The 56,050-nt window shown below is 52.1% G+C and carries 57 protein-coding genes and 4 pseudogenes (2 of these 61 only partly in view); 37 read left to right on the top strand and 24 right to left on the bottom strand.

What is annotated here, in order from left to right; genetic code table 11:
• Positions 1–1,383: the 3' portion of an EAL domain-containing protein gene (locus tag ACVKSX_RS02315; protein ID WP_033769200.1), read on the top strand. It extends 180 nt beyond the left edge of the window; the window shows 1,383 of its 1,563 coding nt (coding positions 181–1,563); its start codon lies beyond the left edge, outside the window; its stop codon occupies positions 1,381–1,383.
• A 140-nt stretch (positions 1,384–1,523) separates the two neighbouring features.
• Here ACVKSX_RS02315 and ACVKSX_RS02310 read toward each other — a convergent pair whose 3' ends face one another.
• A complete protein-coding gene (locus tag ACVKSX_RS02310; RefSeq protein ID WP_010260533.1) occupies positions 1,524–3,104 on the bottom strand; it encodes a TerC family protein in 1,581 nt (526 codons plus the stop codon).
• Positions 3,105–3,611: 507 nt separating this feature from the next.
• On the opposite strand from ACVKSX_RS02310, the gene manX reads away from it, so the two are divergent.
• The 4 genes from manX to ACVKSX_RS02290 all read left to right on the top strand — a co-directional run bounded on the left by manX (position 3,612) and on the right by ACVKSX_RS02290 (position 6,849).
• Positions 3,612–4,574 (top strand): PTS mannose transporter subunit IIAB, encoded by a 963-nt coding sequence (gene manX, locus ACVKSX_RS02305; RefSeq protein WP_052270527.1) that lies wholly within the window; start codon positions 3,612–3,614, stop codon positions 4,572–4,574.
• Positions 4,575–4,637: 63 nt separating this feature from the next.
• On the top strand, positions 4,638–5,438 hold the full coding sequence (locus ACVKSX_RS02300; RefSeq protein WP_010670765.1) for a PTS mannose/fructose/sorbose transporter subunit IIC: 801 nt from the start codon (positions 4,638–4,640) through the stop codon (positions 5,436–5,438).
• A gap of 15 nt (positions 5,439–5,453) precedes the next feature.
• Complete coding sequence (locus ACVKSX_RS02295) at positions 5,454–6,299, top strand: PTS mannose transporter subunit IID (protein ID WP_010260523.1); 846 nt, start codon at positions 5,454–5,456, stop codon at positions 6,297–6,299.
• 91 nt (positions 6,300–6,390) lie between these two features.
• Positions 6,391–6,849: a DUF986 family protein gene (locus ACVKSX_RS02290; protein WP_045139903.1), complete on the top strand. Its 459-nt coding sequence runs from the start codon at positions 6,391–6,393 to the stop codon at positions 6,847–6,849.
• On the opposite strand, the gene rlmA is transcribed toward ACVKSX_RS02290, so the two are convergent.
• The 4 genes from rlmA to ACVKSX_RS02270 form a co-directional block, all read right to left on the bottom strand.
• Positions 6,846–7,655: a 23S rRNA (guanine(745)-N(1))-methyltransferase gene (gene rlmA, locus ACVKSX_RS02285; RefSeq protein ID WP_033771965.1), complete on the bottom strand. Its 810-nt coding sequence runs from the start codon at positions 7,653–7,655 to the stop codon at positions 6,846–6,848. The two genes, ACVKSX_RS02290 and rlmA, sit on opposite strands and share 4 nt — an antisense overlap.
• Before the next feature lie 137 nt (positions 7,656–7,792).
• Positions 7,793–8,002 carry a transcription antiterminator/RNA stability regulator CspE gene (gene cspE / locus ACVKSX_RS02280; protein ID WP_003852684.1) on the bottom strand — a complete coding sequence of 70 codons (210 nt, stop codon included), beginning with the start codon at positions 8,000–8,002 and terminating at the stop codon, positions 7,793–7,795.
• Positions 8,003–8,658: 656 nt separating this feature from the next.
• Entirely contained in the window at positions 8,659–9,669 is a 1,011-nt protein-coding gene (locus tag ACVKSX_RS02275) for an MBL fold metallo-hydrolase (protein ID WP_163639257.1), read from the bottom strand.
• A gap of 18 nt (positions 9,670–9,687) precedes the next feature.
• The gene (locus ACVKSX_RS02270; RefSeq protein ID WP_010258793.1) at positions 9,688–9,960 is read right to left on the bottom strand and encodes a YebO family protein; all 273 of its coding nucleotides are present in this window, start codon (positions 9,958–9,960) and stop codon (positions 9,688–9,690) included.
• Between the two features lie 212 nt (positions 9,961–10,172).
• Here ACVKSX_RS02270 and ACVKSX_RS02265 point away from each other — a divergent pair, with 212 nt between their 5' ends.
• Positions 10,173–10,409 carry a YobH family protein gene (locus ACVKSX_RS02265; protein WP_010258788.1) on the top strand — a complete coding sequence of 79 codons (237 nt, stop codon included), beginning with the start codon at positions 10,173–10,175 and terminating at the stop codon, positions 10,407–10,409.
• Positions 10,410–10,439: 30 nt separating this feature from the next.
• Here ACVKSX_RS02265 and kdgR read toward each other — a convergent pair whose 3' ends face one another.
• Positions 10,440–11,231, bottom strand: a complete 792-nt coding sequence (kdgR, locus tag ACVKSX_RS02260) for a DNA-binding transcriptional regulator KdgR (protein WP_010670769.1) — start codon at positions 11,229–11,231, stop codon at positions 10,440–10,442.
• A gap of 187 nt (positions 11,232–11,418) precedes the next feature.
• On the opposite strand from kdgR, the gene ACVKSX_RS02255 reads away from it, so the two are divergent.
• Entirely contained in the window at positions 11,419–12,789 is a 1,371-nt protein-coding gene (locus ACVKSX_RS02255; RefSeq protein ID WP_111533878.1) for an MFS transporter, read from the top strand.
• A 262-nt stretch (positions 12,790–13,051) separates the two neighbouring features.
• Here ACVKSX_RS02255 and htpX read toward each other — a convergent pair whose 3' ends face one another.
• The 4 genes from htpX to ACVKSX_RS02235 form a co-directional block, all read right to left on the bottom strand.
• On the bottom strand, positions 13,052–13,933 hold the full coding sequence (gene htpX / locus ACVKSX_RS02250) for a protease HtpX (RefSeq protein ID WP_003852678.1): 882 nt from the start codon (positions 13,931–13,933) through the stop codon (positions 13,052–13,054).
• Between the two features lie 244 nt (positions 13,934–14,177).
• Positions 14,178–16,217, bottom strand: coding sequence for a carboxy terminal-processing peptidase (gene prc / locus ACVKSX_RS02245; RefSeq protein WP_010670770.1), 2,040 nt, complete (start codon positions 16,215–16,217; stop codon positions 14,178–14,180).
• 19 nt (positions 16,218–16,236) lie between these two features.
• A complete protein-coding gene (gene proQ / locus ACVKSX_RS02240) occupies positions 16,237–16,938 on the bottom strand; it encodes an RNA chaperone ProQ (RefSeq protein WP_010258776.1) in 702 nt (233 codons plus the stop codon).
• 96 nt (positions 16,939–17,034) lie between these two features.
• Positions 17,035–17,535: a GAF domain-containing protein gene (locus ACVKSX_RS02235; protein ID WP_010258773.1), complete on the bottom strand. Its 501-nt coding sequence runs from the start codon at positions 17,533–17,535 to the stop codon at positions 17,035–17,037.
• A 214-nt stretch (positions 17,536–17,749) separates the two neighbouring features.
• On the opposite strand from ACVKSX_RS02235, the gene yebS reads away from it, so the two are divergent.
• From yebS to rsmF, 3 genes are all read left to right on the top strand, one after another.
• Positions 17,750–18,994 (top strand): membrane integrity lipid transport subunit YebS, encoded by a 1,245-nt coding sequence (gene yebS / locus ACVKSX_RS02230; protein WP_022625536.1) that lies wholly within the window; start codon positions 17,750–17,752, stop codon positions 18,992–18,994.
• Positions 18,963–21,596 carry a PqiB family protein gene (locus ACVKSX_RS02225; RefSeq protein WP_354438288.1) on the top strand — a complete coding sequence of 878 codons (2,634 nt, stop codon included), beginning with the start codon at positions 18,963–18,965 and terminating at the stop codon, positions 21,594–21,596. Before yebS ends, ACVKSX_RS02225 begins: the two co-directional genes overlap by 32 nt.
• Before the next feature lie 161 nt (positions 21,597–21,757).
• Positions 21,758–23,185, top strand: a complete 1,428-nt coding sequence (rsmF, locus tag ACVKSX_RS02220) for a 16S rRNA (cytosine(1407)-C(5))-methyltransferase RsmF (RefSeq protein WP_354438287.1) — start codon at positions 21,758–21,760, stop codon at positions 23,183–23,185.
• Between the two features lies 1 nt (position 23,186).
• Here the strand turns inward: rsmF and ACVKSX_RS02215 are convergent.
• From ACVKSX_RS02215 to ACVKSX_RS02200, 4 genes and pseudogenes are all read right to left on the bottom strand, one after another.
• A pseudogene (locus tag ACVKSX_RS02215) lies at positions 23,187–23,834 on the bottom strand (metallophosphoesterase).
• Between the two features lie 297 nt (positions 23,835–24,131).
• Positions 24,132–24,344 carry a DUF1272 domain-containing protein gene (locus ACVKSX_RS02210; RefSeq protein ID WP_010258758.1) on the bottom strand — a complete coding sequence of 71 codons (213 nt, stop codon included), beginning with the start codon at positions 24,342–24,344 and terminating at the stop codon, positions 24,132–24,134.
• A 135-nt stretch (positions 24,345–24,479) separates the two neighbouring features.
• Positions 24,480–25,829, bottom strand: a complete 1,350-nt coding sequence (locus tag ACVKSX_RS02205; RefSeq protein ID WP_010258755.1) for an MFS transporter — start codon at positions 25,827–25,829, stop codon at positions 24,480–24,482.
• A gap of 141 nt (positions 25,830–25,970) precedes the next feature.
• Positions 25,971–28,001, bottom strand: a complete 2,031-nt coding sequence (locus ACVKSX_RS02200; protein WP_010258753.1) for a choline transporter — start codon at positions 27,999–28,001, stop codon at positions 25,971–25,973.
• 255 nt (positions 28,002–28,256) lie between these two features.
• On the opposite strand from ACVKSX_RS02200, the gene betI reads away from it, so the two are divergent.
• From betI to ACVKSX_RS02160, 8 genes are all read left to right on the top strand, one after another.
• Positions 28,257–28,850 carry a transcriptional regulator BetI gene (betI, locus tag ACVKSX_RS02195; protein WP_354438285.1) on the top strand — a complete coding sequence of 198 codons (594 nt, stop codon included), beginning with the start codon at positions 28,257–28,259 and terminating at the stop codon, positions 28,848–28,850.
• 14 nt (positions 28,851–28,864) lie between these two features.
• On the top strand, positions 28,865–30,337 hold the full coding sequence (betB, locus tag ACVKSX_RS02190; protein WP_010670776.1) for a betaine-aldehyde dehydrogenase: 1,473 nt from the start codon (positions 28,865–28,867) through the stop codon (positions 30,335–30,337).
• Positions 30,338–30,360: 23 nt separating this feature from the next.
• Complete coding sequence (gene betA / locus ACVKSX_RS02185; protein ID WP_354438284.1) at positions 30,361–32,043, top strand: choline dehydrogenase; 1,683 nt, start codon at positions 30,361–30,363, stop codon at positions 32,041–32,043.
• Between the two features lie 429 nt (positions 32,044–32,472).
• The gene (gene mdtJ, locus ACVKSX_RS02180) at positions 32,473–32,823 is read left to right on the top strand and encodes a multidrug/spermidine efflux SMR transporter subunit MdtJ (RefSeq protein WP_010258741.1); all 351 of its coding nucleotides are present in this window, start codon (positions 32,473–32,475) and stop codon (positions 32,821–32,823) included.
• On the top strand, positions 32,810–33,139 hold the full coding sequence (gene mdtI / locus ACVKSX_RS02175; RefSeq protein ID WP_010258739.1) for a multidrug/spermidine efflux SMR transporter subunit MdtI: 330 nt from the start codon (positions 32,810–32,812) through the stop codon (positions 33,137–33,139). The genes mdtJ and mdtI overlap by 14 nt, the downstream gene beginning before the upstream one ends.
• 200 nt (positions 33,140–33,339) lie before the next feature.
• Positions 33,340–34,482 carry an acyltransferase family protein gene (locus ACVKSX_RS02170; RefSeq protein WP_354438282.1) on the top strand — a complete coding sequence of 381 codons (1,143 nt, stop codon included), beginning with the start codon at positions 33,340–33,342 and terminating at the stop codon, positions 34,480–34,482.
• Positions 34,483–34,662: 180 nt separating this feature from the next.
• Positions 34,663–34,923, top strand: coding sequence for a hypothetical protein (locus ACVKSX_RS02165; protein WP_061901375.1), 261 nt, complete (start codon positions 34,663–34,665; stop codon positions 34,921–34,923).
• 102 nt (positions 34,924–35,025) lie between these two features.
• Positions 35,026–35,211, top strand: a complete 186-nt coding sequence (locus tag ACVKSX_RS02160; RefSeq protein ID WP_010258724.1) for a hypothetical protein — start codon at positions 35,026–35,028, stop codon at positions 35,209–35,211.
• Positions 35,212–35,308: 97 nt separating this feature from the next.
• Here ACVKSX_RS02160 and ACVKSX_RS02155 read toward each other — a convergent pair whose 3' ends face one another.
• The 7 genes from ACVKSX_RS02155 to ACVKSX_RS02125 form a co-directional block, all read right to left on the bottom strand.
• A complete protein-coding gene (locus ACVKSX_RS02155) occupies positions 35,309–35,446 on the bottom strand; it encodes a hypothetical protein (protein ID WP_167467432.1) in 138 nt (45 codons plus the stop codon).
• 213 nt (positions 35,447–35,659) lie between these two features.
• The gene (gene adhP / locus ACVKSX_RS02150) at positions 35,660–36,682 is read right to left on the bottom strand and encodes an alcohol dehydrogenase AdhP (RefSeq protein ID WP_354438281.1); all 1,023 of its coding nucleotides are present in this window, start codon (positions 36,680–36,682) and stop codon (positions 35,660–35,662) included.
• A gap of 550 nt (positions 36,683–37,232) precedes the next feature.
• Positions 37,233–37,673 carry a WapI family immunity protein gene (locus ACVKSX_RS02145; protein ID WP_354438280.1) on the bottom strand — a complete coding sequence of 147 codons (441 nt, stop codon included), beginning with the start codon at positions 37,671–37,673 and terminating at the stop codon, positions 37,233–37,235.
• Between the two features lie 21 nt (positions 37,674–37,694).
• Entirely contained in the window at positions 37,695–38,441 is a 747-nt protein-coding gene (locus ACVKSX_RS02140; protein WP_238697682.1) for a hypothetical protein, read from the bottom strand.
• A gap of 389 nt (positions 38,442–38,830) precedes the next feature.
• Positions 38,831–40,177, bottom strand: coding sequence for a coiled-coil domain-containing protein (locus ACVKSX_RS02135; RefSeq protein WP_307379637.1), 1,347 nt, complete (start codon positions 40,175–40,177; stop codon positions 38,831–38,833).
• A gap of 56 nt (positions 40,178–40,233) precedes the next feature.
• On the bottom strand, positions 40,234–40,785 hold the full coding sequence (locus tag ACVKSX_RS02130; protein ID WP_132499940.1) for a hypothetical protein: 552 nt from the start codon (positions 40,783–40,785) through the stop codon (positions 40,234–40,236).
• Between the two features lie 75 nt (positions 40,786–40,860).
• On the bottom strand, positions 40,861–41,703 hold the full coding sequence (locus tag ACVKSX_RS02125; RefSeq protein ID WP_132499939.1) for a phage repressor protein CI: 843 nt from the start codon (positions 41,701–41,703) through the stop codon (positions 40,861–40,863).
• Positions 41,704–41,817: 114 nt separating this feature from the next.
• On the opposite strand from ACVKSX_RS02125, the gene ACVKSX_RS02120 reads away from it, so the two are divergent.
• From ACVKSX_RS02120 to ACVKSX_RS02080, 9 genes and pseudogenes are all read left to right on the top strand, one after another.
• The gene (locus ACVKSX_RS02120; protein ID WP_003854592.1) at positions 41,818–42,219 is read left to right on the top strand and encodes a hypothetical protein; all 402 of its coding nucleotides are present in this window, start codon (positions 41,818–41,820) and stop codon (positions 42,217–42,219) included.
• A 31-nt stretch (positions 42,220–42,250) separates the two neighbouring features.
• Positions 42,251–42,760: pseudogene (locus ACVKSX_RS02115) on the top strand (phage regulatory CII family protein).
• 9 nt (positions 42,761–42,769) lie between these two features.
• Positions 42,770–42,958, top strand: coding sequence for a phage filamentation protein Fil family protein (locus ACVKSX_RS02110; RefSeq protein ID WP_132499938.1), 189 nt, complete (start codon positions 42,770–42,772; stop codon positions 42,956–42,958).
• Positions 42,922–43,263 carry a DUF5347 family protein gene (locus ACVKSX_RS02105; RefSeq protein ID WP_132499937.1) on the top strand — a complete coding sequence of 114 codons (342 nt, stop codon included), beginning with the start codon at positions 42,922–42,924 and terminating at the stop codon, positions 43,261–43,263. Before ACVKSX_RS02110 ends, ACVKSX_RS02105 begins: the two co-directional genes overlap by 37 nt.
• A 67-nt stretch (positions 43,264–43,330) precedes the next feature.
• Positions 43,331–43,561 carry a DUF2732 family protein gene (locus tag ACVKSX_RS02100; protein WP_132499936.1) on the top strand — a complete coding sequence of 77 codons (231 nt, stop codon included), beginning with the start codon at positions 43,331–43,333 and terminating at the stop codon, positions 43,559–43,561.
• Positions 43,561–43,785 (top strand): TraR/DksA family transcriptional regulator, encoded by a 225-nt coding sequence (locus tag ACVKSX_RS02095; RefSeq protein WP_132499935.1) that lies wholly within the window; start codon positions 43,561–43,563, stop codon positions 43,783–43,785. The genes ACVKSX_RS02100 and ACVKSX_RS02095 overlap by 1 nt, the downstream gene beginning before the upstream one ends.
• Positions 43,785–44,051 (top strand): annotated as a pseudogene (locus tag ACVKSX_RS02090) (replication endonuclease); the annotation flags it as partial. The gene ACVKSX_RS02095 and the pseudogene ACVKSX_RS02090, both read left to right, overlap by 1 nt.
• 198 nt (positions 44,052–44,249) lie before the next feature.
• The gene (locus ACVKSX_RS02085) at positions 44,250–44,426 is read left to right on the top strand and encodes a hypothetical protein (RefSeq protein WP_164501704.1); all 177 of its coding nucleotides are present in this window, start codon (positions 44,250–44,252) and stop codon (positions 44,424–44,426) included.
• A 317-nt stretch (positions 44,427–44,743) separates the two neighbouring features.
• Positions 44,744–46,804 carry a P-loop ATPase, Sll1717 family gene (locus ACVKSX_RS02080; protein WP_132499934.1) on the top strand — a complete coding sequence of 687 codons (2,061 nt, stop codon included), beginning with the start codon at positions 44,744–44,746 and terminating at the stop codon, positions 46,802–46,804.
• A gap of 30 nt (positions 46,805–46,834) precedes the next feature.
• Here the strand turns inward: ACVKSX_RS02080 and ACVKSX_RS02075 are convergent, their stop codons facing one another.
• Positions 46,835–47,869 (bottom strand): phage portal protein, encoded by a 1,035-nt coding sequence (locus tag ACVKSX_RS02075; protein WP_132499933.1) that lies wholly within the window; start codon positions 47,867–47,869, stop codon positions 46,835–46,837.
• A gap of 72 nt (positions 47,870–47,941) precedes the next feature.
• Between ACVKSX_RS02075 and lysC the strand changes: the two genes are divergently transcribed.
• From lysC to ACVKSX_RS02060, 3 genes are read left to right on the top strand one after another with little or no spacing between them, the layout of a single operon-like run.
• The gene (lysC, locus tag ACVKSX_RS02070; RefSeq protein ID WP_132499932.1) at positions 47,942–48,220 is read left to right on the top strand and encodes an Rz1-like lysis system protein LysC; all 279 of its coding nucleotides are present in this window, start codon (positions 47,942–47,944) and stop codon (positions 48,218–48,220) included.
• Positions 48,171–48,638: a phage tail protein gene (locus ACVKSX_RS02065; protein WP_132499931.1), complete on the top strand. Its 468-nt coding sequence runs from the start codon at positions 48,171–48,173 to the stop codon at positions 48,636–48,638. Before lysC ends, ACVKSX_RS02065 begins: the two co-directional genes overlap by 50 nt.
• Entirely contained in the window at positions 48,635–49,081 is a 447-nt protein-coding gene (locus tag ACVKSX_RS02060; RefSeq protein ID WP_132499930.1) for a phage virion morphogenesis protein, read from the top strand. The genes ACVKSX_RS02065 and ACVKSX_RS02060 overlap by 4 nt, the downstream gene beginning before the upstream one ends.
• A gap of 174 nt (positions 49,082–49,255) precedes the next feature.
• On the opposite strand, the gene ACVKSX_RS02055 is transcribed toward ACVKSX_RS02060, so the two are convergent.
• Entirely contained in the window at positions 49,256–50,362 is a 1,107-nt protein-coding gene (locus tag ACVKSX_RS02055) for a GTP pyrophosphokinase (protein ID WP_132499929.1), read from the bottom strand.
• 107 nt (positions 50,363–50,469) lie between these two features.
• Here ACVKSX_RS02055 and ACVKSX_RS02050 point away from each other — a divergent pair, with 107 nt between their 5' ends.
• From ACVKSX_RS02050 to ACVKSX_RS02025, 6 genes are read left to right on the top strand one after another with little or no spacing between them, the layout of a single operon-like run.
• Complete coding sequence (locus ACVKSX_RS02050) at positions 50,470–51,054, top strand: phage baseplate assembly protein V (protein ID WP_132499956.1); 585 nt, start codon at positions 50,470–50,472, stop codon at positions 51,052–51,054.
• On the top strand, positions 51,051–51,401 hold the full coding sequence (locus ACVKSX_RS02045) for a GPW/gp25 family protein (protein WP_354438278.1): 351 nt from the start codon (positions 51,051–51,053) through the stop codon (positions 51,399–51,401). Before ACVKSX_RS02050 ends, ACVKSX_RS02045 begins: the two co-directional genes overlap by 4 nt.
• Before the next feature lie 4 nt (positions 51,402–51,405).
• Entirely contained in the window at positions 51,406–52,314 is a 909-nt protein-coding gene (locus ACVKSX_RS02040) for a baseplate assembly protein (protein WP_354438277.1), read from the top strand.
• The gene (locus ACVKSX_RS02035) at positions 52,307–52,915 is read left to right on the top strand and encodes a phage tail protein I (protein ID WP_354438276.1); all 609 of its coding nucleotides are present in this window, start codon (positions 52,307–52,309) and stop codon (positions 52,913–52,915) included. The genes ACVKSX_RS02040 and ACVKSX_RS02035 overlap by 8 nt, the downstream gene beginning before the upstream one ends.
• Complete coding sequence (locus ACVKSX_RS02030; RefSeq protein ID WP_354438275.1) at positions 52,912–54,051, top strand: phage tail protein; 1,140 nt, start codon at positions 52,912–52,914, stop codon at positions 54,049–54,051. The genes ACVKSX_RS02035 and ACVKSX_RS02030 overlap by 4 nt, the downstream gene beginning before the upstream one ends.
• On the top strand, positions 54,048–54,638 hold the full coding sequence (locus ACVKSX_RS02025) for a tail fiber assembly protein (RefSeq protein WP_307379615.1): 591 nt from the start codon (positions 54,048–54,050) through the stop codon (positions 54,636–54,638). Before ACVKSX_RS02030 ends, ACVKSX_RS02025 begins: the two co-directional genes overlap by 4 nt.
• 38 nt (positions 54,639–54,676) lie before the next feature.
• Here the strand turns inward: ACVKSX_RS02025 and ACVKSX_RS02020 are convergent, their stop codons facing one another.
• The gene (locus tag ACVKSX_RS02020; RefSeq protein ID WP_132499923.1) at positions 54,677–55,528 is read right to left on the bottom strand and encodes a hypothetical protein; all 852 of its coding nucleotides are present in this window, start codon (positions 55,526–55,528) and stop codon (positions 54,677–54,679) included.
• 266 nt (positions 55,529–55,794) lie between these two features.
• On the opposite strand from ACVKSX_RS02020, the pseudogene ACVKSX_RS02015 reads away from it, so the two are divergent.
• Positions 55,795–56,050 (top strand): annotated as a pseudogene (locus ACVKSX_RS02015) (phage tail sheath subtilisin-like domain-containing protein); its annotated part runs 617 nt beyond the window's last position; the annotation flags it as partial.

The raw sequence follows: 56,050 nt of genomic DNA, 5'->3' as shown, positions 1-56,050 counted from the left end.
TTTTCACCGCTGGAGGTTTCAGCCAATAATACGCTGGGTCTGGTCGGCGTTCCCTGTCAGGATGTTCGCTTTCCACTCATCGAAAAAATCTCCTCCCTGCAGACGGTCCGGGCGATCCTGCTGGTGGATAACGATGTGCTCTACTGCTCCAGTATCTACGGGCCGCGCACCATTCCCTTTAGTCAGACCTACCCTGATTTAGCCTTTAACAGTCTGCGTATGACGCTGGCAACCGATGAGTATCTGCTGAAAGGCTCGCCCATTTTACTGCTGTGGACGCCAAAGAGCCTGGATAACCGCTCCGGGATTTTGCAGGTGATCAACATCGAAATGATGAGCAATTATCTGCTGGAGCCGCAGTTGCCCTGGGTGGAGCGCGCTGTCTTTAACGTCAATGGAGAGAGCCTGGAGTATGGCAATCCGCTGATCGAGCCCACGGTGCCGTCTGAAGACGAAGTGAGCTATGAGCAGGGCTCGCTGCGCTATCCGTTTACGCTTACTCTCTATGGCCCCTCTCCGACCCGCCTGGCGCTGGCGACGCTTCCCTCACAGCTCCCGCTGGCGCTGCTGCTGAGTCTGCTTATGGGTTACATCGTCTGGCTGGCGACCGCAAATCGTATGAGCCTGAGCTGGCAAATCAGTTATGGCATTACGGCCCGTGAGTTTATGGTTTATTGCCAGCCGCTGATCAACACCAAAAGTGGTGAGTGCGACGGTATTGAGTTACTGCTGCGCTGGCATAATCCCCGTCAGGGCTGGATTGCCCCGGATGTCTTTATTCCCCTGGCCGAACGACAGAACCTGATCAAACCGCTGACGCGCTTTGTACTGAATGAGGTGGTGAGTCAGTTACCGCAGTTGCCCGACGATCCCGCGTTCCATATCGCCATTAATGTTGCCGCCAGCCACTTCCGCGACCACGCCATTCTGGAAGATCTGCACAACCTGTGGTGGCCTGCCAATCCGGTGCCGAAACTGGTGGTGGAGCTCACCGAGCGCGATGCCCTGCCGGTCGTGGACCAGTCGGTGATTGCGCAACTGCACGACATCGGTGTCCGGCTGGCGATTGATGATTTTGGCACCGGTCACAGCTCGCTCTCCTACCTGAAAGATCTGCAGCCAGATGTGCTGAAAATCGACAAGATTTTCACCGCAGCCATCGGCACTGACGCGATTAATGCCACGGTGACGGATATGGTGATTTCGCTGGCCCAGCGCCTGAATATCAGTCTGGTGGCCGAAGGCGTGGAAACAGCTGAGCAGGCGGCCTATCTGCGCGAACGCGGCGTGGATCATCTGCAGGGCTACTATTTTGCCCGCCCGATGCCGCTGCAGGACTTCCCGGCGTGGCTGGCGCAGCATCAGGCTGATGCCCGCAGGTGACAATCGCCTGAGCCCCGTTTCGCCCTGCCTGATGACCTTACGCCACAGACAAAAAAACAGCCGCGGCAATGAGCCAGCGGCTGTCGGAGAATTCAGCGCGGCCGGTAAACCCGGCAGCGCCTCTGCATCAACGAGAACGATTAGCCCTCTTCATCCTCATCATGCGGTTTATCTTTAGTGACACGCACCAGATCGATACGGTAGTCGGTCGCTTCGATAATCTGGAAGTGCAGCGGAGTAATATCAATTACATCGCCAGGAAGCGGTAACTGCCCTTTCTGCTCAATCAGCAGGCCCGCCAGCGAGGCGTGGTCTTCTGTCGGGTCGACCAGCTCATGGAAGTCGAGCAACTGCTGCAGCGAGTGCAGATCGGTCCCCCCTTTCACTAACCAGCCATCACCATCCGCAATAATATCGGGCGTTTCATCTTCATCCGGGAATTCACCCGCAATCGCTTCCAGCACGTCCAGCGGCGTAATCAGACCCTGAACCACACCAAACTCATTGGTGACAATCACGAAGCTGCCTTTGGCACGACGCAGCACGCCAAGCAGGTTGATCGGATCCAGCGTCTCCGGCACCACGATAGTCGGTGTATTGGCCGCAAACGTTGCCACATCCACACCGTGCTCCAGCGCCACCAGTAGCTCTTTGGCTCGCACTACACCGACAATTTCATCCAGTTCACCCCGACAGACCGGGAACAGGCTGTGTGGCGTATCAAGCAGCTGACCGCGAATCTCATCTACCGGACGATTCGCATCGACCCAGGAGATTTCACCGCGTGGCGTCATGATGCTGCGAATCGAGCGGGAAGCCAGCGTCAGCACGCCATTAATCATATAGCGCTCTTCATCTTTAAACGCTTCCTGCGGCATCGCTTCCGCCAGCGCAGCCTCTTCGCTGCTGCTGGTGTTGCCATTGCTGGCGGTCTGGGCACGGTTGCGGCCCCCCATCAGGCGTAAAATCGCTTCGGCGGTGCGTTCACGCATCGGGCGATTTGACTGATGGCGGATAAAGTTACGACGTGCAACCTGGTTGAACAGCTCAATCAGAATCGAGAAGCCAATCGCCGCATAGAGGTAGCCTTTCGGAATATGGAAACCAAAGCCTTCTGCCACCAGCGACAGACCGATCATCAGCAGGAAGCTCAGACAGAGCACCACTACAGTCGGATGCGCGTTAACAAAGTTGGTTAACGGCTTAGATGCCAGCAGCATCACACCCATCGCAATCACCACGGCGGTCATCATCACCGGCAGGTGGTTAACCATACCTACGGCGGTAATCACAGCATCCAGCGAGAAGACGGCGTCCAGTACCACAATCTGCGTCACGACAGCCCAGAAACTGGCATATCCCCGATTACCGGACCCGTCGAGCTGCCGGTTCTCCAGCCGCTCATGCAGCTCCATGGTCGCCTTAAACAACAGGAACAGACCACCCGCCAGCAGAATTAAATCACGACCGGCAAAGCTGAAACCGCCTACGCTAAAGAGAGGCGTCGTCAGCGTCACCATCCAGGAGATCAGCGACAGCAGACCCAGACGCATGACCAGCGCCAGTGACAGGCCAATCAGGCGTGCTTTATCACGCTGCTTCGGCGGCAGTTTGTCGGCCAGAATGGCAATAAACACCAGGTTATCAATGCCGAGTACGATTTCCAGCACCACGAGCGTCAGTAAACCCGCCCAGATTGAGGGGTCGAATAAAAATTCCATTATTTATGACTCCAGAACAGGGAACAGATCGCGGTGCTGCTTATCAGCGCAGCAAAGCGTGACATGCAGGTAGTCGGGAAAGCGGTGAAAACGCCGTGAGGCGAAGGGTGACGCGCCAGCAGGCGCAAAGAACAGATTAAGCGACGTCGGTGACGATCCATAAAGGTGGGCTGAAGCCCGTTACTCCTGAGTAATAAACAGAACGTTAATGTATCAGGTCGGCGAATTGCGTCAAAAAATTTTCTTATTTTTACAATCTGCCTGACGGATGATCAGGCGCATAAAAAGGGTTACTGGTCACTTCACAGGATGAATAGCTGACAGACATCACATAATTTATTTTTTCGATCACTAAAATAAATCGCGACTTTACCGCCTTGACGTAGTTAACCCATGTTTTTTCGACGCTATACCGATAATTCGAATCATCCGGTTAAACAGATCATCAAAGCACTTCAATACAGTTCATTGACTCAGATGAGCATCTCTAGCGAACGGAGGTAGCACGTGACCATTGCGATAGTAATTGGTACACACGGCTGGGCAGCGGAACAACTGCTGAAAACAGCAGAAATGCTGTTGGGCGAGCAGGACAATGTCGGCTGGATAGATTTTGTCCCCGGTGAAAATGCAGAAACGCTGATTGAAAAATATCAGGCACGACTGGCAGAACTTGATACGACGCAGGGAGTCCTGTTTTTAGTTGATACCTGGGGTGGCAGTCCGTTTAATGCGGCCAGTCGCATCGTGGTCGACAAACCGCAGTATGAGGTCATCGCCGGGGTCAATATCCCGATGCTGGTCGAAACCCTGATGGCGCGCGATGACAATCCCGGTTTTGACGAGCTGGTCGCCGTGGCGGTGGAGACCGGCCGTGAAGGCGTCAAAGCCCTGAAAGCCAAAGAAGAAGCACCGGCGCCAGCCGCGGTGAAACCGGCCGCTGCGGTGCAACCGGCTAAGCCGATGGCGCCTGGTGACCACATGAAAATCGGGCTGACACGCATTGATGACCGTCTGATTCATGGGCAGGTGGCAACGCGCTGGACCAAAGAGACCAATGTTCAGCGCATTATCGTAGTCAGCGATGAAGTGGCCAACGATCATGTGCGCAAGACTCTGCTGACGCAGGTCGCTCCGCCCGGCGTCACGGCCCATGTGGTGGATGTCGATAAGATGGTGCGGGTGTGGAACAACCCGAAGTATGGTCAGGATCGCGTGATGCTGCTGTTTACCAACCCCACCGATGTACTGCGCGTGGTGGAACAGGGTGTCGATATTAAAACCGTCAACATCGGCGGTATGGCGTTCCGCCAGGGAAAAACTCAGGTCAATAATGCGGTCTCGGTCGATGAAAAAGATATTGCCGCATTCCGCAAACTCAATGAACGCAATATTGAACTGGAAGTGCGTAAAGTTTCCAGTGACCAGAAACTGAAAATGATGGATCTGATCGCGAAAGTTAACGCGTAACAGAAGCACTTATGCGCCTGCGTTTCCGGGCTCCTGGTTATCCTGCTGAGGACAAGAAGTATGATGGAAATAACCTCGCTACAAATTATTTTGATTTTTATTGTCGCCTGTATTGCCGGTATGGGGTCGATTCTGGATGAGTTCCAGTTTCACCGTCCCCTGGTGGCCTGTACCCTGATTGGTATGGTGCTGGGTGATATGAAAACCGGCATTATTATCGGCGGTACGCTGGAGATGATTGCGCTGGGCTGGATGAACATCGGTGCCGCCGTTGCGCCTGATGCCGCCCTCGCCTCCATTATCTCGACCATCCTGGTTATCGCTGGCGGTCAAAGTGTGGGTGCCGGTATTGCGCTGGCGATTCCGCTGGCCGCCGCCGGACAGGTACTGACCATTATCGTGCGTACGCTGACCGTCGCCTTCCAGCATGCGGCTGACAAAGCCGCAGAGAAAGGTAACCTCACGGCCATCTCCTGGATCCACGTCTCTGCCCTGCTGTTACAGGCGATGCGTATCGCTATCCCGGCGCTGATTGTGGCGATTTCGGTCGGCACCAGTGCGGTTCACGCCTTACTCAGCTCTATTCCGGACGTGGTGACCAACGGCCTGAATATCGCCGGTGGCATGATTGTGGTGGTCGGTTATGCGATGGTCATCAACATGATGCGCGCAGGCTACCTGATGCCGTTCTTTTACCTGGGCTTCGTCACCGCGGCCTTCACCAACTTTAACCTGGTGGCGCTGGGCGTCATTGGCGTGGTCATGGCGGTGCTCTACATTCAGCTCAGCCCGAAATACAACCGTGTGGCGGGAGCACCAACAGGTGCAGCGACCGCAAACGATCTTGATAACGAACTCGATTAAGGAACAGGTGAGCACATGGTTGATATTACGAAAGTCGAAAAGAAACTGACACCCGGTGATGTTCGCGCCGTCTTTCTGCGCTCTAATCTGTTCCAGGGTTCATGGAACTTTGAACGCATGCAGGCGCTGGGCTTCTGCTTCTCAATGGTGCCGGTGATCCGCCGTCTCTATCCTGAGAACAATGATGATCGTAAGCAGGCGATCAAGCGTCATCTGGAGTTCTTTAATACCCATCCTTATGTGGCCGCGCCGGTTCTGGGCGTGACTATGGCGATGGAAGAGCAGCGTGCTAACGGCGCACCGATCGACGATGGCGCGATTAACGGCCTTAAAGTCGGCCTGATGGGACCGCTGGCCGGTGTTGGCGACCCGATCTTCTGGGGTACGGTGCGCCCGGTGTTTGCCGCGCTGGGAGCCGGTATCGCCATGAGTGGCAGTCTGCTGGGTCCGCTGCTCTTCTTTGTGCTGTTTAACCTGGCACGTCTGCTGACCCGCTACTACGGCGTGGCCTATGGCTATCGCAAAGGGATCGATATCGTCAGTGATATGGGCGGCGGTTTCCTGCAGAAACTCACGGAGGGCGCGTCGATTCTCGGCCTGTTTGTCATGGGGGCGCTGGTCAACAAGTGGACACACGTAAACATCCCGCTGGTGGTGTCACGTATTACCGACTCGACCGGTAAAACCACCGTCACCACCGTACAGTCGATCCTCGATCAGCTGATGCCGGGCGTGGTGCCGCTGCTGCTGACCTTTGGCTGTATGTGGCTGTTACGCCGTAAAGTGAACGCGCTGTGGATTATCGTCGGCTTCTTTGCCATCGGTATCTTTGGTTACTGGATCGGCCTGCTCGGTCTGTAATTTCACCCGGCCGGGAGCCTGCGCTCCCGGCTTTTAAGCGTGGTGAGCTGAGCCACAACCGGCTGAGCTCACCCTGTTTGAGGTAGCTGTGATGTCATTAACCGATGCGCTGATTGCGTGTTGTATTGCCGCCCTGATGGGGTTTGCCATTTATCATGAGGCGATTCTGCCGCGTCGCCACGGCCCGACCCGCTTACGGGTTGCGCTGCGCAGGCAGCATAAGCTGGATAGCCTGATTTTCATCGGCCTGCTGCTGATCCTGCTGTGGAGCAACGTCAGCCATCACGGCCCGCAGCTCACCACCTCACTGCTGATGGTGCTGAGTTTTCTGGCGTTCTGGTTATTCTGGCTGCGAAAGCCAACGCTGCTGATGAAAAGTGAGGGGTTGTTTTACGCCGGTGTCTGGATCGATTACCGGCGAATTCAGGGCATGAATCTCTCTGAGGATGGCATTCTGGTGATTCAGCTGGAACAGCGTCGGCTGCTGATCGCGGTGCAGCAACTCGACGATCTGGAGCGCATCTATAACACCCTGGTCGAGGCGCGCTAGTCGCGCTGCCACACAGTCAGGGTAAAGTCTGCGTCGCAGCTGAACTGCTCGCTCTGCTGCAGGGTCTGCCAGACCTCTTCACGCGCCCGCCAGGCGAACGGCGTCATCTGAAGCAGGGTCGTCGCGGCTGTGCCGGTTAATGCCATCGGGTAACGCAGCGCATGCTGCGCCACCTGCCGGAATCCGGGATACGCTTTCTGCTCCGGCACATGCAACTGCACTTCGCGGTAAATCAGTGCCTTGAACTGCTGCAGATGATGCGGGCCCGGTGTCACGGTCAGTACCAGGCCACCCGGCTTCAGCACGCGGGCCAGTTCCGCTTCATTGCAGGGTGCGTAGATTCGGACAACCGCATCCAGGGCGTGATCGGCAAAGGGTAAGCGCTGGCTGGAGGCGACGCAGAAGCGCACCGCCGGATAGCGCTTTGCTGCCAGCCGGATCGCCATTCTGGCGACATCCAGCCCATAGACCTGCCCGGCCTCGCCTGCTCCGTCAGCCAGTGCGGCGGTGTAGTAACCTTCGCCACAGCCGATATCCAGGATTTTGCACTCCGGTTGGCTCAGCGCGGGCGCAAGCAGGCTGACGACCCGATCACGCAGCGGCTGGTAGTAGCCTGCCTCAAGAAATTCACGTCGTGCCTGCATCATCTCTGCACTGTCACCCGGTTCACGCGACCGTTTATGCTGAACGGGCAGCAGATTGACATACCCTTCTTTCGCCTGGTCAAACTGATGGCGATTCTCGCAGCACCAGCTGCGCGCAGTAAAGGCGAGAGGAGAGTGACAAAGAGGGCAAATCAGGGACATAGGGTGCTCCGGCATCAGATAACGCGGCGCAGTGTAACCTTAACGTTTACGCATCGGAAGCATAAAGAAAGCCCCGGCTGAGAAGCCAGGGCTTTGAGATTTCATGTCAGGGTGCAATGCACCGAGGCGGAGTTGAATCAGATAGCCGTAACGTTAACGGCTGCCGGGCCTTTCTGGCCGTCCTGAATTTCGAACTCAACGCTCTGGCCTTCAGCCAGGGTTTTGAAACCATTGCCCTGAATAGCGGAGAAGTGTACGAACACATCTTTGCTACCGTCAGCAGGGGTGATAAAACCAAAACCTTTAGACTCGTTGAACCACTTAACCTGACCTTTAATCTTTGCCATTTTGCAAATTCCTTTAGATGTTTATTTAGCCCGAAGGCTGTCTTACAGAAAAACCAGAGACATTACTGCATGAGGCACTAATTAAGGTTCGGCAAGGAAGCGGTATTCAACGTCAACGTCTTTACTCGTTCTTCTTTACAGACTTCTTTACAGAAGATGCCATGCATAAACAGAACTGTACCTCGTTTAACTCAGGATTTGTTATCACATATCCTAAAAACAATGGCAAGCCATTTTTAAAGGCCTCAGCCAGCCTGCGCACATAATTGCCAGAAGGCTCACATTGCCTGTTCTGTGGCGCTTACAAATGCCGATGCAAATTAAGCACGCTCTCCGGCCAGACCCCTCTCCGGCCTCTGTTGCCGGGTCTAACCCAATGGATACCATAAGAAATTAATATTTCACAAATATGGCAATAACAGAATGAATAAGCGAAGCGCGAAAAGTTGAAAATATCTATAATCCGGCGTCAATCCTGTACAGCGCCTTTTATTTCGTACAGATAACACTTTTTTTGCACCAAAAGCAGGAGCCAGACAGTCGTCCTGCTCCAAATAAAAGCATTGAGCCCGATTTTACTTATTAAGAATTTAACTTTTGATTTGAAAAATTGATATCAGATAATAAAAAAGGGCTTTTGTTTTAACTCTGAGGTTTTAGGATAATTCCTGGGTATCCTTATTCAGCCCGCGGCTTTCGCCTATTCGCCATGGTGCGAAACCGCCCTTTTGCTCGTTTGCCCGCAGCAGCGCATCCGCCAGTTCTTTGGGTGGCGCATCCAGCGACTCATCGGCCAGTTCGAACACGCCCCAGTGGATGGGCAGCGTCAGCGGCCTGCCTGCTGCCTGCCACAGCGCCACCGCCTGATCGGGATTCATATGTTGGCCCGCCATGAACCATTCAGGTGCATAAGCGCCAATCGGCAAAGCCGCCAGGCTGAACGGGCCGAGTCGGGCCGCAATCTCCGGCAGGCTATCGCTGTAGCCGCTGTCGCCCGAGAACCAGAAGCGCACGGAGGCAGAACGCACGACCCAGCCGCACCAGAGCGAACGGTTTCGATCGCGCGGCGTTCGCATACTCCAGTGACGTGCCGGCACCGCATCAAAACAGAGGTCGCCGACAGTAAACTGTTGCCACCAGTCGAGCTGATGGACCTGTTTCACGCCCCGCGCCCTGCACCATTTTTCCAGGCCCAGCGGCACAATGAAGGTCGCCTGCGGAAAACGCCGGACGATCGCTTTAACCGTCGGCCGATCAAGATGATCGTAATGGTTATGTGAAATAAGCACGACATCCAGACGCGGCAGATCAGCAATGCTAAGCGGTGCGGGCGTTTTTCGCTGCGGCCCGGCAAAAGAGAGTGGCGAGGCGCGTGACGAGAGTGCGGGATCGATCAGGATATATTGCTGGTTCAGTCGCAGCAGCACGGCGGCATGGCCCAGCCACCAGATGCGATCGTCACTGCCGCTGATATCGGCGGGCTGCCACCACTGTTCGGTGAAAGCCCCGTAGCCCTGCTGCGGTGGCAGCGGCAGCCCCTGCGCTTTGCGCTCCCTGCGCCAGCGCTGCAGATCGCCCGGCTTGCGCCGTTCCGGTTCAGGATTGCAGAATCCCTCGGGCGTGTGATGCGCTTTGCTGCTGTCATACCACGGATTTTTCCAGACCATCCCGCCTCTCTGCTGTGATTATCGTTCCGGAATCAACCGGATAAAGTCGCGTTTCTCGCGATCGTCATCGGTTTTTTTACTCTCTGCCCCTGGCTGCATCTCAATCAGACGGCGCAGCAGCTGATTCTGTTTCTTCTGCTCTTCCAGCAAAGATTCCAGTAAGCGGATTTGCTCACCGGCGCGCACGCTGGCGCGGTTGACAAAGAACCAGGCGATAAACGCCACAATCAAAATAATGACCAGCAGGCCATAGCTGACCAGTGGGCCCGAATTTGCGGCTAACTCATTCATAACTGCCTCGTAAAACTCAGTGGAAACGCCAGAACATGGCAACCGCCCATTCTACCTGTCGCCATCGCAAAAGATAATGGGGTTAACATCAATGCAGAATTTACCGTTTCAGTTATCTCTGATCGATCCCACCAGAAAAGCGAGGCATGCTGATATCATCATAACCGGCGGCACCAGGTGGAGCGCTGAGTTATCTTTCACAAGGAGACATAATGAAACTGTTTATTCGTACGGTAGGCTTGCTGGCGGTGATCTGGCTGGCGATGCTGTTTACCGGCTATGGCGTATTAACCGGCAGTACTAAAAATGCAGCCGGCCTTGGCCTGCAGTGCAGCTATCTGACCGCTCGCGGTGTGATCAGTGCGCAGTATCTGCATACTGACAGTGGCGTGGTGGGCGTGACTGATTGTCCGTTGCTGAAGAAAAGCGGAGAAGTGATCGATAATTAACAAAGCAGCGGGCCACATGGCCCGCTGTTTTCAGAACGGATAGTCGTGATAGCCCATCTCCGAGGAGAGCGTACGCGCCGCCCGATGCAGCATGGCCACGTAATCCTGGCGGGCATCTTCTGAAAAGCGAATGGTAGGAAAAGAGATGCTCAGTCCCGCAATCACCACGCCAAAACGGTCAAATACCGGCACAGCGAGGCAGCGTAAACCCTCTTCCTGCTCTTCGTTATCTTCACCATAGCCCTGCGTTCTTACCTGATCCAGCGCCGTAATCAACGCCTCCGCGCTTAACAGCGTATTGGCCGTGCTCCGTTTGAATTCGACATCCCGCAGGATCTCCTCAACCTCGCTGCGATCGCGCCAGGCGAGCAGAACTTTCCCAATCGCGGTGGTATGCAGCGGATTACGACGGCCAATGCGCGAATACATACGCAGGTTGTAGAGGGAGTCGATTTTGTGGATGTAGACAATACTGTCCTCTTCCAGCGCCCCCAGGTGAATGGTCTCTTTGGTCAGACGCGAAAGCTCACGCATCTGCACATCCGCACTGCGGATTAAATCGACGTTCTGCAGCGCTTTTGCGCCCAGTTCAAACAGCTTCAGTGTCAGTGAGTACTTCTCGCTCTCACCTTCCTGCGTGACATAACCCAGCGACTTCATGGTCTGCAGGAAACGGTAAACGGTGCTTTTTGACATCATCACGCGCTGCGCGAGCTCAGTAATACCGTGATCGCGCTCTTCACCCAGCGCCTGCAGAATGCCGAACACTTTAAGTACCGAAGAGACGGAATCGGGCTGTTTATCATTTTCAGCAGAGGACATCGCGCACCTTGTTAAACCTGTTTCAAAAAAAATGGAACGGACTGTCAGTATAGAGTGAGGCATACGAAGGCAGCAATGCTTTAACCATTACGTCATATTTAAAGACAGTTTTTTATCCATCCGATCGCTGTATTTCAGCGTTAATTTCATTAGCATGATGATATTCACCCTCTTTAGTAATTAACTTATGACACTCTCCCCTCCTCAGGATGGATTACCCGCGCGTCAGCGCTATATGGCAATCGTCACCATCGCGCTGGGTCTGACCATGGCGGTGCTGGATGGCGCGATAGCCAATGTCGCCCTGCCCACTATCTCGCGCGAACTGAATGCCAGCCCGGCGCAGTCGATCTGGATAGTGAACGCCTATCAGATTGCGATTATCGTCTCGCTGCTGTCGCTCTCCTTTCTGGGCGACATGCTGGGTTATCGCCGCGTCTATCAGGCGGGCCTGGCGCTGTTTATTGCCACTTCGCTGTTCTGCGCCTTCTCCACCACCCTGACCATGCTGACTTTCGCCCGCGTGCTGCAGGGATTAGGAGGTGCAGCGCTGATGAGTGTGAATACCGCGCTGATACGCATTATCTATCCGCAGCGTCATCTGGGACGCGGCATGGCGATCAACTCGCTGGTCGTGGCGGTTTCAACCGCGGCAGGCCCGACGGTCGCCGCAGCGATTCTTTCGGTGGCAAGCTGGAAGTGGCTGTTTCTGATTAACGTCCCGCTGGGTGCCATTGCGCTCTGGCTGGCGCTGCGCACGCTGCCTGATAATCCGCAGAAAGCGACGGCGCAGAAATTTGATGTTCCCAGCGCGATCATGAACGCCCTGTTCTTTGGTCTGATCATCTCTGCGCTGAGCGGGTTTGCACAGGGACAGAGTCATCTGCTGGTGCTATCGGAGGTCATTGCTCTGCTGGTTGTGGGCTGGTTCTTTATTCGTCGTCAGTTAAACATGGCGGTGCCGCTGCTGCCGGTTGATCTGCTGCGTATCCCGATTTTCAGCCTGTCGATGGGAACGTCGGTCTGTTCGTTCTGCGCGCAGATGCTGGCGATGGTGTCGCTGCCCTTCTTTCTGCAAAACGTCCTGCAGCGTGATGAGGTGGCAACCGGTTTACTGCTGACGCCCTGGCCGCTGGCAACCATGGTATTTGCGCCGATTGCCGGCCGGCTGATTGAACGGGTGCATGCAGGGTTGCTTGGCGGCATCGGGCTGGCCATTTTCGCCCTGGGGTTGTTTCTGCTCGCCTGGCTGCCGGCCAACCCGGGTGATGGCGATATAATCTGGCGCATGATGCTGTGCGGTGCCGGTTTTGGGCTGTTTCAGTCACCCAACAACCACACCATTGTCACTTCCGCTCCGCGTCATCGCAGCGGCGGCGCCAGCGGCATGCTGGGCACCGCGCGCCTGCTGGGCCAGAGTATGGGTGCCGCGCTGGTCGCGCTGATGTTTAATCTGTTTGATGATCGCGGGACGCACGCTTCACTGCTGCTGGCGGGCAGCTTTGCCGCCGTGGCCGCACTGGTCAGTGTGTCACGGATGACGCAGACCCGCGCCTGATGGCAGAAACAGAAAAGGCGACCACCTGACAGAGTGTGACCCGATTCGCTGTAAGGCCGAGCCTTCACAGGGAACCCGGTCAGATCGGAAAGACTTCTGTCATCCATGACGGTCGGCCCGCACCATCCATGGCGCGGGACGCTTTCCTCCTCTGCCCGGGTTCCCTGCATGTTGGGCTAAGATATTGCTGTCAGATTCAGTCTGATTATGGTTTCTAAACAGAAAAGGCGACCCAGGGTCGCCTTTTTTGCTCTGCTTAACGCTACTTCAGATACTGACCGCTGCGCAGTGCTTCAATACGCTTATCTAACGGCGGATGCGACATAAACAGCTCGCTGAACGATTTGCCTTTACCGTTGATACAGAACGCCATCATGCTGCTCGGCTCCTGCGGTTCGTAGCTGGTTTTCAGGCGCTGTAACGCCGCAATCATCTTCTCACGACCTACCAGCTTCGCTGAACCGGCATCGGCATGGAACTCACGGTGACGCGAGAACCACATGGTGATGATGCTGGCGAGAATACCAAACACCAGTTCCAGCACCATCGACACCGCAAAGTAGACCAGCGGGTTGCCGTTGCTGCTCTCCTCACCATCACGGTTGCCGGACATAAAGCCCGCCGCGATCTGCGCCAGAATACGTGAAACGAAAATCACAAAGGTGTTCACCACACCCTGGATCAGCGTCATGGTGATCATGTCGCCGTTGGCGATGTGTGACACTTCGTGTGCCAGCACCGCTTCCGCTTCATCACGGCTCATGTTCTGCAGCAGACCGGTTGAGACAGCAACCAGTGAGGCGTTACGCCGTGCGCCAGTCGCAAAGGCGTTGATGTCAGGTGCGTGATAGATCGCCACCTGTGGCATCGCAATACCCGCCTGCTGTGCCTGACGGCCAATTGTATCCACCAGCCAGCGCTCGGTTTCGTTGCGTGGCTGTTCAATCACTTCACCGCCAACCGATCGCAGTGCCATCCACTTCGACATCAGCAGTGAAACAAACGCACCGCCGAAGCCAAACAGGCCTGCCATGATCATCAGGCCCTGAACACTGCTTGACTGGATCCCTGTCAGGCTGAGAATCAGCCCGAATACCAACATCACAGCCAGGTTGGTCATCAGGAAAAGAGCAATACGCATCATTTTTGTTAATCTTCCTCAGTAGTTCACGCGCCTATACGCGGATCCATATCCTATGGGCATTGGGCTGCTTTTCAAGCAACCTTAACGTTTAAGTGCCTAAAAAGACATAACTTTACATTCTGACACGCCTGATGAGGAGCCCAGCCTTCAGGCACCTTCACCAGCGCTAATCATTGCTTACTGGAAACTTTTCTGAGTACAAAAAAAAGCACCGCTGAGCGGTGCTTTTTCTGGCAACAGCGGATTATTTAGCCGCTGGCGCCTCTGGCTGGGATTTCTCCAGTTGCGCAAGATCGTTAGCTATCTTCACCGTCTCATCAAGATAGGGATCCGGCTCTTTATAATCTTTCGGCAACTCATCCAGATTTTTCAGCGGTTTTTTGCCTTCGGCCTGATAGCGCGCGTTGATCCGCTCCAGACGAGACGCATCATCTTCGTGGTTCTCTTTCTCGCGCTGAGCGAGATTAAGCGACACGATGTTGCGCTTATCTTTCAGGGCATTGTAACGGGCAATGTCCTTCATGATGTACTGGAACTCGCGATCCTGAGCAATGCGGTCAGCATGCTGCTTAGTCAGCTGCACTACCAGCGGTTTCACATCACCGGTTTTGACATAGGTCGCCGCTTTGATGCTGTCCCACGGCAGTGCGTTATCCTCAAATTTCTCACCGGTTTCAGCCGCTTCAACGCCGGTTGGCATCAGCAGATCCGGCGTGACGCCTTTACGCTGTGTACTGCCGCCGTTAATGCGATAGAACTTCTGAATAGTGTAAGAAACGGAGCCTAACGCAGGCCACTCCGGACGCAGCATCTGATCGTAGATGCGGTTCAGAGAGCGATACTGCTGAACGGTGCCTTTACCAAAGGTTGGCTCGCCAACAATCACCGCGCGACCGTAATCCTGCATCGCGGCAGCAAAGATCTCAGAAGCTGAGGCGCTGAAGCGATCGACCAGCACCACCAGCGGTCCTTTGTAGTAGACAACGCCGTCGTTATCGCTGTCTTCACGAACCCGACCATTGTTGTCGCGTACCTGAACCACCGGACCACTCGGAATAAACAGACCGGAAAGCGAGACTGCTTCGGTCAGCGCGCCGCCGCCGTTGGTACGCAGATCGATCACCACACTGTCGACGTTCTGTTTCTGCAGTTTCTGCAGCTGTACTTTCACGTCGTCGGTGAGGCCGACATAGAAACCAGGAATATCGAGCACGCCCACTTTCTGCTTGCCGACATTTTTGATGGTCAATTTAACCGCGCGATCTTCCAGACGGATTTTCTCACGCGTCAGCGTCACAGTACGGGTTTTAGTACCCTTACCGGCTGGCAGAACTTCCAGGCGCACTTTGCTGCCCTTAGGTCCTTTAATTTTTGCCACGACATCATCCAGACGCCAGCCGATCACATCTTCCATCGGCTTGCCTGGCTGACCCACACCGACGATGCGATCGCCAACGGTAATGGCTTTGCTTTTCGCGGCCGGGCCGCCTGCGACCATCGAGTTGATCACCGTATAGTCGTCATCCATCTGCAGAACCGCACCGATGCCTTCCAGTGACAGGCTCATTTCGGTGTTGAACTGCTCGGTGTTACGCGGCGACAGATAGCTGGTGTGCGGATCGATTTCGCGGGCAAAAGCGTTCATCACCAGCTGGAAAACATCTTCACCGTTGCTCTGGGCCAGACGACGGATAGCGAAGTTGTAACGCTTGGTCAGAACGTCGCGGATCTCGTTATCATCTTTACCCGCCAGCTTCAGACTCAGCTGATCATATTTGACCTTGGCATCCCACAGCGCATTCAGTTCAGACTGATCTTTCGGCCAGGGTGCTTTCGCGCGGTCAATGTCGATAGTGTCATTGCCGCTGAAATTCATCGGACGAGCCAGCACCGTCAGCGCATATTGATAGCGCTCAAAACGGCGTTTCTGCGCCAGATTATAAATATCGTAAAAGAGATCCAGCTTGCCACTGCGCAGCTCATCGCCGACGGTGGTTTTTTTGCTGGCAAACTGCGCCACATCTGACGCCAGCAGCACATTGTGGCTGTAGTCGAGCATGTTCAGATAGCGATCAAAAATTTTCGCTGAAAAGTTCTGATCCAGGTCGAACTGGCGATAGTGGGAACGGGTAAAGCGCGAGGTTACGCGCTCACTGACCGTCGGATCCTGCGGATCTTCGTGAAGCTGGGGAATCTGATCGGCGCGGGTAATGTTCTCCGCGCCGAAGGTTGGGCCTGCTAATAGCAGGCCCGCAATAAGTCCAACTTTAAAAAGGGTGTTCATGCCGGGGTTAGCCTCCGTTTCAGAACTGCAAGTGTTCTGCGCGCACAATCATTGCCATGCCGGAAGCGAGCTGGACCCGAACGCCGTCTTTTGATACTTCAAGAACGGTAGCGTCCATCGCACTTTTGCCTGCTTTAACTTTAATACTCTGGCCGGGTTGCAAAGTTGAGGTATCAGTGATGGGTCGGGCTTCCTGCTCCGGACGTGGGGCTGGCTTGCGATGCTGTGAGGCGGTCGCACGCGGTGCAGTGGTCTGCGGACGCGGTTTACGCGCGGCTTCGCCTTCTGCAGGCTTACGTGCCGCGGGCTTGCGTGGACGACGCGGTGCCGCGCCCTCTTCGCTTTCGCCTGCTTCACGACGCGCGGCGCGCTGCTGGTCACGCTGCGCCTGGACGCGTGCTTTCGCTTCTTCCAGTTGCTTGCGTGCATGCTCAACGTGTTGCTCATCCAGCACGCCACAGGCGTTACCGTCGAGATCGACACGGATAGCACCGGCTTTGATGCCGTACAGATAACGCCAGCTTGACGTATAGAGACGCAGCGCGGAACGCAGCTGTGTTTTGCTCAGACCCATTTCGCCCTGAACACGCTCGACCAGATCCTGAAAGATACCGATTTTGAGCGGACGCGCTTCACCTTCAGCGCTAAAGCAGTGCGGAAAGCGCTCCGCCAGAAAAGTGATGACTTCTTTACTGCTATTCAACTTAGGTTGATTTTCCATGAAATTTCCTGATTACAACGGGTTTGCCGACCAGCGCAGGCATGAACAGGCGACATTATAATGACAACATCGCTAAATGCCATGTGATCCAGTCGATTAGCTGCGCGTCAGCTGCAGATATTTTTCTAAGTCGCTGTTCGCAAGCACTTCACAAAGCCCATCAGTCAGTGTGACCAGCCCCGATTCGTCGTCGCTGTCAAAGCGATTGTACGCCACGCTGTCGATGTCCAGCACCCCAACCACAGTGCCATTCACTTTCAGAGGAATCACAATCTCAGCATTGCTGGCAGCGTCACAGGCGATGTGGCCCGGGAAGGCATGCACATCATCTACGCGTTGCACTTTTTCTTCTGCCAGCGCCGTGCCACACACACCTTTACCGACCGGAATGCGCACACAGGCGATTTTGCCCTGGAACGGGCCCAGCACCAGCGTATCCGCTTCCGTCAGCAGGTAGAAACCAGCCCAGTTCACGCCATCGAGACGTTCGTACAGCAGCGCGCTAAAGTTTCCCATCGCGGCGAGGAACGCCGTTTCTCCCGCCAGTAAGGCGCGCATATCGCGATTCAAATCGGCGTAAAAGGCAGTTTTGTTCATTATTCAACCGTTACCAATGACATCTGAACGGGGCATTAAAGACCGTTCGTTAAAAATAAGTTTTAAATATCCAGAGCCACAAGGTGAATCATAGCGTTAGTTGCTATACCCTTAGCATTCTGTGGATCGAAGCGTGATGCCCGAGACAGGCACACAGACAATGTCTTTATGACCGATATCTGTTACTTCTGAAGAGCGAAGATTGCATCACCCTATGAAAATTCACGCTATCAGCCAGACATTGCCTCACGCACGTTATCAGCGTTGCCCGCAATGCGATACCCTTTTTTCCTTACCGGATGTGAAATCGCATCAGTCGGCACATTGCCCACGCTGTAACGCCGAAATTCTCAGTGGTCGCGACTGGCCGATGACCCGTCTTATGGCGATGGCCGCCACCATGATTGTGTTAATGCCCTTTGCTTTCTCCCTGCCGCTGGTAGATATCCGGCTGCTTGGCATGCGCATCAATGCCAGCGTACTGGAAGGCATCATCCAGATGACCCAGCAGGGTGATGTACTGACGGCCTCAATGGTGGCGTTCTGCACCATCGGCGCGCCGGTGACGCTTGTGGCGGGTATCTGTTATCTCGGTATCGGCCACCGGCTGGGCATGAACCTGCGTCCCGTGCTGCTGATGCTGGAGAAGCTGAAAGAGTGGGTGATGCTCGATATCTATCTGATCGGCATCGCCGTGGCGTCAATTAAAGTGCAGGACTATGCTTCGCTTGAGATTGGCTACGGGCTGGCGGCTTACATCGCCCTGACGGTGCTGAGCGTGCTGACACTGATCCATCTGAATATGGAGCAGCTGTGGGAGCATTTCTACCCACAGACGCCTGGCAATATGGCCCGTGACGATATGCAGGTCTGCCTGAACTGTCACAACACCAGCATACCCGATGAACGGGGCCGCTGCCCGCGCTGCCATACGCCGCTCGACTTCCGACGCCGCCATAGCCTGCAGAAATCCTGGGCCGCGCTCATCGCATCGATTGTGCTGTTGATCCCCGCAAATCTGATGCCGATCTCCGTGGTCTACCTTAATGGCTCACGGCGTGAGGACACCATCTTCTCCGGCATCCTGGGGCTGGGCGAAGGCAATATTCCGGTGGCGGCGATTGTTTTTATCGCCAGTATTCTGGTGCCGTTTATCAAGGTGCTGGTGATGCTGACGCTGCTGCTCAGCATTCATTTTCGCTGTGAACAGGGGCTGAGAACCCGCATTCGCTTGCTGCGGTTTGTCACCTGGGTTGGCCGCTGGTCAATGCTCGATCTGTTTGTCATTTCGTTAACCATGTCGCTGGTCAACCGTGATCAGCTGCTGGCTTTTACCATGGGACCGGCGGCGCTGTTTTTTGGCGCGGCCGTCATCCTGACCATTATGTCTGTTGAGTGGCTGGACAGCCGCCTGCTCTGGGATGCACATGCAACAGGAAACGCCGACTACACCGACTAACGCAACGCTGCGCAATAAGCGCAAAATTTCGCCCTTCTGGCTGCTGCCGATTATTGCGATGCTGATCGCCTGCTGGCTGCTCTGGACCAATTATCAGGAGCGCGGCACCACCATCACCATCAATTTCCAGACGGCGGATGGTATCGTGCCGGGTCGCACCCCGATCCGCTATCAGGGCGTGGAAGTGGGCACCGTGCAGGGCATTAATCTCAGTGATGATTATCGCAGCATTCAGATTAAAGCCAGCATCAAAAGCGACATGCGCGATGCGCTGCGTGAAGATACGCAGTTCTGGCTGGTGACGCCTAAAGCCTCGCTGGCGGGTGTGTCGGGGCTGGATGCGCTGGTCGGCGGCAACTACATCGGGATGATGCCGGGTAAAGGTAAACCCAGCGAGTCGTTCACCGCGCTGGATACGCAGCCCAAGTATCGGGTGAATACCGGCGAATTGATGATCCATCTGCATGCGCCCGATCTCGGCTCGCTCAACACCGGCTCGCTGGTCTATTACCGCAAAATTCCGGTTGGCCGGGTCTATGACTACAGCATTAACAGCAAATCCGATGGCGTGTCGATTGATGTGCTGATTGACCGTCGCTTTATCAATCTGGTGAAAACCAACAGCCGTTTCTGGAATGTGTCAGGCATGAATGCTGACGTCAGCCTGAGCGGGGCTAAAGTGCAGCTGGAGAGTCTGGCGGCGCTGGTCAATGGCGCGATCGCGTTTGACTCGCCACAGGGTGCGGAAACGGCCAAAGCTGAGCAGAATTACCGGCTCTACCCCGATCTGGCACATAGTCAGCGCGGCGTGCAGATCACACTGGATCTGCCTAACGGCAACAATCTCAAGGCGGGCAGCACCCCGCTGATGTATCAGGGACTGGAAGTCGGCACGCTGACCAAACTGAACCTGCAGGATGGCGGCAAGGTCACCGGCGAGCTGACGATTGATCCCTCTGTTGTCGGTCTGATGCGCAGCGGCACCCGCATTGAGATGCACAGTCCGAAAATCAGCCTGACGGATACCAGCCTCAGCGCGCTACTGACCGGCAACACGCTGGAACTGGTGCCGGGTGAAGGCGAGCCGCAGCAGCACTACACCGTGCTGGCGTCCAATGAGACTCTGCTGCAGAAGCCCAATGTACTGACGGTAAAACTCAGCGCGCCAGAGAGCTATGGTATCGATCAGGGCCAGCCGCTGATGCTGCACGGCATGCAGATTGGTCAGGTGATGTCGCGTACGCTGGATGAAAATGGCGTGAATTTCGTGGTGGCGGTCAATCCTGAAAATCGCAATCTGGTGCATGGCGACAGCAAATTTATCGTCAACAGTCGGCTGGATGTGAAGTTCGGTCTTGATGGCATGCAGGTATTAGGTGCCAGCGCCCGTGAATGGGTGGATGGCGGTATCCGGCTGGATCCGGGCAAAAAGGGTGAGCCAAAAAGTGCTTACCCGCTGTTTGCGGATGCTGAAAAAGCGGAAGAAGGCATTACCGGCGATGGCCCTTCTACCACGCTGATGCTGACCGCCAACAGTCTGCCTGACGTGCAGGCCGGCTCTGTCGTGCTTTACCGCAAATTTCAGGTGGGTGAGATTGTCAAAGTCACGCCACGCGCTAACGCCTTTGATATTGCGGTACATATTCAGCCGGAGTATCGCAAGCTGCTGACCAGCGAAAGCGTGTTCTGGGCTGAGGGTGGCGCACGCGTCAGCCTTAACGGCAGCGGCCTGACGGTGCAGGCATCGCCGCTTAACCGCGCGCTGAAAGGCGCGATCAGTTTCGACAATATGAGTGGTGCGCAGTCGGCCAAAGGGGCCAAACGCGTCCTCTATCCGTCTGAAACCGCCGCCCGCGCGGTGGGTAGCCAGATTACGCTGCACACCTATGACGCCAGCAAGCTCTCTGCCGGGATGCCGATTCGTTACCTGGGTATTAATGTCGGCCAGGTGGAGTCACTGTCGTTAAGCAAAGATAACAATCAGGTGGTGGCGAAAGCGGTACTCTATCCGGAGTATGTCAACGATTTCGCCCGTCTCGGCAGCCGTTTCTCGGTGGTCTCACCGGAGATTTCCGCTACCGGCGTGAATCATCTGGAAACCCTGTTGCAGCCTTACGTCAACGTGGATCCCGGTAAAGGTGGCGCCGCGCGCACGTTTGAGCTGCAGGAGAGCACCATTACCGATTCCCGCTACCTTAATGGCCTGAACATTTATGTTGATGCCACTGAGGCCGGCTCACTGTCGCTGGGTACGCCGGTGCTGTTCCGTGGTGTGGAAGTGGGTACCGTGACCGGCACCTCATTGGGTAATATGGCGGATCGTGTGCAGATCGCCCTGCGCATCAGTAAGAAGTACCAGCATCTGGTGCGTAATAACTCGGTGTTCTGGCTGGCATCCGGCTATAACCTGGACTTCGGTCTGGTGGGTGGCGTAGTGAAAACCGGGACCTTCCAGCAGTTTATTCGCGGTGGCATTCAGTTTGCGACGCCGCCGACGGTGCCGCTGGCGCCGCAGGCCAACCCGGATAAACATTTCCTGCTGCAGGATGAAGCGCCGAAAGATTGGCGTAACTGGGGAACGGCGATCCCGTCTCCGCGCTAAAGGCTATCTCAAACGGGCAGCCTGGCTGCCCTTTTAGGCGTTTAAAGTCAGCACCGGCTCAGGGATCATACGCCTTATTCACTCCCTCAAACGGGCAGCCTGGCTGCCCGTTTCCTTTCCTCATGATACACTGCCGCCTTTGCCTTAACTGGAATGTGCCCGTGTCAGATGCTTCTTCGCTTTTCCCCGCCGATTTTCTCTCGTTAATTCGCCAGAGCCTGCCCGATGAGGCGAGCCTCGCGCAATTTATTGCCTACAGTCAGCAACCCCTGCGCCGCAGTATTCGCGTCAATACCCTGAAGATCAGCGTGGCTGACTTTCTGAGTCAGACGGCTAATTATGACTGGAAGCTGACGCCGGTGCCGTGGTGCGAAGAGGGATTCTGGATCAGTCGGGAAGATGAGAGCCTGCCGCTAGGCAGCGTGGCTGAGCATCTCAGTGGCCTGTTCTACATTCAGGAGGCCAGCTCCATGCTGCCGGTGACCGCGCTGTTTGATGCTCAGTCAGAGGTCAGCGCCGTGATGGATATGGCGGCGGCACCGGGTTCTAAAACGACCCAGATTGCTGCGCGGATGGGCAATCAGGGCGTTATCCTGGCTAACGAATTCTCCTCCAGCCGGGTAAAAGTATTGCACGCCAATATCAGCCGCTGCGGCGTCAGCAACAGTGCCATAACGCACTTTGACGCGCGGGTCTTCGGGCCAGCCCTGCCGGAACAGTTCGACGCCATCCTGCTCGACGCCCCCTGCTCCGGCGAAGGGGTGATTCGCAAAGATGCTGATGCGCTGAAAAACTGGTCGCTGGCAAGTACGCACGAGATCGCCGCGACCCAGCGCGATCTGCTCGACAGTGCCTTTCACGCCCTCAAACCCGGCGGCACGCTGGTTTATTCCACCTGCACCCTGAATCAGATTGAGAATCAGCAGGTCATTGCCTGGCTGCTGGAGCGCTATCCGGACGCTGTTGAGGTTGTAGCACTCGATGGTCTGTTTGAGGGTGCCGGACAGGCCGCGACGCCCGAGGGCTATCTGCATGTCTTCCCGCAGATGTTCGACAGCGAAGGCTTTTTCGTTGCCCGGCTGCGTAAAACCGCGTCGGTCGAGCCCTTACCGCTGCCGGGCTACAAAGTGGGTAAATTGCCCTTCTCCCACCTCAGCCGCAAGCTGGAAAGTGAGATAGCCCAGGCCGCCGCCGCTGTCTCTCTTAAATGGGATGCGTCGCTGGAACTGTGGCAGCGTGATAAAGAGATCTGGCTGTTCCCGAAGGCCGTCACCCCGCTGCTGGGCAAAGTGCGGTTCTCGCGCATCGGCCTGAAGCTGGCAGAAACCTTTGCTAAAGGCTATCGCTGGCAGCATGAAGCGGTAATTGCGCTGGCAAAACCGGATGCGGCGCAGACTTTTGAGCTCACCGCAGCAGAGGCGGAAGAGTGGTATCGCGGCCGGGATATCTACCCGGAAACGGAACCTACCCGTAATGAGATGATTGTCACTTATCAGCAGCAGCCGCTGGGGCTGGCTAAAAAAGTCGGCAGCCGTATCAAGAACAGCTATCCGCGGGAGCTGGTTCGCGACGGACGCCTGTTTCGCTGAGTCACTTTATTTTCACCATCGTCAGATGATTGCCAAACACTGCGCCGGTATCGATGTAATGCAGATTGGCAATCGTCAGCGGCTGTTTCAGCGGCGTGTGTCCGAAGTAAAAGGCGTCTGCGCCACGGATGCCCGCCCGTTCGCCTGACTCCATCGCCTCCAGCCGCTGACGGCTCCAGACCACCTGCTGCCAGTCGAGTGGCTTATTCAACGCATATTCCCGGGCCGGATAATCAGCATGAGCAATCACAATAATTCGCTCATCGAGCTGCAGATGGAGAATCAGCGGCAGCTCACGGCAACGCTGCAACGCGTGACGCGCCGCAATCAACGCTGCACCACGCAGCCGAAAGAACCAGTCGCCACCGTTCATCTGCCAGAGCGCCATTTCCTGCCCCTGTAGTGCTCAAAGCGCCATCTCCTCATGATTCCCCCGCACGCAGCGAAACCAGGGCTCCTCCAGCAGCGCCAGACAACCCAGGCTGTCGGGACCGCGATCGATGATGTCACCCACCGAAATCAGTAAGTCCTGCTGCGGGTCAAACTGATGCTGCTGCAACAGCGCATCCAGTTCGCGCCGGCAACCATGCAGATCGCCGACCACCCAGATCCGTCGCCACGCTGCGCCATTCAGTGATTGGTAAAACATCGCTGCACCCGGCCTTTGTCTGCTGAAAACTTCTTCAGAGTATAGTCAGGGCTGACCCTGTACTGGCATGACGCGCTGGAAAGCAGAATGCAAAGGAGGCTGGCAACAAGGAAGCAAGGAAGCAAGGGAGCAAGGAGGCCGGGCGAAGCGATTAAAGAGAGATGAAAGGTACGTCCCTCCCGGCGCTTATCTCCGGCACTCAGTAAAGGTGGTAGCTCTGTCAGGGACGAAATACATCATAATGCGATCAGGCGCGCCAGGCTATTCTGCCCCAACCATATCTGTAGTCATTTGGGATCAGCTACGCATTTTAGCCGGATATTTCTGCAGTTTCTCTGCCGGACGCACCGGGCGGCGCACCAGCTCACCGCCGCAGTTAGGGCAAAGATGAGTGAGATGCTCAGCACAGTCAGCGCAGAAAGTGCATTCAAACGAGCAGATGCGTGCCGCCAGAGAAGATGGCGGCAGATCAACGTCGCAGCGTTCACAATTGGGGCGAAGTTCCAGCATGGTGTGACTCCTCAAAAAAGCGGTATGCGCCAGCTTCGCGGTTGCTGACCCGAATGTCGAGCCAGCAACCGGACAAGAGTGTGTCAGATCCGGACATCCTGCTTTAACGGTGCAGTCAGCGGTGCTTTGCCGCTGCTATTTGTGCCGCTGATCCTCAGGAAGGTCATCGGGCAAATCCTCTTCGTCAGCTGTGTCATCGAACTCAGCACTCTCCTCTTCCGGCTCCTGACCGCCCATCGACGCATGAATCACCTCCTCTTCCAGCGTCGGGATCAGCGCGGCACCCAGTGGCGAGGTCGCCAGACTGTCAGGCATCACCACATGCGGCAACGGTACTTCGGTCGTCGGAAGCGGACCCGGCGCACGCACATAACTCAGTCCGCCAATCACCAGCGCACAGAGCATAAAGAAGAGATAGAGCATATTACTGCCCAGCGGCTGCATCAGCGCACCGACCACCAGCGGGCCGATACTGGCGCCAATACCAAACGCCATCAGCAGACAGGCGGTTAACGAGACACGACGATCGGCGGCGACCTGATCGTTGGCCAGCGCCACCTGCAACGGATAGAGCGCAAACTGCATCATGCTGGCGGCAAAAGCGATGCCAATCATCCAGTGGAAGGTCAGATGTGGCAGCACCACCAGCGGCACGCAGGCCACGGCAAAGAGCATGGCAATAATGAATAACAGCCGCTGGCGGTCGTAGCGGTCAGAGAGCCAGCTCAGCGGAAACTGCGACACCAGTCCGGCAAAAATCGTGAGACTCATAAAATAACCGGTCTGGCTGGTGGTGAAGCCTTTGCTGCTGCCATAAACTGGTGCCAGGCCATAGAACGCGCCAATCGCCATGCCGGTCACCAGGGTGGTGCCGAGCAGTTTGGGAATGGTGCGGATAAAATAGCCCAGTTCCATCGGCGCCGGTGTCATGGGCCGGACGTGAGTGCGGGTGGTCAGTGCAATCGGCACCAGACAGAGCGCGAAACAGAGCGCCACAATCAGCAGCGTGCTCACGCCAAACCCCGATTGCAGGCTCAGTATCACCTGTCCGCCACTGAGTCCAAGGTAGGTGGCGACCATATAGAGGCCGAAAATCATGCCGCGCTGGGAAGATTCCGCCTGATCGTTGAGCCAGCTCTCCAGCACCATGTACTGGCACATCATGCAGAGCCCGATAATCAGACGCAGAAAGACCCACAGCGGAATAAAGTCCGTCAGCCCGTGACCTACAACCGAGGCGGTAATGATCCCGGCACAGGCCACGTAGGCACGGATATGGCCGACGCGGGCAATCAGGTTGTGCCCCACTTTGCCGCCAATCACCAGCCCGATATAGTTGGCCGCAATAATCGCGCCGATCAGCGCACCATTAACCTGCTCACTGGCCAGCCGCAACGAAACGTAGGTAGTCAGTAAACCGGAACCCAGCAGCATCAGAAGCGTAGTGGTATAGAGCGGCAGAAACGTACTGAATATTTTTCCCATATGACTCCCTGTCTACGCTTTTCAGGCATCAGGCCAGCAAAGCCCTAAAGATAGTCGATTTCGGCAGGTGAAGCGGTATTGTTCATGACGACGGTAGCGAAAAAAAAGCCCGCCAGCAATTGCTCACTGACGGGCCCTGATTTAAGCGCTTGGGAAGCTGATGTTGCTGCCCGGCGCTTCACGGTTGAGATGGATGAAGTTCAGGTGTCGCTCATACTGATCCAGTATGTCGATGATCACCTGCTCTTTGCTGTAATCCATTAAGTCGTTACCCTGACTGCCCTCCATCAGGAAGGTTTCCAGCCGGTAGTAGGTCGACTTACCGCTGCGGGCGCGATAGGTAAAGCCCGGAATCGAATATTGCTGCGGCCAGACCTGATAGATAAAGTCCTGCTCCTCGCCCAGATGGACGCGCAGATCCAGATAGCCAATCGGGTTGCTTTCATCCGCCTCAACGCTCTCCAGCGTGACCCGGCCATCCCGCAGCTCCAGCTCTTTCGCCACTTCCTGCATCGCCGGATAGATGGTTTTTTCCATCATCTGCTGGGTATAACGCGAGCCAGGGTAGTTCATCAGGCGCGACAGACGCTTCTTCCAGGTCAGGCGATCGGTCGCATGAGCCAGATAGGGCGCGGTGTCGCGCGTGGCGCTGGCCCGACGGTGATCTTCAATCTTCAGGGATTTAAACAGCCCCGCCATGACAAAGAAGATAACAAAGCTGAACGGCAGCCCCATGATCACCGTAGTGTTTTGCAAGGCAGTGATACCGTTGGTCATCAGCATGCTCAGGGTCAGTACCCCAATCGCCACAGACCAGAAGATACGCAGCCAGTTCGGTGCATCACTGTTGATGTCTTTCAGGCGCGAGGTGAAGTTACCCAGCACCAGCGAGCCGGAATCCGCCGAGGTGACGTAGAACAGCATACCGGTGATCGTCGCGACCGAGGCGCTGAGTTTAAACGCCGGATACTGCGCCAGCAGGCTGTAGAAGCCGCGCTCCGCATGGTTCATCACTTCCTGCGCAAACTCCGTATTACCATGGATGATCTGATACAGCGCGGCATTACCGAACACTGACAGCCACAACAGCGTAAAGGTGAACGGAATAATCAGCGTGCCCAGCACGAACTCACGGATGGTACGACCACGTGAGATACGCGCCAGGAACAGGCCGACGAATGGCGACCAGGCCACCCACCACGCCCAGAAGAAGAGCGTCCAGCTGTTCATCCACTGGGTCGGACGATCAAAGGCAAAGGTATTGAGCGTCATGCCCATGAAGCGGTTGATGTAATCCCCGACGTTCAGCACCAGCGCATTCAGCAGGAACTCGGTGTTGCCGAAGAACAGCACAAACAGAATCAGGCCCAGCGCCATCACCACGTTCAGCTCAGAGAGAATACGGATCCCTTTATCGACGCCCGACGTGACAGAAATGGTGGCGATCACCACGGAGAGGACAATCAGCGCGGCCTGCGCGGTCAGGCCTTCCGGGATATCAAACAGCACTTTGAGGCCATAGTTAAGCTGCACGACCCCGATGCCGAGCGTGGTGGCGATACCAAAGATGGTGCCGACCACGGCGGCGATATCTACGGTGTGGCCAATCGGGCCATAGATGCGTTTACCAAAGATAGGATAGAGCGCTGAACGGATGGTGAGCGGCAGGTTATAGCGATAGCTGAAGTAGCCCAGCGCGATGCCCATCAACGCATACATTGACCAGCCGGTCAGTCCGTAGTGGAACAGCGTCCAGACCATCGCCTGGCGGGCCGCTTCCATCGTCTGCCCTGCCCCCTCCGGCGGCTGCATATACTGCGTCACCGGCTCGGCGACCGAGAAGAACATCAGGTCGATGCCGATGCCGGCGGCGAACAGCATGGCAGACCAGCTAAGGACGCTGAACTCGGGTTTGGAGTGCTCAGGCCCGAGCTTGATCGAACCAAAGCGTGAGCAGGCCATATACAACACAAAAACAATATAGAGCGTGGCAGCCAGCATGTAGTACCAGCCGAAGGTGGCGGAAACCCAGTTTACCGCCTTGAGGATCCAGCTCGCGGCCAGTTCACTGTAGAGAATCGTCACAAGTGAAAACGTCAGAATCAATCCGGCAGAGGTATAAAATACAACGGGATTGAGTCTGTCTTTTTCACCGGCAGGTGGATTATTCATCGGTTACCTCTGGTTAATGTCCTGAAAATACGCAATGGATAAGTCTTGCCGTCCACGGCTTTCCGGCCTTGCGGCCCTGTTTCGTTCTGTCACTTCCTGTTAATCGCTCAGGCAAACCAGCCTATTTTAGCACTCATTGCCGTTTCGCTTTCGCTACATTTAAAGAACAGCATCCTAACAAAGTTTCTTTTTATATTGAACGTGCAATCAAAAAAAGTTTAAATAGGGGCTCGATTTGAGGGTGGAGCTGGAGCTATGCCAAAGGTAGGGATGCAGCCGATACGTCGTCGGCAACTGATTGATGCGACCCTGAGCACGATTAATGAAGTGGGGATTAATGATGCCACTATCGCCCAGATCGCCCGTCGGGCGGGGGTATCCACCGGCATCATCAGTCACTATTTCAAGGATAAGAACGGCTTACTGGAAGCCACGATGCGTGATGTGACGCGTCAACTGCGGGAGGCGGTACTGTCGCGGTTAGAACCGCTGGCCGGTGCCTCTGCAGAACAGCGGTTGTGTGCCATCGTTGAGGGTAATTTTGATGATACCCAGGTGCACACGGCAGTGATGAAAGCCTGGCTCGACTTCTGGTCGAGCAGCATGCATCAGCCCCAGCTTAATCGCCTGGAGCGGGTCAGCAGCCGGCGGCTCTACTCAACGCTGGTGGTTGAATTCCGGCGTGAACTGTCGCTCGAGAAGGCACGTCTGGCCGCACACGGGCTGGCTGCCCTGATAGATGGTCTGTGGCTGCGCGCCGCGCTGAGCGGTAAGCCATTTAACCCGAACATCGCCCTCACACTGACCACCCAATTCATCCGTCAGCAACTGGCTGGCGAGCACGAATAACGGAAGGAGAAAACATGTCCCGATTCACCGAGCAGAAACTCTACATCGATGGCGCTTATGTTGCCGCAGCGTCTGGCGAAACGTTCCAGACGATTAACCCGGTCAACGGCGAAGTGCTGGCAGAGGTTCATGCCGCCGGCCAGGAAGATGTCAATCGCGCCGTTGCTGCCGCCAGAAAAGGCCAGAAAGTCTGGGCCGCGATGACCGCCATGGAGCGCTCGCGCATCCTGCGTCGCGCCGTCGATATTCTGCGTGAGCGTAATGATGAGCTGGCAGAGCTGGAAATGCTCGATACCGGTAAGCCTTACAGCGAAACCTCAGCGGTCGATATTGTCACCGGCGCAGACGTACTGGAGTATTACGCCGGTCTGGTTCCGGCGCTGGAAGGTCAGCAGATCCCACTGCGTGAAACCTCCTTTGTTTACACCCGCCGCGAACCGCTGGGCGTGGTAGCTGGTATCGGTGCCTGGAACTACCCGATTCAGATCGCCCTGTGGAAATCCGCGCCTGCGCTGGCAGCGGGTAACGCGATGATTTTCAAACCGAGTGAAATGACCCCGCTCACTGCCCTGAAGCTGGCGGAAATTTACACCGAAGCGGGCCTGCCGGATGGCGTGTTCAACGTGCTGCCGGGCATCGGTTCGGTCACCGGTCAGTTGCTCACTGAGCATCCTGGCATCGACAAAGTCTCCTTTACCGGTGGCGTCGTCAGCGGCAAAAAAGTGATGGCCAATGCAGCAGGTTCAACGCTGAAAGAGGTCACCATGGAACTGGGTGGTAAATCACCGCTGATCATCTTTGATGATGCCGATCTCGATCTGGCCGCCGACATCGCCATGATGGCGAACTTCTACAGCTCCGGTCAGGTCTGCACCAACGGCACCCGCGTCTTCATTCCTGCAAAACTGCAGGCCGCATTCGAGGCGAAAATCAGCGAACGCGTTGCCCGCATTCAGGCAGGCGATCTGCGTGACCCGGCGACCAACTTTGGTCCGCTGGTCAGCTTCAGCCATCGCGACAATGTGATGCGTTATATCGAATCCGGCATCGCTGAAGGCGCACGCGTACTGTGCGGCGGCAAACGTCTGACCGGTGGCGATTTCGACCAGGGTGCCTGGGTTGCACCAACCGTATTCACCGACTGCCGTGATGAGATGAAGATTGTGCGTGAAGAGATCTTCGGACCTGTCATGTCGATCCTGAGCTACGAAAGTGAAGAAGAAGTGATCCGCCGCGCCAACGACACCGAATTTGGTCTGGCCGCCGGACTGGTGACGCAGGATCTCAATAAGGCGCACCGCGTGATTCATCAGATCGAAGCAGGTATCTGCTGGATTAATACCTGGGGCGAATCGGCCGCAGAGATGCCAGTGGGGGGTTACAAGCACTCCGGCATTGGCCGTGAGAATGGCCTGATGACGCTGCAGAGCTACACCCAGGTGAAGTCAGTGCAGGTTGAGCTGACGCGTTTTCAGTCAGTCTTTTAATCACTTAACCTGAGGAACGATGAATGGAATTTGATTACATTATTATTGGAGCCGGATCCGCAGGAAACGTTCTGGCTACCCGTCTGACCGAAGAGAGCAACGTGACCGTCCTGTTGCTGGAAGCGGGCGGCCCGGATTACCGCTTTGATTTTCGCACCCAGATGCCTGCTGCCCTCGCCTTCCCGTTACAGGGCAAGCGCTATAACTGGGCTTATGAAACCGAGCCAGAGCCTTACATGAACAATCGCCGCATGGAGTGTGGTCGCGGTAAAGGTCTGGGCGGTTCATCACTGATTAACGGCATGTGTTATATCCGCGGCAATGCGATGGATCTCGATAACTGGGCCAGCGAACCTGGGCTGGAGAACTGGAGCTATCTGGACTGCCTGCCCTACTACCGTAAAGCGGAAACCCGCGATATCGGCCCGAACGATTTCCACGGCGGCGACGGCCCGGTTTGTGTTGCGACGCCTAAAGCGGGCAATAACGTTCTGTTTGAAGCGATGATTGAGGCGGGCGTGCAGGCAGGTTATCCGCGCACTGACGACCTTAATGGCTATCAGCAGGAAGGTTTCGGTCCGATGGATCGTACCGTCACACCAAATGGTCGTCGCTCCAGCACCGCGCGTGGCTATCTCGATATGGCCAAAGGCCGCGCCAACCTGAAGATCATCACGCATGCCACCACCGATCGCATCATCTTCGATGGCAAGCGTGCGGTCGGCGTGGAGTACCTGCAGGGCGACAGCAACACCATCAACAAAGTGACCGCGCGCCGTGAAGTGCTGCTGTGTGCCGGCGCTATCGCCTCGCCGCAGATCCTGCAGCGTTCTGGCGTGGGTTCTCCTGAGCTGCTGAAACAGTTCGACATCCCGCTGGTTCACGACCTGCCGGGCGTGGGTGAAAACCTGCAGGACCATCTGGAGATGTATCTTCAGTATGAGTGTAAAGAACCGGTCTCAATCTATCCGGCTCTGAAGTGGTGGAATCAGCCGAAAATCGGTGCGGAGTGGATGTTTAACGGCACCGGTATTGGTGCCAGCAACCAGTTTGAAGCGGGTGGCTTTATCCGCAGCCGCGAAGAGTTCAGCTGGCCGAACATTCAGTATCACTTCCTGCCGGTGGCGATTAACTACAACGGTTCCAACGCGGTTGATGCCCACGGCTTCCAGTGTCACGTTGGCTCGATGCGTTCTCCAAGCCGCGGTCATGTACGCCTGAAGTCACGCGATCCGCGTCGTCATCCGGCCATTCTGTTTAACTACATGTCGCATGAGCAGGACTGGCATGAGTTCCGCGATGCGATTCGCATCACGCGCCAGATCATCAATCAGCCAGCACTGGATAAGTACCGTGGCCGTGAAATCAGTCCGGGACTGGATTGCCAGACAGATGAGCAGCTGGATGAGTTCGTGCGTAACCACGGCGAAACCGCTTATCACCCGTGCGGCACCTGTAAGATGGGTAACGACCCGATGTCCGTCGTTGATGGCGAAGGTCGTGTGCATGGACTGGAAGGCTTACGCGTGGTCGATGCGTCGATTATGCCGCTGATCATCACCGGTAACCTGAACGCCACCACTATCATGATTGGCGAGAAGATTGCCGATAAGATTCGTGGGCGCGATCCGTTGCCACGCAGCACCGCCGCTTACTATGTCGCAGGTGATGCACCCGTTCGCACGGTTCCGCAGCGCGCTGAATGATACGTGACAGCGTCACTTAATAATAGCCGGGCACTTTTGTTGCCCGGCTATTTTTTTCATTCCGGTTTACCACAGATCCTTTTCCACATGTCACCCTTTTCAAATCATCAAACCTTAACAGACATCAAACAAAGCAGCATCTGCTGTTGATTTGGTGATGTGCAGAATGCTATAAATCCAGCGTCTATTTAACCGGAGGCACTATCCGTCCACTGATGAGAAGCAACAATGTGGATGTGTTGTAAATTTTATGAGCAGAATGTTCATGTCAAACCCCCTGCATTCCCCCTCTTGCCTTTCTGGCTGGAACGCCGCCGATCAGCACTGGCGTAACGCCCTGTAGTCCCCTCACCACTTCGAACTGTTCTGAGTCTGCCCGCACATTGTGCGTTGTTGCAGGTCGTCCTTTATCGTTGCTGGAGAGCACCCATGCGCGCCTGGGTATTATTATCACTCGCTATTGTTACTGAAATTATTGGTACCCTTTTTATGAAATGGTCCAGCCTCAATGGCAGCCATTCCGGCTACCTGATGATGCTGGGCATGATTGCCTGTTCTTATATTCTGCTGAGTTTCGCCATTAAACGTATCGCCCTGGGCGTGGCTTATGCGCTGTGGGAAGGTATCGGCATCATGCTGATTACGTTATTCAGCGTGCAGCTGTTTGGTGAAACGCTGTCAGCGCTGAAAATCTGTGGGCTGGTGACGCTGATCGTCGGAATTGTGTTGATCAAAACCGGCACCCAATCATCAGCGGAGGTTAATCATGCTCATCGCTGATCTTGTTCATGCGTCCTGGCTGGCGCTGGCTATCGTGCTGGAAATTGCCGCCAACATATTCCTTAAATATTCTGATGGGTTTAAGAAACCGCTGTACGGTCTGCTTTCACTTTGCTGTGTCCTGCTCGCATTCAGCGCACTCGCTCAGGCGGTCAAAGGTATCGATCTCTCGATCGCCTATGCGGTCTGGGGCGGTTTTGGGATTATCGCCACTGTCGCGGCCGGATGGGTGTTGTTTGGCCAGCGGCTGAACCGCAAAGGCTGGGCCGGCCTGACCCTGCTGCTGGCCGGTATGATCCTGTTAAAACTGGCCTGATCGGCCATCTCAATCAGTGATATTGATTAAGGGTGTGCCACTGCACGCCCTTAACTTCCTGTGCTTTCCCGCCCTGTTTCGGTTGATTTTTCCCTCTTACCTGTGCTCGGAATCTTCTTACTTTTGTAAAGGCCCGTTTACATATCTGTTGCCTTGAGGCTTAGTGAGCGCCGAAGGTCGGATAAAAACGAGGAATAGTTATGTCTGCAACACGAGGTTGGTCTACGGAGCTGGAGGGATTACGCGGCATCGCTTCTCTCTGGGTATTAGTTGGCCATATCAGCTTACTGGTTCATTGCCACATCACGCTTATTTCATCCCCTGGCATCGGGGTCGATCTGTTTATTCTGTTATCGGGTTATCTGATGGCGAAAAACTACGTCGAGCGTCAGCAGAAAGAGCCGTGGCAGAGTACAGAGACCATTAAGAAGTTCTGGATCCGGCGCTTCTTCCGCATCGCCCCGCTCTACTATCTGCTGTTAATCATCGCCCTGATTTATGGCCCGTGGTTTGGCGAGATGCGTGACACCATTGCTCATTTCTATTCCGGCACCGCCACTGAGTCGTCGCGTTACAATGACCAGTCGCTGGCAAACATCCTGACCCACTTCAGTTTCCTGTTCGGCCTGCTGCCCGAATATGGTTTTAATACTGTACTGCCTGACTGGAGCATCGGGCTGGAGATGCAGTTCTATCTGCTGTTCCCGTTCATCATGCTGGTGACGCTGCGCTATGGTTATGCCGCCTCGCTGATTGGCATCATGGCGCTCTGCTGCGCTGGCCGGTATGTGCTGGCAGATTATTATGAGGCGTTTGAGATGCCTTCAATGATCCTGATAAAGCTGAATATGTTCCTGTCGGGGATGCTGCTGGCCGAGGCGATTCGCCGTAAATCCCTGCTCTACGTCGCTTTTGCGCTGCTCGGCCCGGTTGCCAGCGTGGCGATGGGCCTGGGCGCGATTAAGCTGCAGGTGATTATGGAGGCGCTGATGATCGTCGGTATGACGGCGATTCTGTGGCAATACCCGCAGGGCAGCCTGATGGCAACGCTGATTGCTCTGCCGCGTAAGCTGCTGAACAACCGTCTCAGCACCTGGCTGGGCGACGTGTCGTTTTCTGTCTACCTGCTGCATCTGCTGATTGTAATCCCGCTGATCGCACTGCTGCTCAATCACACCGACATTGAGTTTAAGAGCGACATGATGCGCTTCCTGATTGTCTGCGTCTCTGCCATCCCGGTGACCTATGCGCTGGCCTCTTTACTCTATAAGTATGTTGAGAAGCCCGGCATTCAGATTGGTAAGCGCGTGCTGAAGCCGAAGCTGGCCGATCAGACCAGCTGAGTTTTTAAGGCAGGCCATCCCTTTCTTAAAAGCCCCTGACTTCGGGGCTTTTTTTTGCCAGGTAAAGCGCAATTGGCTGTGATAACGAGCCTGCTAAGGCATTGATTAAGCCCGTCGCCAGCACACCCGCTGAGGTGAACTACACTTTGCCGGTTAGCAATCTGACTCAGAGGAGAGAACATGAGCATTCAGCATCTGCTGCTATCCACCGACGGTGGCGCAGTGATCATTGAAGCAGAACAACTCGAAAGTGAGCTGGTTATCCCGCCCCACCTGCAGACCCTGACCGGCGGTGAAGCTGAAAGCGATACCGGCCATCGGGTGGCGGTAACAAAGCACTACTGCAAGGGACGCTACTATGCGGTTGCCCTTGATCGTCATGCGGCCAGCAATGAAATTGACGACGTGATCGACCTGCTGCATCCGGCCCCGCTCGATTAGTCTTTGTCAGACCGAACCCGTACATGTTCCGCTGAACTGCTGGCGGGAAAGCTCAGTATTGCCGGTGTGCGGCATTTACCTATTCAGAAGAGGATAAGCATTATGCAAAAGAAGAAGTGGTTTGTTTCTTACGTGATTAAGCCCAAAGGTGAAAATCATGTCACGACTCACGCCTTTATCGAGGGCGACGATGTCGAGGAGGCGCTGGAAGCCTTTATGTTCGAAACCAAAAAAAGCCTGTCGCTGGAAACCGAAGAGCTGACTCTGCTTTCGGTGAGCCTGGTGTAGACTCTGATTAACCTCGCGATTGCGGGGTTTTTTATGTCCTGTATCAGGATCAGTTATCTATTTATATTATTTATAATTTCCCTGGTGCGGCACTCAGTTACTTACTGGGATAAGGCCAGGCGTGATCCACGCCAGTTGATGACAGCAGACCGGTAATAGCCAGATACGCCAGTATCAGGACAAACAGCACAATCGCTGCAATTTCAATGGATTTGAGTAAGTGATGCTTAGCCATAAATAACCCTCCTTCAGATGTGTGTAATCAGACTTCACCCCATAAACTATAATGTTACCGGTAAAGTTCAAGTGAAAATCACATCATGAAACATAAAGCCGCGCTTATTAATGCTTTAACCGAATGTGCTCTTACGCATTCAGAGGGAGAGAACTGGCCTTACAGGCATAAAAAAGCCCGCACGGCGCGGGCTTCTGCGATTATCAGCACGGATTATTCAGCAGACTGACCGCTAAAGTCGATTACCATCCTGCCGCGGATCTTGCCCTGAATCATCTCATCGAAGATGGCATTGACCTCACCAATCTTCCTTTTGGTCACCTTCGGCACCACCTTCCCTTCTGCCGCAAACTGGAAAGCTTCCGCCAGATCGTTACGCGTCCCGACCAGCGATCCCACTACCTGGATGCCATCGAGCACCAGACGCGGAATATTCAGGCTCATCGCTTCCGGCGGCAGTCCGACAGCCACTACCCGACCACCGGCCCTGACCGCATCGACAGCAGAGTTAAACGCTGCTTTGGCAACGGCCGTTACCACAGCCGCATGCGCCCCACCGGTTTGTTCCTGAATAAAGCGAGCCGCATCTTCGCTGGCCGAGTTTACAACCAGGTCGGCGCCCATCTCTTTCGCCAGTGCCAGTTGCCCATCACTCACATCAACCGCGATCACTTTGGCGTTAAAGACATTTTTCGCATACTGCAGGGCGAGGTTTCCCAGCCCGCCAAGACCGTAAATCGCCAGCCACTGACCCGGTTTTACCTCGGACACTTTCACCGCTTTATAGGTGGTGACACCAGCGCAGGTGACACTACTGGCGGCGTAGGGATCAAGCCCGTCGGGGACTTTGACCGAATAGTCTGCAACGACGATAAACTCTTCAGCCATACCGCCATCGACGGTATAACCGGCATTGACGACCTCTCTGCAGAGCGTTTCGTTACCGGAGTTACAGTATTGACAGTGCCCACAGCCCTTAAAGAACCATGCCACGCTGGCACGATCGCCTGGCTTGAGTGAGGTCACATCTGGCGCGACTTCCTCAACAATACCGATACCTTCATGACCCAGCGTCACGCCGGTTTTATCACCGAAATCCCCGTTCTTCACATGCAGATCGGTATGGCATACGCCACAGCATTCCATCCTGAGCCGTGCTTCGCCCGTTTTGAGAGGACGCAGCGTCTTCTCAACCACTTCAACCTTGTGTTCACTGTTAGCAATTGCCGCTTTCATAAACGATGCTCCTTTTGATTGAAGCTTTAAGGATAAGCCAAACCGCGGTGATGACAAGATGACAGGTAAGCTTTGGGTGCGAGGCTGGCAGGGTTGTTTCTGCTATTGTGAATGGGGTGGGTTTTTGGGTTGGAGGCCGGACACCTTAAACCAGTAGGGTTATTTTGCGTTCGCTTTTCAACCCAAATTTTAAGCTCACTAATATGTCAGGATTTTATCAACACCATCGGTTAAATTTAATATACACATAAGAAACTACAATAACCCATGCAAAACTAAGAAGTGCTGCATACTGCGGAACAAAGCAGATGAAGATATACACGCCAGCCACAATAACTGCAGAAGGAACTAAATAGAAAAATGACTGAATCAGCCATAAAATAGCACGCTTCATTTATTCAGAATCCCATATAGAGCATCAGCAATTTTCCCCTGCCTGGCAGTACAGGTGCTGATACTGCCGCGTCGAATATAGCATGTACGAAAAATACTGAATTAAAATCCATTCTACGCCCGAATTTTTCAGTAAAAATTTTCAATGGCGAAATCTTTAATTCTGCCATTGAATCATTTCATCCAGCCTCTTCAGAATGTCAGGGAAATAGCTTTCATTAAGGCCAAAGCTGCCTTTAACCTGAACGCTGTCGGCATGAGGCTCCGGTCGAAGGATAAAATCAATAGTTACGCTATCAATAGTATTTTCATTTGTCAGTATCATATCAAGCTGATGAATATCGCTCTGATATTTAAACGACTTTAACTTTTTCTGTGCAATTATCGCCTGATGAAAAGCTGAAAATTCTTTCTTCAACATTTTCAACTCTCCAACAGTGAACTCAGTCTTAAACGCCACCTTCAGTCCGCTTACCGAGAATTCTATCCAGGACTGTATCCAATCCCAGTGATGGTTAACCGGATCGACTTCGTTATCAACAACCCGTTCAAAAGGCGACACCGCAAAAACGAATTCTTCATCTCTGATATCAAACATATGTACGTTCCTGTCGGTTAATCAAAAATACCTAAAATGAGTTATCATCCAATCTGATACCCTTACCACAACCTCAAGAGTGTACTTCTTATACTCAGTGATATTTTTCTTACGGTGTAATTTAGACATTTCCGTTTCATAACGATACATACCCTCTCCGTTGCGAGGATCGGCCATGCGTCTGCCATAGCGGATAGCTCTTTCCTGAATATGTAACGGAACATAGCGACCCGGCTCATACATGTGCCTCGCCGCTGTTTCGGTCATTTTCAGGTTACACGCCGATAAACCCGTTTTTAACCTGGCACGCAGGAACATTATTGTTGCCTGGCTGAGTCTGGCACTTATAGCAGCTCGTGTACCAGCCTCCAATAATGCGCGGCCAGCGCGGAAAATTCGAAATACACCAAACGCAAGAAGCGCTATGTCTGTAGGATCAATCAGTGGCGTTTCGAGAGGTGCCTCTTCAAGTCGAACAAAATGCCCCTGCACATCGTATATCTGCCACAGACCGGGAGCCTGAGCCACAGAATAACCAATGCACATGCCGCTGGACTCATCCAGCACCGGCTGTGCGTTTCGTGGCAGCACACGTGGTCTCAATTCAAAAAATACGTTGCCCGATAGTGGTGACTGAAATGTGTAATATCTGCCAGGTTCTGTGATTGCATTCCCTGCATTCATTATCGTTCCCTCATTTTCATGTGACTTAATAGAGTGCCACAGGATAGTAGAGCGGTCATTACCGAGTACTGCAACGCCGTTCACTCAGCAAACTTCTCTCGCACGGGCTGCACAGCCTATACCTGATGCTCCTGGCAGGGCTTCAACCATGAGTAAAACAGGTGGCAGATTATGGCCACGGTGTCCCTTTCATAGAGAGGTAATAAAGCAGGGTTGTAACTTATATGAATAGGAAAAATGGCAATGACATAATGGAATGGCGTCTTGCAGAAGAGTGGAGAAGAACACAACGGAAAAAGACTAAGTTATTGATTGAAAATCATTAACTGATGGGCGGCATCTGACAAAAAAAGACCGAATACGATTATAACCTTTATCTATCAGTGACTTAATCGCCATTGTGGCGATAAGCTGGCTCATGAATGTTCCATGAGCCAATTGGTGATACTAGCGACATCATCACATGACGTTTCTTATTGTTTTTCTTTATTCAACGTTTTGTCTTTGTCTCGTTCAAAAGCCGAGCTAACATTTTTGAGCATTCCGCTCATAACTTCAGACTGGAGATTTTTTAAAAAGTCCGATTCTCTTTTAAGATGTTTTCTATCTAACGAGTCTAATGGTGACTTTATTAGCTCATTTTGGACTGCTCTTATGAATTCAGTAGTGTTCTGAACTCCAGTTTTTTCTATTTCAGCTTTAAAAGATAATAATGAAAGTGAAAGAACTTTTTTATAGCCGTAATCTTCAATTATGTTTTTTCTTTTAACATATTGTGTGGCACAAAACCATGCTCCAACTAAAAACAATGGAGACACAACCAAACGTGATATAATAAATGCTGTTTCATCAATACCCGGCAAAATATCTTTTGATGGGCCAGTATTTATTAACCCAGGAAATACAGTAATTACGCAAATTAGGATTGCGCCGGAAAGAAAAGCAAACCCCATCAACGGCCAAATCCAAAGAAATTGTTTCGAATGTTCATATTGCTCTTTAAAAAATTGTCCTAACGCAGCGGTGCTAGCTTTACCTAATACACTTTCAGCTTGAGTGAGTATAGTGTCAAGCTTCTGTTGCTTTTCAGATAATGTTTGGTCCAATGAAATAAACTTGTTACTTAAAACATTATAAGACGCATCTAACTTGACTATTTCAGCTTTGAAATTATCGCTAGCATTATTATAGGAGCTTATTTTTTTAGTAAAGTCCTCAACCTTCTCATAAGCAACATCTACAACTGAAATCTTTTCTTTATAAGCATCGTTGTTGATATTGAGCCTCGATATCAATTTCCTCTGTCTTTCCTCAAGCTCTTCAAGCTTATTTGTTAGAAGAGTTGCCTTATCGATATCACCTTTTAGCTTTTCATAGGTTGCTGAAACCTCGTAATAAATCTCTTTGATTCGAATGTTTATCGCTTCAATTTCCTTATCTTCTCCACGTTTTTCGATTTTATTATTAAGTATTTTAACAGCATATATTAACTCATTTTCCAGAGTTTCAAACGCTTGAGCCAATTCTTGAATTGCATAAATACTATTAGTTGTTTTTGTATTATTGAACCTCCGTAACGTTCTCATGAACGAATTCAGTGTGAAACTTAACCTATCGAGCGAGTTCTTTCCATCAACAAAAATTAAATCATGTTTCCTCTCCAAAAAAGACAATAAATCATAAATTTCACTTGCAAAGCCTTTGATGCTCTCAAATAAATTTTTAGATTCAATATCATCATAAGAAATAGAATTAAAATGATTGAAAACCTCATTAACTTCTTCACGAACATCCGATAACCTTATAATTCCTCTTTCCATCTCAACCTCTTATTATAATCATACTATATTGTTTTAGAATCATAAGCTTATAACTTTCAGTTTTTATGCCATTCTTGGAAATTTGTGGGAAATTTATGGTTGAATCCGTCGACATGGCAACTAAGCTTGTGGTAATCGTGGTTAGTTTTTATCTCAAAATGATAACGAGATCTATCGATATATCCTGTCACTGAGACATATAATGTTGCCACTGTCTTCACATGCAACAAATGATATGCATCTCGCAAGTAGGACACCTCGTATTCCTTCTCATTCAAAGCAGGACTCCAGTCATAATCAACTTCTATTTCTTTCAAAAAACCAAGTTTGCGAAGCAAGAAATTGGGATGAGGAATACTCTTAGTCACTGTCAATGACTTAATGATAGCTGCAGTCGAACTCGGGTTGTAGAATGCCAGTTTTATAACAAAATTATCATCAAATTGTTTACACTCAATAAAATTAAGATTAGTTGCACTCAACCTTAAATTATTAGAGTTCAATAAATAACTTTTACGCTGCAACTTACTATTTTTAAGGTGAATTACAATCATAAATAAAGATATTGATGTATTTATAATCAATAGCACATCTTTGACATCATCCATGGACACATTATCACCTTATTTTTATAAACTTAATTTCACCACGCTCACTAAAAACGTTATTTTGAAATCGCTAATTTATAAATTATTAGTCATAGTTAACACCACTTTTCCTGCAATTTTCACCTCATCAGCGCCACAAGTGAAGTTAGTTCCTTTACTCATCACACTAATCTTACGTCCTGGCAAAAGGGTAATATCATAGACGTCGTATTTATTATCGATACTGAGCAACCAACGACCATTACTGATTTCGAAGATAGTCGTGTCAACGATCCATGCCCCTGTGTTACTTGAAATAAAAACCGGCTCGTTAAGAACGTATGGGATAAAGCTTAAATCGACCGCCCAGCTTCCAGCATCATGTAGCCCGCCTGTAATTAGGTTCTTACGTGGGACCGACATGGCTGTGCTTTCTTTTGCGCTTTTGCCTTCATGCGAACCCTTCCCCGTAGCCAGCCACAACAGAGACACGCCGGTATCAATCGCACACGTCACAACTACATCGCCGGGAAAGTAGTTTCGCCGCACCCACGTACTGACCGTGCCGGATGAAATTCCCAACAGTTCACAAAGTTGTTTTTGCCGAGTGAAACCATAGGCGTCCATGATGCGACGCAAAACTGGTTTGCCTCCGTTTGAAGTGATTTCGGTGTATAGGGCTTCACCACTAAAGGAATTCGGCAAAGCATTTATATTTGCATTTGCAAGATTTCCCGTTGTCAGCCAATGGAGATCACTACCCGTATCTAATGCGCATTTCACGAAAGCGCTTCCAGGTACGCTGTCACGCTGCACCCAGTTACTTACATTCGCAGCAGGCACACCTAGGCATTCAGCCAAAGCCTTTTGAGTCGCAACGCCATATGCACACGACAGACGCTCAACGATTTCTAATGCCGTCCCTTTGCTAAAATCCATACACCACCAAATAAATAAACATTTGTTGTTTATTAAACGTCATTTGTTGATCTAGGATGTAGCACACCACATGAAACACCGTAGAACAAAACAATTCAAAGGGGATACTGCGTTATGCATACTGAAAATGCAAACAGCCAGAACGCATTTGACTTAGTCCAATCTCAAGATTTTATTGCCAATGTCGCAGCGATTTTGATGCCAGCCATCAGCGAAGCGGTAAACGACGCCGTAAACAAAGCCGTCACGCTCGCTACATCCCCAACAATGTCCAAACAGGACTTTGCTGCAGCCAACCGCATTAGCCTGTCAGTGCTGGAGAAATGGATTGCTAACGGGGTTGTGCTGCTCGCCCCTACCCCATCTTTCACCTATACGCAGAACCGCACTAATCGTAAGACCGGCGAAGTGGTAGAGACCACCATGACGAAACATGGCAATCCGCTTATCAATGTTGCTGCATGGCGTGAAAAGAACCGCCAGCAGGCAATCAAATGTCGCTACATTAAACCCTAACTTGATTTTGCAAGTTAAGAAGGATCTGAGCATGTTTGATTTCAAGGTTTCTAACCATACCCACTACGACGATGCCTGTCGCAAATTCGCGTTAGGTCACAATATGGAAGACATTGCGAAGCAGTGCGGCATTCGTGCACAAACACTGCGTAATAAGCTGAATCCAGACCAACCACATTAGCTTACCGTCTTAGCGGTTTTAGTCCTTACCGATGTCACTGAGGATGCAACGTTAGTTGATGGCCTGCTGGCGCAAATCCATTGCCTCCCCTGTGTGCCGGTAAACGAAGTCGCTGATGAAAAATTTCTCCTGTATGTCATGAAAGCTACTGCAGAAGTGGGCCAGTTAGCAGCAGGCGCAACCTCTACAGAACCTATGACAGCCAACTCTAAACGTGGGCTGCTGCAAAATGTTAATAGCGGTATTCGCTGCTTAACGCTGGCCGCAATGGCGGTACAGGCGCGTATTCAGGCTAACCCGGCCTTGTCCTCAACTGTCGATGCTATCAGCGGCATCGGTGCATCATTTGGTATGAGTTGAGGGGTAATCATGATCTCATTGGCAGCAAGGCTTAAACGCCAAAGCCCATCTATGTCTTACGGACACGGTTGGATCATGGGAGAAAACGGTAAGCGCTGGAACCCTGCAACCCCGTCGTCTTCAGAAGTAAAAGCACAGGTATTACCTAAGAGAGGCAAATCATGGCTATCGAAGGCTATTCCATGCTGGTCGAACTGACAGCCGGTCAACGCGTTTCCGCGCTGAATCATGTTGCTCTGCTTCGGGCTCAACTGATGGGCGGTAATTGCGAAAAAGATATAACCCGTTTTATTGCTGAAATGCGCGATGTGACTGACAGCAGTTATCAGGATAACAAACGAGCATTAAGCGCTATCTTTTTCCTGGCGAATATCGGCAAAGACCGGCACTCAGCCGATTTTAATGATCTCACTAATGAAGAAAGAAACGCACTGATTCGCGCAATGAACCATCTGAAAGCCGTTGTAAGTTTGTTTCCCAAACGAATGACTCTTTTAAGCTAAATAACCCAAAGCAATTAATTGGCGTAAACCCGCCGGGATTCGCTTTGCCTGAAAAAAGGAAAATCTCATGCTGAATAAATCATCTGGCACCAGTAAACCTGCTTCATATATTGAACTCGATATGATGCTTAATGATGCACGTAAGGAAGAGCGTCTTGCTCGTGCAGAACTTATGGCCTCACGCCTCAATGTATTGGCATGGAAAATCCGTAGTGATGGAATGACACACATCGAAGCAGCCGAGCTGCTTAATCAGGAAGCGGAAAAAATCCAGGCACAGATTGAGGAGGCGCACTAATGGTTGACTCAATGGACATCGTGCAGCAGCGCACCGACGAAATGCTGGCTCGCAACATCGCCAATATCGTCAATCGCGCGCCTGGTATAAGCGCCTCATTTTGTGAAGACTGTGATGCCCCAATTCCTGAAAAGCGCCGCCGCGCGTATCTGGGTGTAACTCGCTATGTTTCCTGCCAGGAAATTGAAGAACATCGCAATAAACACCGGCAGGGTAATGCCTGATGCATGAGGAATTTGCTTTTCCGTTGAATGCTCCACGGGAAGCCATCGCCAGCCCGTACCCCACCTATGAGGAAATGCAAAGCCGCAGTCAGACGATTGCGGTTTTAGTGCGTGCGCAGGAGCTACTTGAAAAGCAGCCGACGCTGATACAGCTCGACGTTAAACGCCGCGTGAGTGATCTGGAAAAGACACAGGGAACAGCCCGCGCCAATGCGTACTTAACCAAAACATTTGTTGAGCGCACATTGCCACGCGTTGAAACCGTTATCTGTTCCATAGACGGCGCAAAAATGCCACCACATTAAAACGCTTTAATGCCCTCGCAAGAAAAAGAGGCATACATCTGCCTGATTAATAAAACGGCAGTCGGACTAATCTGAGCCGCCTTATTCTTTACGATTTAAAGCCACCATGATACTGTTTATACATACAGTATATTTTGACTAGAAGGAGTTAATCATTTGATGAACATAGATAATCTAAGTGAAACGGTTGCACGCATTCAGTTCATTGCCGACGTATCATTGATCGCACACTGCAAAGAAGATGAATTAAAAATGGCACTGTCGATGATCAGCGATATGGCTGGCACAATCGATACATCTGTTTTCGAAGCCGCAATATACTGCCAGGCAGAATGATTAAGACCTCCTTCCCTACCCTTCACTAGCCACCTTTCAGGTGGCTTTTTGCTTCTGCATCAAAGTGCATATGCTTGCATGAATCCGCATGATCCAAATTGGATCGCTAAGCATGTGTGAGGCCAGTGCTGACGAGTTTAAGGGGGGACATGCACATGCATGAAAAGCGATGCATAAAGCGGGCAGGCGTGGCGGGGATAGCATTGCGCGCGGTATGTCACAAACACATTCTAAAGTAAGAGTCTTACAGCTTGACTTTACATGCCTAGCACCCTGTTGTACGTTAAGTCATCAAAAAAATTAGGATCGCTCATGAAATGAAAGGAAATTCTTTAGGTGATATAAGAGCAGAGTCGGATACCAACATGCTCGAAAAAGCTTTTTGGGAAACCGCTGATTATAAATCCATATTAGAATCGAGTGATCGCTGCATTGTTGTAGGAAGACGTGGAACAGGAAAAAGCGCCTTAGTTCATATGCTTTCAAAAAAGTGGAAAACAAAACCTAAAACAGTAGTGATTACTATTGCTCCCGAAGAAGAGCAAATAATTGGATTAAGAGACGTTTTTTCCATATTTGGAACTAATTACTCTCAAATTAAGGCCGGTATAAAGCTTTCTTGGCGTTACGCTCTTTACATGGAAGTAATTACTGAAATAGCCAATCATTATAAATTGAAAAACGACCTAGATGTATTATCAATACAATCTCATATTCAAAGCTGGGGTCCGCGCAGACAAGCGATTGCCACAAAAATTAGAAAAAAACTCAACACAGTTATAGATAAAGACAAAAGTCCCGCATCCTTGATTGCAGATCTATCTGACATTTTTGAATTTGATCTACTTGAAGAGGTTATTTTAGAGTCTCTTGATAAATCAGATTATCAAATGATTATTCTCGCTGATCGCTTAGATGAAGGTTATAGTCCTGATGATCTAGGTGTTGCAATAGTTGATGGCTTTGCGCAAACAGTTATTGACCTAAAAGCTAGAACCAAAGAAAGAATAATTTCATATGCATTTATAAGAGACAACATTTATCGTTCCATATCAAAAATGGATCCTGATTTTACCCGAAATATAGAGGGGCAAACATTAAGACTCCACTGGGATGAATACAATCTTTTTAATGTGGTTTGTAATCGACTTAGAGTTGCCTTTAATGTTCAAAAAGAAAATAACCTAAAAACATGGAATCAGTTTGCTGCAAGAGAGTTAAAAGGTATGGAGGGATTTAGAACCGCATTGAAGTTAACATTATATCGACCACGAGATATTCTAGTGCTCCTAAATGATGCTTTTTTGCGCGCGGGCTCAAATGATCGGGATACTATCATACTGGATGATATAGACTCTACTGCTAAGTCAATCTCAATAAACCGCCTAAACGACTTGCACAAAGAATATGATACAATTTTTCCAGCACTTGAAGAATTCACAAGGAAGTTCAATGGCCACGATCCTGAAATGTCATTGGGAAGTGCTTCTGCTGTCTTAAAAGAAGTTTTGGACAATGACGATTTGCCCAGAGATAAACTTCAAGATATTTTGCTTTTCGATGGTCCTAAACAAGTCATCCAAAGATTATACAGTGTCGGTTTCATAGGCTTATATAATGATCAAACTTCATCATTCGTTTTTTGTCATGATGGAAAGGACCCTGATCGAGATTTCAAGCATGAAAGTCGTATACTCATTCATCCTTGTTACTGGTTAGCACTCGGCCTTTCTCGAAGCGAAATTAAGCTAAGTGAAGCTGAAGACATTCATGATGAATATGATATTGAAGTTAGCTCAACATCAACCGAGCAGCGAAAACAAAAGATAGGAGCTCTGCTTAGCGAATTAAATGCAATCGATTCTGGTTTGGCAGGTGCTCACGACTTTGAATCATGGTGTCTCAAAACATTAAGGATACTTTTCGCCGGCGACCTGCATAATATCGAATTACATAGCAATAAGAACGGCATACAACAAAGAGATATTATAGCAACTAATTCTGGCGAACGTTCAGTATGGAAAAGAATCATTGAAGATTATCAATCAAGAATGGTTATCTTTGAAATAAAGAACTATGCTGAACTTCGCCAAACTGACTACCGCCAAGTTAACAGTTACCTTAGTAATGAGTATGGAAAAATTGCTTTTATCATTACCAGGGATCATAAAAATGAACTTGATAAGCATAAGGAACTGGCTTGGGCTCAAGAAATCTATCACACTCAAAAGAAATTAATAATAAAACTTTCCTACAAGTTTATTGAAAAGCATCTATCTAAAGCAAGGAGCCCGCAAAAACATGATGCCATCAATAATGAAATAAATAAGCTCCTTGACACATATATAAGACAGTACTTGCAAATAAAAAGCAGATAGAATTTTGCGGCTCAAAGCGAGCCGCAATTTTTAACCCACTAAAACATAATCATTAAAGGCAATCACCTCATCGCCAAGCCAACTATTAAGTTCTTTCATTCTTTCCTGCAGTGGAATTAATTCGTTGCGTACGAATACTTGCGACGCTTTCACTGCATCCCCAAACCCGCCGGAGTTATCCGGGATAATCCCCATCATCTGCGGCGGCACGCGGTGTGCGCTTAGCAGGTCGTCGCGGCTGGCTTTCTTTATGTTAAAGAAATCGTCTTTCGTCGCCACTTCACTGAGCGGCAGGATCTTAATGCCGTCCGGCTTACCGTTAGGCGCGTACATAAACAGGTTGCGGAAGTTGCCGATCCCTTTCGTGTCGCGCATCGCCTGGCGCATCCGGTCAACGTCGCTGCTGCTCTGCGCCGCGTCGGTCATATACAGGATGTAACCGGCGTGCGCGCCGTTCTGATAATACTTGCGGCGGAAAAGCGTTGCCGCCTCATTCAGCCAGGCGGAGTTAAGCGCGCTGAGGTATTCCGGCAGGCCATAAAGCTCCTGATTAATGTCCGGCTCCAGCAGGTGAAACACGCTGCCGGCCGAAAATTCGTGCGGCTCTTTCCAGTCATTCACAAACCAGTAAACGCCATCTTCAACGCCTCTGCGTGTGAATTTGGCCGGGGTGGTTTCAAGGCGCAGTGGCCTGCCAAGGCCGTTGCGGCGCAGCTCGGCAAAGGCGTTGCCGAAGACCAGATAATCCAGTGCAAACTTGCTGAACTCCTGCTGACTCATCATCGGATGAGGAATAAACGTTGAGGCCAGAATGTTGCGCTTCACGTAAATCGGCGAGCTGTGATGCACAGCCGAGCGCAGGCTCTTAGCCAGCCCGCTAAAGCTGACCGGCGGCTCAAACCAGCGCCCGTTACCGATGCACTCGGCGTAATCCAGAATGTCGCGCTTATCCATGACCGGCGTCGGGTCGCCAAAGGTAAACGCCTCGGCGTGCTGCTGCGGTGCGGTTGCCTGTATAGGCTGCGCGGTGGTGGTCTGAGCCTTGCGGCCTCTGCGTTTGCTCATCAGTAAAATTCCAGAATTGAGGGATTAGCGCCGCCGCTGGCTGCGGTAAGCGGTTCGTTTAGCAGTGCGTGCATGATTGCCCAGGCGACGTCAGCATGGCTGTCCGGCTGCACACCCGCCCGGCCTTCGCCAGCGCCAGAGATTATCTGGATTGGATGTCCGCGCGTGACAAGCTGCCCGCTGCCGGGAAACAGCCTTAAAACGGCGGGCGATCTGGCGGCGGATAATCGCCTGTTAGAGGCTGCGCTCGCTGCGTGCGGGCTGCAGGTCGAAATCATCAAAGACTGCCAGGAACAACACGATGCTGAAACCACAACTGCTGCGCCAGGCGCTGACCGACAGCGTGCCTGAGCTGCAGCGAAACCCTGACGCGCTGAACGTGTTTATCGACAGCGGGCGCATCGTCTCGACGCTTGCCAGCTCGCTGTCTTTTGAATACCAGTACCGGCTTAACATGGTCATTACCGATTACGTCGGTAACATCGACCTGCTGATCGTGCCGCTGCTGGCATGGCTTCGGACGAATGAACCCGACATTATGGCAAGCGAGGATAAGCGCCGGACGGGCTTTACATTTCAGGCGGACGTGATCAGCGACACCGCCAGCGATATCAGCATTGAGCTGCAGCTGAGCGAGCGCGTGATCGTGAAGCAGGCCGATGACGGGCTGCACGTGACCCACGTCGGTGAGAAACCGCTGCCGGAGAATGACGCGCGGCCGGTGCAGCTTTACGTTAAAGGCGAGCTGGTCAGCGAGTTGCAGACATGAACGGGCTGCAGCTGGTAAATGACCGTCTGGAGGCGTTTATCAGCAGCCTGTCAGCCCCGGCGCGTAAAGAAATGGCGCGCAGTATTGGCCGCAAGCTGCGCGCGAGTCAGCAGCAGAATATTAAGTGCCAGCAGGCACCTGACGGCACGCCGTTTAAGCCCCGCAAAGCGCAGCCGGTGCGCAGCAAAAAGGGCCGGATAAAGCGCGAGATGTTTGCAAAGCTGCGCACCGCTAAGTATATGAAGACACAGGCCAGCCCGAATGAGGCCGTAATTGAGTTTGCGGGCAACGTGCAGCGCATGGCCCGCGTGCATCATTACGGGCTGCGCGACCGCCCGGCGCGGCGCGGAAAAGAAGTGGCTTATGACGAGCGCCCGCTGCTGGGCTTCAGCGACGATGACCCACAGATAATTGAGGAGCTAATTATTTCCCGACTAAAATAATTTATAATTCTTAATAACAGGATTGAAAGCATAAAAGAATGCACTAAAAATAAGAAGCATTGCCTTAATATTAGGTGTGATCTTTCTAATTTTAGGCGTGATTAACTCTACTCTTGATAATATCCTTGAAGGCTCGCGATTTAGTAATTATCATGAGCCTTCTTTTCGATTTTTTTAATCGGAGTTATTGGCAGCACAATGTGCCGTCATTATTTGATCGGTTAACAAACTCATAATATTTTCATCTTTCTTGTTGATATTATCTGCAAGGAATTTTGTTACTTCCTCTTTGCTACCATTTTTAGCTGATAAGGCTTGAGAGAGATAAACTCCCATTAAATGGACTGGCCCATTAAATCTGTTTGATGTGAACTCTGCTATAATTCCACAAATCCTATTAATAATAAAATCTTTGTTTTTTTTCAATGCTTCATCAAGTTTGCTTACCGTGTCGATTTCAAAGTAAGACAGCTGTTTTAATGCAGCTCGAACATAATCAGATTTTTTGACGTAAAATTCATCATCAATTTCATAAAAGGTATGACCAGTTTGGAGTAAAATTTCATCACTGATGACTTTGACTATTTCACTACTGTAAAGATACTCTTCGTAACTGATGCTATCAAGATAGATTGATAACTCAGCATTATCATCTAGGACTTGTTTTGATACTTGATCTTTATATTCAATGAGTGATTTTTTTATATTAATAAACTGTTCATCAGCGATTTCGAGTAAGCCAGCAAGGCGAGAAAATTGCCTGCGGATATGATGAGGAACTTCAATTGAAGTTTTATAGCCGGTGTCATGTTCTATTTCAGCCCAGGTATGCTGCAAAATAGATCTAATTTGTATTTCGGCTTTAAAGTTTTTATAGTGGGTGTTTTCTGCGAGATTGCTTCTCACATCCGATAATGAAACGATATAATGTAGTGATAAATAACCGAATCTATCTGGTGCCAATGACTTTCTTTTGTCAATTGAGTTTTCGATATCCACGAAAAACTCGGATTCAATTATCTTTGCAATTAAATCAACTTCATCTGAGTAATGAGTTATTATTCTTACGCCCACTACATCAGTTATATCATCAATCTTAAGGTATGTTCCTTTTCTTTCTATTTTTTTCTCAATGCTCTCCTTGTCTTTGACTCTTGAGTTGATTGAATGCGCTTTAATCCCATTATTTAAAAGCAAGCTATTAATCAATGATTCCAGCATTACTGAATATGATGTATAGCGACTGTAATTATTTTCAAAGTCTTTGATAATTGATCTCATTATTTAATTTCCGTATCAAGATACTATGCATAACTTTACTGTTTGCTCAGAGATAGTCAAACCTAGATCAATGGCGGTGACTGAAGGGTCATTGCATGATGTTTGACATGAACGAACAAATCTCCGAAATCCTACGCCTGCTGCGCAACCTGATCCGCATCGGCACCGTGTCAGAGGTAAACCTCAGTGACGGAAAGTGCCGCGTGGACACGGGAAAAAAAACAACCGGCTGGCTGCACTGGCTGAGCGCCCGCGCGGGTAAAACCCGCTCCTGGAATGCGCCGTCAGTCGGTGAGCAGGTTCTTATTCTGTGCCTCGGCGGCGAACTTGATACTGGCTTTGTGCTGCCGGGCATTTTCTCGGATGACAACCCGGCTCCGTCTGCCTCGGCCGATGCACTGCACTGGTCATTTCCTGACGGCGCGGTGATCGAGTACGAGCCGGAAACCGGCGCGCTGAACGCAACCGGCATACAGACCGCAACCATCAAGGCCGCGGTAAAAATCCTGTTCGACTCGCCCGAAGTGGAATGCACAACACTGCTCAAAACTGCGCAGTTGGAGGTCACTAAGGGCGGCACGATGAAAGGTGATGTGACGCATACCGGCGGCAACCTTTCCTCAAACGGCAAGGTGCTGCATTCGCATATCCATCCAGGCGACAGCGGCGGAAAAACGGGAGCGCCGGTATGACAACCGCAAAATATATTGGCATGAACCGGGAAACCGGCGACGCGCTGACCGACCTCGATCATATCCGGCAGTCGATTAGCGACATTTTTCTGACCCCGATCGGCTCCAGGGTGATGCGCCGCCAGTATGGTTCGCTTTTATCCGCCCTGATTGACCAGCCGCAAAACGAGGCGCTGCGCCTGCAGATTATGTCGGCCTGCTATCTGGCGATCCTGAAGTGGGAGCCGCGCGTAAAGCTGACCGCCATCAGCTTTGAGTCGGATATTAGCGGCGCAATGGTGGTTGAGCTGTCCGGCAACCGCACCGACAACGCGCAGCCTTTTTCCTTAACCGTTCCTGTGAGCTGAGACTATGGCAACTATCGACCTGAGCCAGCTGCCCGCGCCTGACGTGGTGGAGTCGCTGGACTATGAAACTCTGCTGGCCGAGCGAAAGGCGACGCTGACTTCCCTCTACCCCACTAACCAGCAGGAGGCCGTCGCCCGCACGCTGACGCTTGAATCAGAACCCATCGTCAAGCTGCTGCAGGAAAACGCTTATCGCGAGCTGATCCTGCGCCAGCGTATCAACGAGGCGGCAAAGGCTGTTATGGTGGCGTATGCACTTGACGACGACCTTGACCAGCTCGGCGCTAACAATGGCGTAACCCGCCTGACCATTACCCCGGCCGACAATACAGCCATGCCGCCGACCGCCGCCGTGATGGAAAGTAACGACGATTTCCGGCTGCGCATTGCCTCGGCCTTTGAGGGGCTGAGCGTGGCCGGGCCGACCGGCGCATATGAGTACCACGCCAGAAGCGCAGACGGCCGCGTAGCCGATGCATCAGCCATCAGCCCGTCGCCTGCAGTGGTTACCGTGACAGTGCTCGCGCGTGAAGGCAATGGCGTGGCCGGTGATGATCTGCTGGCCGTGGTTACAGCTGCACTTAATGACGAGGACGTGCGCCCGGTTGCCGACCGGGTAAGCGTGCAGTCAGCGAAGATTGTTGAATATGAAATCGTGGCCGAGTTGTACCTCTATCCGGGGCCGGAGGCGGAGCCAGTCCGCGCCGCCTCTGAGGCAAAGCTCGCCGCCTTTGTCAGTGCGCAGAAGCATCTCGGCCGCGACATTCGCCTGTCTGCGCTGTATGCCGCCATGCACGTTGAGGGCGTGCAGCGCGTCAACCTTATCAAGCCTTCTGCTGACGTGGTGCTCGACAAAACACAGGCCGCTTACTGCACAGGTTACACGCTGACCGTGGGAGGCTCGGATGAGTGATCGTCTGCTGCCGACGGGCTCGTCAGCGCTTGAGGTTGCCGCCGCTGAGGCGCTGGCAAGCCCCGGCGCGATGATCGTTCCGCTGCGCCAGTTGTGGAATCCGTACACATGCCCGGTGGAGCTTTTGCCCTATCTGGCATGGGCGTGGTCAGTTGACCGCTGGGATTCAGCCTGGCCTGAATCGACAAAGCGCGCCGTTGTTGCCGCCTCGCAGTACGTGCACCGGCACAAGGGCACTATCGGGGCAATCCGGCGCGTCGTTGAGCCGCTGGGCTATCTCATCAAAATAATCGAGTGGTGGAAAACCGGTGAAGCGCCAGGCACGTTCCGGCTGGACGTGGGCGTACTTGATACCGGCATTACCGAGGAAATGTATAACGAGCTGGAGCGCCTGATAGCTGACGCCAAGCCCTGCAGCCGTCACCTTATCGGCCTGTCTATTAATCTCGATGCTAACGGCACTCTGCCGGTCGCCGTTGCCAGCTACAGCGGCGACGAGCTGACTGTTTACCCTTATACCCCTGAACTTATCAGCGTCGGCGGGCCGGTCTATTCCGGCGCGGCGGTGCATCTTATTGACCTGACGGAAGTGAGCGCATGACGACAAAATATTTTGCCCTGCTGACCAATCAGGGCGCGGCTAAGCTGGCGAACGCCGCTGCACTCGGCTCGAAAGTGAACATCGCCTCTATGGGTGTCGGTGATGGAGGCGGCTCGCTGCCTACACCCGACGCGGCACAGACAAAGCTCATCGGCGAGAAGCGTCGCGCGCAGCTTAATTCCCTGACCATTGACGCGGCAAACAGCAGCCAGATTATCGCCGAGCAGATTATCCCGGAAAGCGAGGGCGGTTTCTGGATCCGCGAAATCGGCCTGTATGATGCCGACGGCGTGCTGATTGCCGTTGCTAACTGCCCGGAAACCTATAAGCCGCAGCTGGCTGAAGGCAGCGGGCGGACGCAGACCGTGCGCATGATTTTAATCGTGAACAGCACAACGGCCGTCACGCTGAAAATTGATCCATCAGTCGTGCTGGCAACGCGCAAGTATGTTGATGACGCCGTGATCGAAGTGAAGGCATACGCTGACAGCGTAATGAAAAAGCATACTGATGCTGACAACCCGCACGGCCAATACCTGCAGATCGCAAATGCCCTGGCTGAAATCAAAGACGCCGGGCTGATTGCAGACCTTCTCAAAAACCTCGGTTTAGGCGAAGGCGCGCCCGTTATCGGTTCACCTTTCCCCTGGCCTCACGCAAAAATGCCTAATGAACTCTTTCCCTCAATGGCTGGCATGGTCTTTCTGAAAAGTAACGGGGCGAGTTTTAGCGGCACGCTATACCCGAAGCTGGCGCTGGCTTATCCGGGACTGAAGCTGAATGATTTGCGTGGCGAGTTTATTCGTGGCTGGGATGACGGGCGAGGCGTTGATAGCGGACGTGCAATTGGTAGCGCACAGGCGGCAACCGGATTTCGTACCGCTGCTGTGGATTACCCCGGTATAGATTCAACCAGCACGGGCGCAACAATCGGCACGGCGTTTAATCAGGCTGACACCATCAGCAAGCTACAGCCAGCCGATGCAAAAACGCCCAATAACAGCGTAATGGATCCTGTCCTGTCAGATAACATCATCCAGGGGACGCAGTTAAATGCAGCGCAGACTGATGGCGCAGTGTGGATCACTCTGCGCCCCCGAAACGTAGCACTGAATTACATTGTGAGGGCCGCATGATGGCTAAGGTAACGCTTGATAAAAATGGCCTGGCAAAATCGGCCGGCACACTGACTATTTATAACTTCGACGCGGTAAGCGGAGAGTTTACCGGGTCCAGTGATGAGTTTTTGGCGAAGGGAGTTGGACTGCCTGCATATGCCTGCCTTACCGCTCCGCCTGAATTGCTCGTGGGCATTGTGGCCGTGTATCAGGGCGGCAGCTGGCAGAGCGTGCCGGATCATCGCGGCGAAACGGTCTACCCGGTTTCCGGTGGCATGCCGGTAGTGATCACGACGCTGGGTGACTATCCCGCAGATACCACAACCCAAGTTCCGGCAACCGCGTTTGATAAGTGGGACGGTGAAAAATGGGTGACCGACATTGACGCGCAGCAGGCTGCAGTGGTGAGTGAGGCCGAAGCGGAAAAGGCATTACGGATTGCAGATGCTAATAGTGTGACGCAGGCATGGCAAACGCAACTCAGGCTTGAAATGATAAGCGATGCGGATAGGGTTTCGCTTACTGAATGGATGAAGTACGTGCAGGCCGTGCAGGCTGTTAAAACCAATACCCTAAATATCGAATGGCCTCAAAAGCCCGTTTAGGAAAAAGGGCGGTATGTCGCCCTTTTCTGAATTCTTTTTTAAAAGAAAGCCACTAATGACAAATACACGATAAACCCACCCAGAAGAGTAAATATATATAAAGCGTAAGCTCCAATTTTTTTTATTAAGAAGTAAGGGCGATTCTTTGTAAAAATATTTTCACTTATTATTTTATAGTCTGAATTAATTAAATTTATTGCGCTGTTTGCTTGCTGAAGATTGCTAGCGGTTAAAAACATGCTTGCCCGGAATTTATCAAAAAGTTCCTTGTTTCTCATTTCCATAACAACATTTGATGGCATTAGCCCCTTTATATATCTGAATGCATCATCGTTTTGCTCCAATAAATAATCAGTTAGGGAATGGTCCTCTAATAAATTTTTTATTCCAATCATAGGTATAGTGAATTTATTTATATCATCCAAGGTAACTATTCCATTAGATTTAAAATTTTCATTCGCAGATTTTATCGCGTCCGATGCTTTTTCCAGCAAAGGCGTTAACAACCCAACTTTGGCTCTTGACTCAGACAACCTAAAGGATATTAATCCCCACAAAAATAGTAAAAAAGGCACACTTGCGATAATTATTTCCTTTAGTTTTTTTTGTAGTGTTTCACTTTCTTTTGGGTTATCTGTTTTAATTTTATCTAAGTTTTGATTTAGAATTGCTAAATATATAGGATCAAGGGCTAAAGAAGTGGTAAATCCTAAGTAAGAGTTTTCATTGAAAAATAAATTCAAAGTGTCACTTTTTTCTATATTATATATATTATCGTGATTAATAGAGCATTTTAGGTTTGTGTTAATATTTTTATCTGTGTTGTTAACTATCCTCTCTAGAGGGCGCGTAATAACTTTACATGAAGAAGGGGGGGAGGTAGTGGTCACTATTTGATCAAGTCGATGAAAAGTAGTGCTCGGTGTACATCCTGTCAAAAATAAAGCGAATAGAACCCAGTTTTTCACTTATCCTCCAAATAAATTTGAGTCAAGGTTTTGAGATTGTTAACGAACCGTAACCAAATGGTAATTTACTAATCGGTTTTTTACTAGCTTTAACAAGTTGTTCTCTTAGCCTTCAGCAAACACCAATCACATGCATCCCCATGCCCCAGCGGGCAATCTGAGCACACCCTCAAAACGGAGTGCATCAGATGTCTGATTATCATCATGGTGTTCGCGTCGTCGAAGTTAACGACGGCACGCGCACCATTACAACCGTATCAACCGCAATCGTCGGCATGGTCTGCACCGCGCAGGATGCGGATGCGGCAACCTTCCCGCTCAATACGCCGGTACTTATCACCAACGTGCAGGCCGCTGTCGGCAAGGCCGGTAAAAAAGGCACGCTTGCGGCTGCGCTGCAGGCCATTGCTGACCAGTCAAAACCCGTTACCGTCGTCGTGCGCG

It is taken from the genome of Pantoea sp. PvP021 (assembly GCF_054056055.1).
The sequence above is the reverse complement of the archived record's forward strand: the minus strand, read 5'-3'. Positions and strand labels throughout refer to the sequence as shown.

What these genes read in the sequence shown, in the direction of transcription:
- ACVKSX_RS02310 (WP_010260533.1), bottom strand. Translation starts at nt 3,104, where the DNA reads ATGGAATTTTTATTCGACCCCTCAATCTGGGCGGGTTTACTGACGCTC.
- ACVKSX_RS02300 (WP_010670765.1), top strand. Translation starts at nt 4,638, where the DNA reads ATGGAAATAACCTCGCTACAAATTATTTTGATTTTTATTGTCGCCTGT.
- ACVKSX_RS02295 (WP_010260523.1), top strand. Translation starts at nt 5,454, where the DNA reads ATGGTTGATATTACGAAAGTCGAAAAGAAACTGACACCCGGTGATGTT.
- ACVKSX_RS02290 (WP_045139903.1), top strand. Translation starts at nt 6,391, where the DNA reads ATGTCATTAACCGATGCGCTGATTGCGTGTTGTATTGCCGCCCTGATG.
- rlmA (WP_033771965.1), bottom strand. Translation starts at nt 7,655, where the DNA reads ATGTCCCTGATTTGCCCTCTTTGTCACTCTCCTCTCGCCTTTACTGCG.
- cspE (WP_003852684.1), bottom strand. Translation starts at nt 8,002, where the DNA reads ATGGCAAAGATTAAAGGTCAGGTTAAGTGGTTCAACGAGTCTAAAGGT.
- ACVKSX_RS02275 (WP_163639257.1), bottom strand. Translation starts at nt 9,669, where the DNA reads ATGGTCTGGAAAAATCCGTGGTATGACAGCAGCAAAGCGCATCACACG.
- ACVKSX_RS02270 (WP_010258793.1), bottom strand. Translation starts at nt 9,960, where the DNA reads ATGAATGAGTTAGCCGCAAATTCGGGCCCACTGGTCAGCTATGGCCTG.
- ACVKSX_RS02265 (WP_010258788.1), top strand. Translation starts at nt 10,173, where the DNA reads ATGAAACTGTTTATTCGTACGGTAGGCTTGCTGGCGGTGATCTGGCTG.
- kdgR (WP_010670769.1), bottom strand. Translation starts at nt 11,231, where the DNA reads ATGTCCTCTGCTGAAAATGATAAACAGCCCGATTCCGTCTCTTCGGTA.
- ACVKSX_RS02255 (WP_111533878.1), top strand. Translation starts at nt 11,419, where the DNA reads ATGACACTCTCCCCTCCTCAGGATGGATTACCCGCGCGTCAGCGCTAT.
- htpX (WP_003852678.1), bottom strand. Translation starts at nt 13,933, where the DNA reads ATGATGCGTATTGCTCTTTTCCTGATGACCAACCTGGCTGTGATGTTG.
- prc (WP_010670770.1), bottom strand. Translation starts at nt 16,217, where the DNA reads ATGAACACCCTTTTTAAAGTTGGACTTATTGCGGGCCTGCTATTAGCA.
- proQ (WP_010258776.1), bottom strand. Translation starts at nt 16,938, where the DNA reads ATGGAAAATCAACCTAAGTTGAATAGCAGTAAAGAAGTCATCACTTTT.
- ACVKSX_RS02235 (WP_010258773.1), bottom strand. Translation starts at nt 17,535, where the DNA reads ATGAACAAAACTGCCTTTTACGCCGATTTGAATCGCGATATGCGCGCC.
- yebS (WP_022625536.1), top strand. Translation starts at nt 17,750, where the DNA reads ATGAAAATTCACGCTATCAGCCAGACATTGCCTCACGCACGTTATCAG.
- ACVKSX_RS02225 (WP_354438288.1), top strand. Translation starts at nt 18,963, where the DNA reads ATGCAACAGGAAACGCCGACTACACCGACTAACGCAACGCTGCGCAAT.
- ACVKSX_RS02210 (WP_010258758.1), bottom strand. Translation starts at nt 24,344, where the DNA reads ATGCTGGAACTTCGCCCCAATTGTGAACGCTGCGACGTTGATCTGCCG.
- ACVKSX_RS02205 (WP_010258755.1), bottom strand. Translation starts at nt 25,829, where the DNA reads ATGGGAAAAATATTCAGTACGTTTCTGCCGCTCTATACCACTACGCTT.
- ACVKSX_RS02200 (WP_010258753.1), bottom strand. Translation starts at nt 28,001, where the DNA reads ATGAATAATCCACCTGCCGGTGAAAAAGACAGACTCAATCCCGTTGTA.
- betI (WP_354438285.1), top strand. Translation starts at nt 28,257, where the DNA reads ATGCCAAAGGTAGGGATGCAGCCGATACGTCGTCGGCAACTGATTGAT.
- betB (WP_010670776.1), top strand. Translation starts at nt 28,865, where the DNA reads ATGTCCCGATTCACCGAGCAGAAACTCTACATCGATGGCGCTTATGTT.
- betA (WP_354438284.1), top strand. Translation starts at nt 30,361, where the DNA reads ATGGAATTTGATTACATTATTATTGGAGCCGGATCCGCAGGAAACGTT.
- mdtJ (WP_010258741.1), top strand. Translation starts at nt 32,473, where the DNA reads ATGCGCGCCTGGGTATTATTATCACTCGCTATTGTTACTGAAATTATT.
- mdtI (WP_010258739.1), top strand. Translation starts at nt 32,810, where the DNA reads ATGCTCATCGCTGATCTTGTTCATGCGTCCTGGCTGGCGCTGGCTATC.
- ACVKSX_RS02170 (WP_354438282.1), top strand. Translation starts at nt 33,340, where the DNA reads ATGTCTGCAACACGAGGTTGGTCTACGGAGCTGGAGGGATTACGCGGC.
- ACVKSX_RS02165 (WP_061901375.1), top strand. Translation starts at nt 34,663, where the DNA reads ATGAGCATTCAGCATCTGCTGCTATCCACCGACGGTGGCGCAGTGATC.
- ACVKSX_RS02160 (WP_010258724.1), top strand. Translation starts at nt 35,026, where the DNA reads ATGCAAAAGAAGAAGTGGTTTGTTTCTTACGTGATTAAGCCCAAAGGT.
- ACVKSX_RS02155 (WP_167467432.1), bottom strand. Translation starts at nt 35,446, where the DNA reads ATGGCTAAGCATCACTTACTCAAATCCATTGAAATTGCAGCGATTGTG.
- adhP (WP_354438281.1), bottom strand. Translation starts at nt 36,682, where the DNA reads ATGAAAGCGGCAATTGCTAACAGTGAACACAAGGTTGAAGTGGTTGAG.
- ACVKSX_RS02145 (WP_354438280.1), bottom strand. Translation starts at nt 37,673, where the DNA reads ATGTTTGATATCAGAGATGAAGAATTCGTTTTTGCGGTGTCGCCTTTT.
- ACVKSX_RS02135 (WP_307379637.1), bottom strand. Translation starts at nt 40,177, where the DNA reads ATGGAAAGAGGAATTATAAGGTTATCGGATGTTCGTGAAGAAGTTAAT.
- ACVKSX_RS02130 (WP_132499940.1), bottom strand. Translation starts at nt 40,785, where the DNA reads ATGGATGATGTCAAAGATGTGCTATTGATTATAAATACATCAATATCT.
- ACVKSX_RS02125 (WP_132499939.1), bottom strand. Translation starts at nt 41,703, where the DNA reads ATGGATTTTAGCAAAGGGACGGCATTAGAAATCGTTGAGCGTCTGTCG.
- ACVKSX_RS02120 (WP_003854592.1), top strand. Translation starts at nt 41,818, where the DNA reads ATGCATACTGAAAATGCAAACAGCCAGAACGCATTTGACTTAGTCCAA.
- ACVKSX_RS02110 (WP_132499938.1), top strand. Translation starts at nt 42,770, where the DNA reads ATGATCTCATTGGCAGCAAGGCTTAAACGCCAAAGCCCATCTATGTCT.
- ACVKSX_RS02105 (WP_132499937.1), top strand. Translation starts at nt 42,922, where the DNA reads ATGGCTATCGAAGGCTATTCCATGCTGGTCGAACTGACAGCCGGTCAA.
- ACVKSX_RS02100 (WP_132499936.1), top strand. Translation starts at nt 43,331, where the DNA reads ATGCTGAATAAATCATCTGGCACCAGTAAACCTGCTTCATATATTGAA.
- ACVKSX_RS02095 (WP_132499935.1), top strand. Translation starts at nt 43,561, where the DNA reads ATGGTTGACTCAATGGACATCGTGCAGCAGCGCACCGACGAAATGCTG.
- ACVKSX_RS02085 (WP_164501704.1), top strand. Translation starts at nt 44,250, where the DNA reads ATGAACATAGATAATCTAAGTGAAACGGTTGCACGCATTCAGTTCATT.
- ACVKSX_RS02080 (WP_132499934.1), top strand. Translation starts at nt 44,744, where the DNA reads ATGAAAGGAAATTCTTTAGGTGATATAAGAGCAGAGTCGGATACCAAC.
- ACVKSX_RS02075 (WP_132499933.1), bottom strand. Translation starts at nt 47,869, where the DNA reads ATGAGCAAACGCAGAGGCCGCAAGGCTCAGACCACCACCGCGCAGCCT.
- lysC (WP_132499932.1), top strand. Translation starts at nt 47,942, where the DNA reads ATGATTGCCCAGGCGACGTCAGCATGGCTGTCCGGCTGCACACCCGCC.
- ACVKSX_RS02065 (WP_132499931.1), top strand. Translation starts at nt 48,171, where the DNA reads ATGCTGAAACCACAACTGCTGCGCCAGGCGCTGACCGACAGCGTGCCT.
- ACVKSX_RS02060 (WP_132499930.1), top strand. Translation starts at nt 48,635, where the DNA reads ATGAACGGGCTGCAGCTGGTAAATGACCGTCTGGAGGCGTTTATCAGC.
- ACVKSX_RS02055 (WP_132499929.1), bottom strand. Translation starts at nt 50,362, where the DNA reads ATGAGATCAATTATCAAAGACTTTGAAAATAATTACAGTCGCTATACA.
- ACVKSX_RS02050 (WP_132499956.1), top strand. Translation starts at nt 50,470, where the DNA reads ATGAACGAACAAATCTCCGAAATCCTACGCCTGCTGCGCAACCTGATC.
- ACVKSX_RS02045 (WP_354438278.1), top strand. Translation starts at nt 51,051, where the DNA reads ATGACAACCGCAAAATATATTGGCATGAACCGGGAAACCGGCGACGCG.
- ACVKSX_RS02040 (WP_354438277.1), top strand. Translation starts at nt 51,406, where the DNA reads ATGGCAACTATCGACCTGAGCCAGCTGCCCGCGCCTGACGTGGTGGAG.
- ACVKSX_RS02035 (WP_354438276.1), top strand. Translation starts at nt 52,307, where the DNA reads ATGAGTGATCGTCTGCTGCCGACGGGCTCGTCAGCGCTTGAGGTTGCC.
- ACVKSX_RS02030 (WP_354438275.1), top strand. Translation starts at nt 52,912, where the DNA reads ATGACGACAAAATATTTTGCCCTGCTGACCAATCAGGGCGCGGCTAAG.
- ACVKSX_RS02025 (WP_307379615.1), top strand. Translation starts at nt 54,048, where the DNA reads ATGATGGCTAAGGTAACGCTTGATAAAAATGGCCTGGCAAAATCGGCC.